The following is a 43,189-nucleotide window of genomic DNA, read 5'->3' as shown; positions in this document are numbered from 1 at the left end:
CGTCGAAAGTAGTTGGTGGGAAACTACCCGCGAGGATAGATAGTTGCTACGCTGTTATTATTCCGGATTAGCTCAGTTGGTAGAGCATCTGACTGTTAATCAGGGTGTCGTCAGTTCGAGTCTGACATCCGGAGTTTTTTTTTACCTTGGAGAGTTGTCCGAGTGGTTGAAGGAGCATGATTGGAAATCATGTATACGGGTATTGACCTGTATCAAGGGTTCGAACCCCTTACTCTCCGTCAGGACAAATTCAAAAGATATTATACCAATAAAAAACATTATATCAGACGATATAGTGTTTTTTTGTTTCCAGTGAATGTTTTTCAATATAAAGAAACATCATTGAATTAAAGAGATTGTAAATTATTTTTAAATAAATATATACAAACCGTAAGGATATATGATACACTTATTTTCGTTGATTTATTACGCGCCTATAGCGCAATTGGATAGAGTGTCTGACTACGAATCAGAAGGTTGTAGGTTCGACTCCTACTAGGCGCATAACGAAAAAAAGAGACTTATGATATTTTTATCATAAGTCTCTTTTTTTATCTTTTAATACTTTTTACAAAATCTTGGTAATCTTTCTCCTCACCGGTATCTTCAATTTTTAAATTATCTAGTTCGTTTAGATGTAAAGCCTCTTCAGAAACCTCGATGGTGTGTGTAAAAGTAGCATTGCCAATTAGATGGATCTTACTTAGTTCTTTGGTTGGATTTAATTCGATATTAGTTTTAACCATACCGCCAGGATTGTAAACAGTAATATCTCTGTTGGAATCAAATTGATCTGGATACAATAGGGCAAAGACTAAACTCGTCGCTGATATACCGGTTCCACAGGCATTAGTAAAGCCAACACCACGTTCAAAGGTTTGCACGAATAATTTATTGGTGTCTAATATTTTAGCAAAACTGACATTAACCCCTTCAGGGAAATATTGGTTTACGGAATTTAGTTTTTGACCAAGGTTGTTGAGCGTATTGTGATCGATTTCGGAGACAAAACTGATAAGATGTGGATTCGGTACAGCGATAGCTGAAAACTTTTCTTCTGGTACGAACTCAGGTATCTCTGAATTTATCATTTCGGTAAGATCTTTATAGACAAAGGGAAGAGCCATCTTATTAAATGATATAGGGGATATCTCAACACTGAAAGCTGGTACTCCAGAATAAAAATCAGTTGCTCTTTTGACTGATAAATTGGATTCCAAAGTTTCAACAGAAAAATGATCTAATTGATATTTTTCTGATAGATAACGACTAACTGTTCGTAATCCGTTACCACACATTTTTGCTTCACTACCATCAGCGTTGATAACACGCATTTTACCAAGACAGTCATCGCTAGTGTCAATGACTAAAAGTCCGTCAGCACCGTCTAAAATATTTTTACAAAGATTAATTGCTAAATTCTTTAATTCATTATCATTTAATTTGTTATCTAGAATCGTTTGGTCCAAGATAAAAAATTGATTCTCTGAACCATGAACTTTTAATAGTTTAACCATATTTTTGAACCTCGCTTAATCAAAAAAAGTTTTATAAATTTGTTGTACAGCATTGTCAGCATCTGAAGCACGAGTCCCAATCATGATAGATATTCGGGAAGCACCTTGGTTAATCATATGAATAGCAATATCATTTTGAGTTAAGGAATCAATGACTTTACCGATAGTTCCAATATTATGGGCTATTCCTTCACCGACTACCATGATAATGGCATAATCATCGATCCACTCTAGGTAATCCGGTTGAAGAGTTTCTTTAACATCACGACAGAGCTTTTGAATAGTATCTTTATCTAGTTTGCTACGATCAAAGATAACAGTTAAATCATCAATTCCGGAAGGCATATGCTCATAAGAAATATTATATTTATAAAAAATCTTTAAAAGTTTCAAAGTAAAACCAACTTCTTTATTTAAGAGGTAACGGTGTAAATAAAGTGCTGAGAATCTTTTAGAACAAGCAATACCGGTAATCTGGTTAGAAGGATCAAAGATGAATTGTTCAGGGACAATCATAGTTCCATCTGCTTGAGGATTGTTAGTATTCTTAATATTTACAGGGACTTGTCCTTTAACGGCGGGAATGATGGCTTCATCTTGGAAAACGGAAAAACCAGCATAAGATAGCTCTCTCATTTCACGATAGGACATCTTCTTTATTGCTTGTGGATGATCGACGATGTGATTGTTGGCAACGTAAATTGCATCAACGTCAGTAAAGTTTTCGTATAGATCAGCATTCAATCCGCGGCTAAGAATGGCACCAGTAATATCTGATCCTCCACGAGAGAAGGTATAAATTGAACCATCAGCACTGTATCCGAAGAATCCTGGGAAGACGACTCTTGAGTCTTTAGGCAATTGAAGTTGTTCCAAATTGCTGTAAGTTTCAGATGAAATATCCGCATCGTTGGGTTGACCATGAACTCTGATACCAGCATCTTTAGGATCGATAAAGATTGCTTTAATATTTTGAGCGTTAAGGACTTGTGTCAGTAAAATAGCATTTAAAAATTCACCGTGAGCTTTAAATGCAGCCATTAAATGGTCGTTGTCGGTAAACTTATCTTGAGTCAGTTTATCTAGTTTGGATTTTAGAAGTTTGATTACTGAATCATCAAGTTTGAAGTGATCACTGATTTCTTGATATCTGGAAATGATATTATTTTCAATCTTTTGATAGTCATCTTGATTAATTACAGCATTGGCATACTGAATTAACAGATCAGTAACTTTAGTGTCATTGGAAAATCTTTTTCCAGGTGCAGAAGTTACGATAACCTTACGCTCAATATCTTCTTTAATAATCTTAATAACTTTCTCAAATTGTTCTCCAGTGGCCAAGGAACTACCACCAAACTTGATAACTTTCATGAAATACACCCCTAAAATTAAATAGTTTTTAATGATGAGTGTATCATTTTTAGCCGTCATGACAAGGAGAAACACGATAAAGTTAGAAAAATCAGTTATTTTTTAATATTACTTGACGAATAATGAGTATTGTTATAATCTTAATACCAATAAAAGAGGTCGCAACGGACATGAGTAAATGAGGGAGTCACTGTAATGACTTTGAACTCATTGAAAGGGGAAGTTGCCGAAGTGTTAGATCTTACAGGATCTGATGAACTGGGGCGTATTAATAAGAGAATACGAACTGTCGTGATTTTATATCACGTTGAGCTTATGACAAATTTAAGGTGGATCGAAAAGGTCTCTTTGTTATTAAGCAAAGAGATCTTTTTTTGTTTGATAAAGGAGTTTTGAAAATGATTATAGATGAATTAACAAGTAAAAATGGACATTTAATGATAGATGGTGTTGATAGCGTGGATTTAGTTAGGGAATATGGAACACCACTCTATGTTTTTGATATTTCCAAAGTTCGCAATCAAATAAGAGAATTTAGATCTGCTTTTGAAAAGGAACATTTAAATTATCAAATTAGTTATGCTAGCAAGGCTTTCGCCGTCAAGGCTATTTATCAGGTTATGAAGCAAGAAAATGTACATGTAGATGTTGTTTCAGGTGGAGAATTATATACAGCCTTAGCTGCTGGTTTTCCGAGTGACAAGATAAGTTTTCATGGTAACAATAAATCTTTAGCAGAATTACAGATGGCAGTAAAAAATCATGTTGGAGTAATTATGTTAGATAATTTTCATGAAATCGAACTTTTACGACAAGTTTTGAAAGAATCTCAAGAGACTATTCAAGTAATGTTACGGTTAACTCCCGGGATCTCAGCTCATACACATAAGTATGATCAGACTGGTCAAACTGATAGTAAGTTTGGATTCGACGTTAAGTCTGGGCAGGCCAAAAAGGCTTTGAAGTTAGTTTTGGATAATCCCCAGATGAAATTGTTAGGATACCATGCCCATATTGGTTCACAGATTTTTGGTACTGAAGGATTTAAAATGTTGGCTCAAAAGATGATTGAAATATCTAAAGAATTTCAGAATGAATTTAATTATTGGCCTCAGGTAATAAATTTAGGTGGTGGCTTTGGAATCAGTTATAACGAAGATGATGATCCTATTACTGCAAGTGATTTTATTTCAGCCATCAGTCAGGAATTAAAACGGGATTGCAAAGAAATTCCAGAAATTTGGATCGAACCAGGGCGTTCGATTGTGGGACCGGCTGGATATACGCTTTATAAAATTGGTTCAAGAAAAGATATCCCTGGATTGGAATCTTATGTATCTGTTGATGGTGGTATGGGTGATAATATTCGCCCAGCTTTATATCAAGCTAAATATGAAGCAGTTGTAGCTAACAAGATGAATCAAGCAGATGTTGAGACGGTCCATATTTCAGGAAAATATTGTGAATCAGGTGATATCTTGATTGATCATCAAAAGCTTCCACAAACGGAGGTTGGAGATGTTTTAGCGGTTCTTGATACTGGAGCTTATGGTTATTCAATGGCTATGAACTACAATCGTAATCCCAGACCAGCAGTTGTTTTCGTTGAGAAGGGGCAGGCTAAATTAGTAGTTAAAAGAGAAACTTATGAGGATTTAGTAAAATTAGATGGTAATTATTAGGAGAAAAATATGACAAAAATGAATGCGACGGAAATTATCAATTATATAGGAAACGCTAAGAAAATTACGCCAGTGAAGATTTATTTACAAGGTGATATTTCTCAAATTAAATTCCCGGATGAAGTTAAAGTTTTTAAAACTAATGATTTAGCAATTATTATTGGTGATTACCAAGTAATTGAACCGATCTTAAAGATTAATCGTTTAACTGATTTTTATATTGAAACAGCGGCACAAAACTCTGCTGTACCAATGCTGGATATTAAGCATATCAATGCCAGAATTGAGCCAGGAGCGATTATTCGTGATCAAGTTGAGATTGGTGCAAATGCTGTAATCATGATGGGAGCAGTGATTAATATTGGTGCTGAGATTGGTGAAAAATCAATGATCGATATGGGAGCCGTTCTTGGGGGTCGTGCAATTGTTGGAAAAAATTCACATATTGGTGCAAACGCAGTTTTAGCTGGAGTGATTGAACCAGCCTCTGCTCAACCAGTTCGAATCGGTGATAACGTTATTGTTGGTGCTAATGCGGTGGTTTTAGAAGGTGTGCAAGTCGGTGATGGCGCTGTTATCGGTGCTGGAGCAGTCGTTACTAAGGACGTAGCGCCTAATAGTGTAATGGCCGGTGTACCAGCTAAAGTATTGAAAATCAAAGATCAAAAGACAACTGATAAAACTCAAATTGAGAGTAATTTAAGGAAGCTATAAAGATGACTTTGACTAGTGATGAATTAATTGAGATTAGACGACATTTACATACGATTCCAGAGTTAGCTATGAATGAATATCAGACACATGATTATTTGAAACAAGTAATTGCAAGTTTTCCTCAGACCAATTTGGAAATTAAAGAGCTACCAGAATTACCAACTGCTCTGTTGGTATTGGTCAGAGGAAGCAATCCTCAAAAGAGTATCGGTTATCGATGCGATATGGATGCCTTACCCGTTGATGAAGTGAATGGACTGAGTTATGCTTCAAAACATCCACATGTAATGCATGCTTGTGGTCATGATATTCATATGACTGTGGCTTTAGGAATTTTAAATTATTTTAGTGTCTACCAACCTAAAGACAATTTAATTTTCTTCTTTCAACCAGCTGAAGAGAGTAAGAGTGGTGGGAAAGTTGCTTATGATTTAGGGGCCTTTAGTGGTCAGTTTAAAGTTGATGAATTATATGGTTTACATGACAATCCAGAATTGAAATCAGGCGTTATAGGGAGCTGTAACGGTACATTGTTTGCTGGAACAACAGAAGTAAATATCATTATCAATGGTAAAAGTGGACATGCAGCGTACCCACATTTGGCCAATGATGCTATAGTAATTGCTGCTAATTTTATTAATCAAATTCAAACAGTCATTTCTCGCAATATTGATCCTACGAAATGTGGCGTGATAACATTTGGCAAGATGCAAGCCGGAGTGATCCGCAATGTGATTGCTGGACAAGCTCGTTTGGAAGGAACAATTCGTGGGTTAACTCAAGAAATGATTGAGTTTATTCGTCAAAGAATAACTGAGATTGCTAGCGGTTTGCAGAAATCATTCAATTGTCAAATTACAGTGGAGTATAACCAAGGTGGTTATTTCCCAGTGGAAAACGATCCACTACTAACAAAGAATTTTATTGAATATATGCAAAAACAACCATCGGTTGATTTTGTTGAAACCGAGCCTAAGATGACCGGAGAAGATTTTGGGTACTTATTAAATAAGATTCCAGGAACAATGTTTTGGCTAGGAGTGGAGAGCTCAGGAGCATTGCATTCACATGATTTCCTTCCCAAAGAAGACGCTATAAAAAAAGGTGTCGATGCTGTAGTAGGTTTTTTGAATTATCGAATGAGTCCGGAGGAAAAATAAATGTTTACAGATGTTGATTTAATGACAGCTATCATTACGCCATTTGATGAAGAATTAAAAATAGATTATAAAGCTTTAAAGAAGTTAACAGAGCATTTGTTAGCAACCGGTTCTAAGGGATTTGTTATTGGGGGAACGACTGGCGAGACACCTACGTTAACGGAAAATGAGAAGTTAGATTTATATCGTCATTTTACGGAAATAGTTGATGAACGTGTACCAATAATTGCTGGAGCTGGTAGTAATAATACCGTCCAAACAATCGATTTTATTAATAAATTGGCACAAGTCCAAGGTATCGACATGGCATTAGTTGTAGTTCCTTACTATAACAAACCTAATCAACGAGGGATGATAGCTCATTTTGAAGCCATTGCTAAAAATTCTCCTTTACCAATTATGATTTATAACATTCCTGGACGAACGGGCGTGTTAATGGAGAAGGAAACAGTTGTTAAATTATCTCAGAATAACAATATTAGTGGTGTTAAACAGTGCAATACAATGGAAGACTTGGAATACATTGTTGAGCATACAGCTGATGATTTTAATGTTTATAGTGGTGAAGATGCACAAGCTTTATTTGCCAAGGTAATTGGAGCCAACGGAGTTATTTCGGTAGCTTCACATCTCTACGGTGATGAAATGACTAAAATGTATCAGAAATTGAATGCTGGCGATTATAAGACAGCCGGTAAAATTCAACGTCAATTAACACCCAAAATGGCTGCATTATTCATGTATCCTTCGCCCTCACCAGTTAAAGCCGCTCTTAATAAGTTGGGTTATGAAGTCGGTGGTTGTCGCTTGCCAATCGTATCGTTGAATGAAGCAGAAAAAAATGTTTTGTTTGAAAAATTGAATCTTTAGGAGTCTTTTTATGATAAGAGTTATTGTTTCAGGTTTTAATGGATCGATGGGTCAAAAGGCAGTTAGAATGGTTAATCAAAGTGAGGATATGCATTTAGTCGCTGGATTTAATCCAAGTGTGACTGACCTGAACCCGCAGATTTATGATTTAAATGAGGACGTTAAAATTTATAATAAGCTTACTGATATTAATGTTGTGGCCGATATTTGGATTGATTTTTCAATACCTAGTGCGGTGTTTGAAAATACTAAATTTGCGATTGAGCATGGTATTCGTCCAGTTATCGGAACAAGTGGTATGAGTGAAGAACAGACAAATGAGTTAAAACGGTTAGCTGACAATAGTAACCTAGGTGGAATTATTGCGTCGAACTTTGGATTATCCGCCGTTTTGATGATGAAATTTGCTCAAGTAGCTGCTAAATATTTTGCTGAATCGGAAATTGTTGAAAAGCATCATGAAGATAAAATTGATGCCCCCTCAGGGACGGCTTTAAATACTGCTAGACTGATTTATGAAGCTAGAGGGCACGATCAGAAACAACATAGTAGTAAAGATCCGCTTAATACTCGTGGTGGAGATTATCACGGTATTAAGATTCACGCACTCAGACTACCGGGCTTTGTCGCAGATGAAGAGGTTATCTTTGGTGGAGTTGGTGAAACTTTAACTATATCTCAAAGTACCACTGATCGAGAGTCATTTATGACTGGTGTTAAGCTGGCAATCCATGAAGTAATGAAAAGTGATCATTTAGTTATCGGTTTGGAACAAATTATTTAGAATTATTACAAAATAATTAATTAAATGAATACAATTTGTTATAGAATTAAATTATTATAATTTAAGGAGTGTCATAGAATGCCAGAATTAGATTCAACAGTAAAAAATGTTGTCAACGAAACTATAGAACCAATGGGAATTTCTCAAATTCGGATTTTCGCTGAAAAATTTGCTAAAATCCCCGGATTGATCAAATTAACATTGGGTGAACCTGATTTTAATGTTCCTGAACATGTTAAGACAGCAGCTATTGAGAGTATTGAAGATAATGATTCTCACTATTCAGCTCAAAAAGGGATCATCGGTTTGAGAGAAGCTATTTCTAATTACTTGAGTAAACGTTTTGAAATTGATTATGATCCTGAAACAGAAATTGTTGTAACGATTGGGGCCACTGAGGCTATCTTTGATTCTTTAGCAGCTATTATTAATCCTGGTGATAAGGTATTGATTCCAACACCAACTTTTGCACTTTATATACCGATTGTAAAAATTCTAGGTGGAATTCCAATCCAAGTGAATACTACTGATGATGGGTTTCGTTTAACTGGTAAAAAATTACGTGAGGTTATCGCCAAAGAAGGTGCCGATAGAGTAAAGGCCTTAATTCTGAATTTCCCCGGTAATCCAACTGGTTTTGTTTATTCAAAAGATGAACTACAAGAAATTGTTGATGTTGTTAAGGATAAGGAAATGTATGTTATTTCGGATGAGATCTATGCTGAATTGACGTATGGGGAAAAACATATCTCTCTAGCCAAGTTAATGCCCGGAAAAACTATTTTGATCAATGGTTTATCTAAATCACACGCAATGACTGGTTACCGAATTGGCTATATTGCAGCTCCTAAAGACTTCGTTACGAACGCCGCTAAAATGCATGCCTTCGTTGTAACTGCTCCTTCTAATCCGGCTCAATATGCCGCTAAAGAGGCTTTGACAAATGGGATTAACGATTGCATTCCGATGCGGGATATTTATCAAGAACGTCGTGATTATATTGTGGATCAGTTAAATGATATTGGTTATGAAACAAAATTACCTGAAGGTGCATTCTATACTTTTTCGAAGATTCCTAATGAATTTAATTTAACCGCAGTTGAATTTGCTAATAGATTAGCCGAAGAAGGAAAAGTTGGTGTAACGCCGGGGACCGCTTTTGGCGATGGTGGCGAAGGTCATTTTAGAATGTCATATGCATCTTCAATGGCTGATATTAAAGAAGCTATGAAGAGATTAAGAATTTTTACAGAGAATTTAAAAAATTGATTTAAGGGATGAAGATTTATGAGTGATGGATATACAGTAGCTATTTTAGGTGCCACAGGTGCCGTTGGAACACGTTTAATTCAACAATTAGAGCAATCAACTATTCCGGTTAATAAGATAAAATTATTGGCGTCATATCGTTCTGCGGGTAAGAAATTACAATTTAAAGGGCAGGATGTAACGGTTGAAGAGGCCAAACCGGAATCATTTGAGGGTGTTGATATTGTTTTAGCATCGGCTGGTGGTTCAGTTTCTAAAAAATTCTTACCTGAAGCTGTTAAGCGTGGAGCTGTTTGTGTCGATAATACAAGTGCCTTTCGAATGGAAGAAGATGTCCCATTGGTAGTTCCTGAGGTAAATGAAGCTGCACTTTATAATCATCATGGGATTATTGCTAATCCAAATTGTTCAACTATTCAAATGATGGTAGCACTAGAACCGATTAGAAAAGCTTTTGGTTTGAAGCAAATTATTGTTTCAACTTATCAAGCTGCTAGTGGTGCTGGCCAAAGTGCTTTAAACGAATTGTATTCAGAGGCACAGGATTATTTGGATGGTAAGGATATGCATGCCGATATTTTTCCCACGAAAGGTGACGAAAAGCACTATCCATTGGCCTTCAATCTTTTACCGCAAATTGATGTTTTAGAGGATAATTTATATTCTCACGAAGAATGGAAAATGATTCATGAAACTAAGAAAATTATGCTTGGCGATATGAATTCACCTGAGATTAAAGTCACGGCTACTTGTGTCAGAGTACCAGTTCCAATCAGTCATGGTGAATCAATTTATATTGAAGTTGAGGATAAGTCCGCAACGACAGAAAAGATTCAAGAACTGATCAGACAAGCGCCGGGAGCCGTTTTGGAAGATGATCCTAAGCATCAAATTTATCCACAACCAATCAATGCCGTGGGTAAGCGTGATACTTACGTTGGACGTATTCGTCCAGATTTGGAAAATAAGGGTGCATTCAACATGTGGGTTGTTTCCGATAATCTTTTAAAGGGCGCAGCTTGGAATACAGTGCAAATTGCTGAACGTTTGGTTGCCGATAATTTAGTCCATAATTAGTTAATTTAAAATGGAATGCAGATTTTAGGCTGTGTTCCATTTTTTTTTGGATATTTCTGTTAAAATATTCAAAGACAATTAATACTAGGGTGAGAAAATAATGAAACGAATAACAAACGTTTTTAACGAAGGTGTTTTGGATCTATTGGCCAATGCTGGAGTTGCGATACCGTATTTTTTTTGTTTAACTTTGTACAATCAGAATAAAAATATATTTGTCTATGCATTGCCGTTCTTAATGCTATATACATTTAGAGCCTTGGGAATGTTATTGACTACTTTTATTACATTACCGGCTTCAACTATGTTGGCTATGTCTAGTTTCTTCGGAGTCATAGGGTCGTTGTGTATTTTAGGTGCGGGTAATCCCGTCTTTGGAATAATTGGAGGAATTCTATTAGGATTAGCTTCAAGTTGGATCTGGCCTTACTACTTAACAGTTAGATCACGAGGCAAAATGGATAAAGAGTTCAAATTTAATCGGATGCACACTTTATCGGTAATTTTGACTTTGATATTATTGGTTGCCGTTCAATTGATTGCGACTCAAACTAAAATGTTAAGTCTATCCTTTGTCTTACTAGCTTTCTTATTCTTTGCCGCCATGGTAGGTGGGATGAATATTACACATCGTTTGACCTTTTACCAAGGAATTGAAACTAAACAGAAATTCCGTGTTAATTCACTATTCAGCTTGATTGTTTTAGCAAGTTTAGTCATGTTAGTCTTCATCATTCGTTACACTAGGTTAAAGGCTGTTTCTCAGACATTCGATCTGATCATCAGTATAGTAGCGATTATGCTATTTCTCTTCCTAGCATATTATCAAATCGATATTCATAAAAAGATTTTTCCTGTAAGTTTGGTAGCTATCAACCGTGGAGTAATCATGAATTACGTTATGCTTTATGCTGTGTTTGACAGTACCGTTAGATTTGGATTTAATTCTTTGATGTTGATTTATGCTATTTATTTAATTGGTTTTGAATTGGGGCCAGTTGTCTTAAAGAAATACCAGTCACTTAGATATCCATTACTTTTAATTGGTTTAATTTTATCGTTATTTAATTTTACATACTTTGTTGGATTGTTCCTTTGTGCCATCTTTGTGGGAACAGATAATCGGATTTTAAATGATGCCCTTTATAATCATCCTGATTTAGATTCTGAAAGAGCCTTTTTAATTAAGTATCAACTTTCTTGCGTGGGGAATGTATCACAACAGTTAGTTTATATGACAACAATTTATTTCATTAGTTATTTTGCAAAAATAAATGCATTGGGGTTCTTTAATAGTCATGTTACCGATGGTCCAACTAACTCAGTTTTGTATCGAGTTCATATTTTCATAACGGCAATTGTGTTTATCTATGCCGCAGTAACGTTTTACTTTGCACGTGAAAAAGAATAATAAATTATAAAAAGAGCTATCTAGCGCATAGATAGCTCTTTTAGGTATGCACTGATATAACGCCGTTATGATTAATAATAGTTTTACTTATAGTTTGATAAATGAATCTAAATGAGAATGATTCTAAATTATGTCTCTAAATACTATTTTTATAATTTGTGAAATTGTATAATTATGTTAATGAAAAGTATTTCGAGGGAGGACGTGATTTTATGAATTCCGATAAGATTAAATTGTATGCAACACTAACAATTGGGATTATTGCGGCGGTATTGGAATTTATCTTTCATTTACCTAGTTATGCTCAATTGATAATTAGTATTCTAGGATTATTATTGGCCTTGATCATGTTTGTGGATATGGTAAAGGTTCTTAAGTCAGGGAATTTTGGAATCGATTTATTAGCAATTACTGCAATAGTAGCGACAATCGTGTTGGGCCAATATTGGGCTGGTTGGATAGTTCTATTAATGCTGACAGGTGGAGATTCTTTAGAGGAATATGCGGCTAACAAGGCTAAAAGTGAATTGAAATCACTCTTAGATAATACTCCTTCACAAGCGCATCTCATTATTGATCAAACAGTTAAGGATATTGATATTGATGATGTTAAAGTTGGGGATGAGTTGCTTATTCGTCCTAAAGAGCAAGTTCCAGTTGATGGAGTAGTATTTGACGGGACTTCGGAAGTAAATGAGTCATCTTTGACTGGTGAATCGGTTCCTGTAACAATCGGAAAAGATTCACATGTTATGTCTGGTTCGATCAATGGAGAAAATCCTTTTAAAATTAGAGCCGAGAAAGTGGCTGCTGATTCTGAGTATCAAGCTATCGTTAAACTGGTTAAGGAGTCAGAAACACATCCAGCTCACTTTGTTAGATTAGCTGATCGTTATGCAGTCCCTTTTACATTAATTGCTTATGTAATTGCTGGGATTGCTTGGTACATTTCTAAAGATCCAATTAGAATTGCTCAAGTCTTAGTAGTAGCTTCACCATGTCCATTGATTTTGGCTGCACCGATTGCCTTTGTTTCTGGCATGAGTAGAACAAGTAGAAATGGAATTATTGTTAAATCAGGAACAGCCTTAGAAAAATTGAATTCTGCTAAAACAGTGGCCTTTGATAAGACAGGAACGATTACGGAGGGTAGATTAATTGTTAATGGTTTTAAGTCAGTCAATGGCTTTAGTAAGGAACAAGTTATGGTTTATGCTGCATCCTTAGAACAAAATTCAAGTCATGTTATGGCTAAGGCCATTGTCGATTTTACTTTAAAACATAACTTAGAATTATTACCAGTAACTGATTTAAAAGAGACAACTGCTGAAGGTATTGTAGGAAAGATTGATGATATTGAAGTTAAGGTTGGTCAAGCCGAATTCGTAACCGATGAAAAAGTTGATTCAGTGACTGGATCAGGAGTTTATGTTTCAATTGACGGTGAATATGCAGGTGTGTACAGCTTGTTGGATCAAATTAGACCGGAGGCTAAAACAACAATTCAAGGTTTAAAGAATTTTGGTATTAGTAATATTTTGATGATTTCAGGTGACAAAAAAGAAGCAACCGAATTGGTTGCTTCAGAGGTAGGTATTACAAAGGCATTTCCATCCAGTTTACCTGCTGATAAAGTAAAAATTATTAGAGGCTTAGGAAAAGAGTATCATCCTACTGTAATGGTTGGAGATGGTGTTAACGATGCTCCAGCATTGGCTCTAGCTGATGTTGGAATAGCGATGGGTTATAAGGGCGCCAATGCTGCTAGTGAATCAGCTGATGCAGTTATTTTACAAGATGATCTTAGCAAAGTAACCACGGCCGTTAAAATTGCTCATGATACGATGAAAGTTGCCAAAGAAGCGGTATTAATCGGAATCTTCATTTGTATTGCTTTGATGATAGTAGCTGGATTTGGTTTAATTCCAACCATTATTGGCGCAATGCTTCAAGAAGTGGTTGATACTGTAGCTATTCTGTATGCTCTTCGTGCTAGAAGCGATAAATTATAACCAACCGTATGTATCTAAATTCATTTCTCGCTTTGGTAATTTAGATACATAAGGATTTCCTTTTACAATAAAACGCATATTTTTTGAAGTCCAAGGCTCTTTATTCTTTACACCGATTCTTGGTGTAGCTAGAATTTCTTGAGGAGTCTGGACTTTTTTTGCGGAAAAATTGAAATTATTCTCATTTAAAACTGTTCCAGATAAAGATTTATCTTTGATGCCAAAGGCTGCCATCCACTTAGCAGGTCCATTGCTAACATCAAAACCAGTTTTGCTACGATTCTTTTCCATCAGATCGAGACCCTCTAGAGGTTGTAATCCTCTAATTAGGATACCATTTGGCGTACCAGCTTTTTGGATGCTGATATCCATATCTAGCCAACTATGAATTGAGTAAATATAAATAGTCCCGCCGGATTGATAGAGTGGGTCATTAGCTTTAGTGTGACGACCATTATAGCTGTGAGCTGCCATATCAATGGGTCCTAAGTAGGCCTCAGTTTCTACAATTAAACCTGAGAACTTTCCTTGATCAGATTCATAGGTAAAAGTATGTCCTAACATATCTTGTGCCAAATCCATTGTTTCCGCGCTTTCAAAGTACTTTTGTATATCCAAAATTCAAATTCCTCCCAATTTTTCAAAAAAGTTAAAAAAACCTCTTGCAACGTCTTTATTATTATTGTATTATATTTCTTGTGCTTGAGAGAGCAATACATAAATAAATATTTATGACCCGTTGGTCAAGTGGTTAAGACACCGCCCTTTCACGGCGGTAACATGAGTTCAAATCTCGTACGGGTCATTTTGGAGGATTAGCTCAGCTGGGAGAGCATCTGCCTTACAAGCAGGAGGTCACAGGTTCGATCCCTGTATCCTCCATACCAAAAACCTTTAAACATCTAACTTTGTTAGATGTTTTTTTGTACAAAAAAATCATCCCATAATTATGGAATGATTTCAAATACCTTTTTTATGAAGTAAGTAAGAATAAATGCATGGTGCTAGAACAATTACCAATATAGTTGGGATAAAAATTAGTTTTATTGATATAAATGAAGCAATAATTATAATTATTCCACCGACAATATAGATTTTTTCACCAAATTTATGGGTCATATTCCAATTCTGTTTACTGTGTAGGGTCCAGGGAATCCTTATTCCAATGGTGTAGTTTGATTGAACTTTTCCTAAAGTTATACCAAGAATGATGAAAATGATTCCTAAGATTAAGTTTACGTAATTAGCTTGGAGTACCGAAGGGAAGGAACCAAAAACCGTTAATAGAAGAATCACTGCTGAAAGGACCGGCATAATAGAAAAAACTGTTTTTTGAATCCAGGGCTGGATATTCTCATTTTTAGGATCTCTAGAGACAATTATAATTAAGAATAGTTGCACAATTGTCAAAATGATTGGTAATGTGATGAGAGCCACTGGTTTAGAGTTCCAATTGTCAGCAATCATTTGACTGTTAAAATGGGTAGGCAAGCGATTTGGAATTTTATTCCAGAAAAGCGTAGCAATTAGTATCGGGATCCAGATAGCTAAAATAGATTCTAATTTAAAACGAGTAATCTTTTTGATAATGAAGGCCTTCAATCTTTTTTGCTATCATTATATGATGATTGAGCCATTAAGATTAAAGATAAATATGTATCATACGTGATGTCTAATTAGATGATTAAAATTAAATTACCGATAACACGGTAGAAAAGATTGGGTTGTGAAAATTTTTGATATTTTTTCAAAAGAGACATGGCTAAAACGAAGATAATAATAGTAAAAGCTGTCCAGATACTAATATAATTTAAAATAAAAAGCATAAATGAAAGAATAGAGAAAACGATTAACTGTAGATAATCATATTTGGTTCCTTCAAAATAATCGATTAAGACACATGCTAAGTTAATCAATAGTAGCGGTACTACGAAATTAATGGAAATGAAATGCATGTATGTAAATGCTAAGGCTATGGACATAAAACTAGGTACGATGAAATCTTCGATTAGTGAAGCAATGTTCTGATAATTATCTGGTAAATATTTGAGCATATATAGGAAAACTAATTGTACAAAGACCAAAATAATAACAAATTTATTGAGTGAATGTATTGAAAGTATTGCCAAAAGTAGATAAATGCCACTATATAGTAAATGGAAGTACTTATTAGGGTTTAAAGTAATAATATATTCCTTATATAGAGCCACCATTGCAATCATGATAATTAGGAAACCATGAATGGTATAGTTGTTCAAATTATGTACAAAAATAAAAATAAATGGAAAAATATGATAACTAATAAATTCAATAAGGGATGCTAATATTTTTTTAGATTTTAGATTGTTCATGTGAGCTCCTTAATACTTATAAAATCATATTAATGTAAGAAAAGTTTAACGTCAATCGCTGATTTCTTATGAAAACTAGCTAATTTTGTGTTAACCTATTAAAAGGTTCCTGATGGGATCCTTTTTTTGCGAGGAGAGGCCCTGTAACCGAAAAGGTGGAAAGAAAATTATGTCAAAAAATTATTTATTTACTTCTGAATCAGTTTCAGAAGGACATCCAGATAAAGTTGCTGATCAAATAAGTGATGCAATTCTCGATGCTATTTTAGCAAAGGATAAAGATGCACGTGTTGCATGCGAAACAACTGTTACAACAGGTTTAGTCCTAGTTGTCGGTGAAATATCAACTTCCGCATATGTTGATATTCAAAGCGTTGTTCGTAAGACCATTACCGATATTGGTTATGATGGTTCTAACCCAGGATTTGACGGTAATAGTTGCGCCGTATTGGTAGCACTAGATGAACAATCTCCTGATATTGCACAAGGTGTTGATGATGCGCTTGAACAACGTGATAATCATCAAGATGTTGATCCATTGGACCAAATTGGTGCCGGTGATCAAGGTTTCGTCTTTGGATTCGCTACAAATGAAACAAAGGAATTCATGCCTTTACCAATCTCTTTAGCTCATAAGTTAATGAGAAAGACAGCTGAAGTTAGAAAGAACGGTACAATTGATTACTTGATGCCAGATGCTAAGTCACAAGTAACTATTGAATATGATGGCAACGATCATCCAGTTCGTGTTGATACGATTGTTATCAGTACACAGCACAAAGCTGAAGCTAGCTTGGACCAAGTCAAAAAAGATATTAAGAAATATGTTATTGACGAAGTTGTACCAGCTAATATGATTGATGACAAGACTAAGATCTTGATCAATCCTACCGGCCGTTTTGTTATCGGTGGACCAGAAGGAGATTCTGGACTTACAGGACGTAAAGTTATCGTGGATACTTATGGTGGCTTTGCTCGTCATGGTGGTGGTGCTTTTTCTGGTAAAGATGCTACTAAAGTTGATCGTTCAGCAAGTTACGCTGCAAGATATATCGCAAAGAACCTTGTTGCAGCAGGCGTTGCTGAAAAGGTTGAAATTCAAATTGCATATGCTATTGGTGTTGCCAGACCTGTATCAGTTCATGTTGATACATTTGGTACTAGTGACTTTTCAGAAGAACAAATTGAAGAAGTTATCAATAAATTCTTTGACTTACGTCCACTAGGTATCATAGAAATGCTTGATTTACAAAGACCAATTTATAAGAAGACGGCTGCTTATGGTCACTTCGGACGTACAGATATCGATTTACCATGGGAAAAACTTGATAAAGTTGATGATATTAAGAGTTTCTTGAAAATTTAATCGATGATTAGCAGAGGCGTTCTTTAAAGTTTAACTTTAGGGAGGGTCTCTTTTTTTATGGAGGGAATTGTTTAAATGACACAAAAGAATCAATCGAATGTTGTAATTGTCACGATCGCCGTGTTTATTGCCACATTCATGACTGCAATAGAGGGTACAATTGTTTCAACGGCTATGCCGACTATTATTGGGAGTTTACATGGGGTCAGTTTAATGAACTGGGTTTTCTCAATATACTTATTAATGACGGCTGTAGCAACACCAATTTATGGTAAATTATCCGATATAATCGGTAGAAAACCAGTATTAATGATTGGTTTAGTTCTATTTGTTATTGGATCGACACTATGTGCAATGTCAAATTCAATGTTGACCTTGATCTTAGCACGTGTGGTTCAAGGAATTGGCTCAGGAGCTATTCAGCCATTAACCTTTACAATTATTGCTGATATTTACCCCTTAGATAAACGTGCCAAGATATTAGGATTCAATGGATCAGCTTGGGGAATTGCTGCTATTATCGCTCCCTTACTAGGTGGTTTTATCGTTGAAAAATTGAGTTGGCACTGGGTATTTTTAATCAACTTACCAGTTGGTTTGTTGACAATGAGCTTGATTTGGATCTTCTTTAAAGAAGAAAAACGAGAGCATGAGAAATTACGAATTGATTATGTAGGTACTATCTTATTAATTTTGATCTTATTGCCATTAATGTTGGCCTTACAAAATATTGGTAGTAGCAATATCTTTTTACCAATTGGTTTAACGGCTGTTTCAATTATTTCTATTTTCTTATTTGTTCACGTTGAGAAGCACGTTGCTGATCCAATTTTGCCGTTGGAATTATTCAAGAATAAAACTTTTGTTATTCAGAACTTCTTAGCCTTGATCGTTAGTGGCTTCTTGATTGGTTTTGAAGCCTATATCCCTACATGGATGCAAGGAATCCTTGGCTTGAGTCCGTCAATGGGTGGATTTGCTGTTACACCTAGTTCAATTGTTTGGATCTTTGGATCATTCTGGGCCGGAACTTTGATAAAAAAAATGGCACCCAATCGTGTCATTTATATCAGTCTCTTTTTCTTAGCTATTGCCAATGGATTGCTTTTGATGGCAGGTCCAACAACGCCATTTATCTATTTCTGTGGCTTAGCTGCAGTAGCCGGATTAGGATTTGGTCTAACGATTACTACTACAACGGTTACAGCTCAAACTGTTGTTGATCCAGAAAACGTTGGGGTAGCAACTAGTTTCAATACTTTATTGAGAACTATTGGTCAATCCATGATGGTTTCTGTATATGGAATTATCTTGAATACTGCTTTAGCTCGTGGTGCAGCGGAAAATAAGAATATTTCAGTTGATATGATGAATAAGCTGATCGACCCACAAACAGCAAGTTCCTTACCACACCAACTTTTGCCCAAAATGCGACAAATTCTTTTTTCAGGATTGCACAATATTTATGTGGCATCTCTTGTATTATTAGTATTGGGTTTAATTCTTAATGCCTTTGAGTTGAAGAATCGAAAGATCCTTGGCTCTGAACAATAGAGTGTTGAAAGTTACGATTATAGCTGCCAGTGTATAACCGCCTAGAACATCACTAGGATAATGTACACCTAAAAAGATTCTGCTATAGCCAACTAGTAATACCATAATGATTGTCATTATGCTGATGATTGCTTTAATTTTTAGTTGCTTAAAAATATGGAGACTAATAATCAATAGCGATATGTATAATGCAAATGAGCTTGCTGAATGACCACTTGGAAAACTATAACCACCAGCATAAACATAATGGTAATGACTTGGTCGAGGTCGTTCTATTATGTTTTTTATTAGACTATTGAGTAGGGCAACGACGACCTTATTCAAAACTAAATAGATAGCAGCGTAGTAGTATTTTTTAATTACTAATAGGATAAAAAATATTGCGGCAATCAATATTGTGGGAAAAGTGTCACCAAGATTGGTAATAGGTCTAAATATGTTCAGTGAGAATTGGTTATGATGGTAGATTTGTTGTATGAGATTGGTATCGAATTTAGTAATAATTGTACTTTTTAGAGCTACATTTATACTCCAGAAGGTAAAAAATATTACTAAAATGATTAATAAAAGGAATATTTTTTTAGATATTTTCATAATTTTGAGTCTCTCTATTGTTTAAGATTTTGTTAAGAAATATAATATAAAGTATAAAGATTTTGAGGAGAGCAAAATACTTATGGTTATTACACGTCGTGAAAGAAAAATTGAAGATAGTCGATTGACTAGATTAAATAATAAAAGAAGCAAGAATGCAAACTTGCGTAAGAACATGACCATATTAGGTTCTAGTATGTTTGTTGGTGCTGCGGTAGCTGAAATTGCCGATGTGTCTGCTCCAACGTCTGTTAAAGCTGAAGCTTTGTCTGTGAATAATTTATTGTCTCAAAATTCAACTGTTACAACTACTCCAGTTAGCTCTAAGGGAGTAGGAGATCAACAATTTATTGATTATATTGGTAATTCTGCTCGAAAGCTTGCCTCAAACAACGACCTTTATGCATCAGTTATGATTGCTCAAGCCATGATTGAAAGTGGTTGGGGAACTAGTGGTTTAGCTAGTGCTCCTAACTATAATCTATTTGGTATCAAGGGTGAATATAACGGTGCATCAGTTAATATGGGTACACAGGAAGATGATGGAACTGGTAGTCTTTATTCAATCAATTCTAACTTCAGAAAATATCCATCGTATAAGGAATCACTTGAAGATTATGTGTCACTTTTAAGAGGTGGAACAACTGGCAATTCGCAATTGTATGCCGGCGCTTGGAAGAGTAACACTAATTCCTATAAAGATGCTACTAAATTTTTAACTGGCCGTTATGCTACCGATACAACTTATGCATCTAAGCTAAATAGTATGATTGAAAAGTATAACTTGACCCAATTTGATGATACTAGTGCTAAGACTTATACAGTCGCTCAAAATGATACCTTACAAACAATTGCTGCTAAATTTAATATTTCAGTTGAAGATTTGATGAATATGAATAATCTTAAGACTGATAATTATATTTATCCAGGTAAGACTTTGATTGTTAGCCAGGATACTACAACTAATAATCAGACAACAACTACTAATACAACAAATACGGCCAATAATGGCAATATGGTTAATACTGCTAATAAGACTACGACTGACAAAGATAGTGATATTGGCAATGTTGGTGATGCCTATGGTAGTAAACAGGCTCCAGTTATTGTTCAGGATGAACGTAGTGGAGTAAAGAAGTATGTTCCATCTGATAATTCGGATTCAGATTCAACTGCTATCAATGTTCAAAATGATTACAGCGATAATAATTCTAATAGTGATACAGATAGTCAAACTAATAAATCAGTAACTGTTCAAAGTGGTGATACGATCGACTCTATTGCATCACAAGCCGGAACAACAATCGATAATATTAAGAAATTAAATAATCTTAATTCAGATTTATTGGTTGTCGGACAAACATTATTGGTATAAGATATAAAGCAACGGAAGTAGTAGATTATAAGGATTCTTCACAGAAAGCGCATGGGGATGTGAATGCGTAGATTTTTATTTTCGAACTCGTCCACTAATAATAGTTACCGAACTTAAGTAAGTGACTACGCTTGATCCTCGTTAAGGATTTTGAGAGTCGTACTTATTTGAGTACGGAACTTAGGTGGTAACGCGATAACTCGTCCTATGATTAATATAATCATAGGACTTTTTTTGTATAGGAGGAAAAATATGTACAATCACAATACCGTTGAAAAGAAATGGCAAAAGTATTGGAAGGAACACGAAACTTTCAAGACTACAACTGATCCAAATAAGAAGAACTTTTATGCCTTAGATATGTTTCCATATCCATCAGGTCAAGGACTTCATGTAGGTCATCCTGAAGGATATACGGCCACAGATATTATTTCTAGAATGAAGCGTGCTCAAGGTTATAACGTTTTGCATCCGATGGGCTTTGATGCTTTTGGACTACCAGCTGAACAATATGCTTTGAATACTGGTCATAATCCAGCAGATTTTACTGAAAAAAATATTCAAAACTTTAAACGTCAAATTAATTCACTAGGTTTCTCATATGATTGGGACCGTGAAGTTCAAACAACAGATCCTAAGTTCTACAAATGGACACAATGGATTTTTGAACAAATGTACAAAAAAGGTTTGGCTTATGAAGCAGAAGTTCCCGTTAACTGGTCACCAGATTTAGGAACTGTTGTTGCTAATGAGGAAATTATTGATGGTAAGACAGAACGTGGTGGTTTCCCAGTTGTTAGAAAACCAATGCGTCAATGGATGCTAAAGATCACAGCTTATGCTGACAGATTGATTGATGACTTGGATGACATTGATTGGCCTGAAAGTATTAAGGAAATGCAAAGAAACTGGATCGGTCGTTCAGTTGGTGCTCAAATTACTTTCCCATTAGTAGATCATGATAAGAAAGTAAATATCTTTACTACTAGACCAGATACTGCTTTCGGTGTTCAATATATGGTTTTGGCACCTGAACATGAGCTTGTTGATGAAATCACTACTCCAGAACAAAAAGCAGCTGTTGATGCTTATAAGGAAGAAGTTTCACACAAGTCTGATCTTGATAGAACTGATTTGAATGATGAAAAGACTGGTGTCTTCACTGGTGCATATGCTATTAATCCAGTTAATGGTGAAAAAATTCCTGTTTGGATTTCTGATTATGTACTTGTTACATATGGAACAGGTGCAGTTATGGCTGTTCCTGCCCATGATGATCGTGATTTTGCTTTTGCAAAGAAGTTCAATCTACCAATGAAACAAGTTATTGAAGGTAATCTTGAAGATGGAGCAATTACCGGTGATGGTAAGCACATCAACTCTGATTTTCTAGATGGCTTGAATAAAGAGGATGCCATCAATCGTATGGTTGAGTACTTAGAAGAAAAAGGTATCGGTGAAAAGAAAGTTAACTATCGTTTACGTGATTGGGTCTTCTCACGTCAAAGATACTGGGGTGAACCAATTCCAGTTATTCATTGGGAAGATGGTACAACTTCACTTGTTCCTGAAGATGAGTTGCCACTTAAATTGCCAGAAGATAGTGACATTAAACCATCAGGTACTGGCGAAAGTCCACTAGCTAACCTAACTGACTGGGTAAATGTTGTTGATAAAAACGGTCGTAAAGGTCGTCGTGAAACTAATACAATGCCACAATGGGCTGGTTCATCATGGTATTACTTAAGATACATTGATCCACATAATGATAAAGCATTAGCTGACTATGATCTATTGAAGCAATGGTTACCAGTTGATCTATATATCGGTGGTGCTGAACATGCTGTATTGCATCTATTGTATGCAAGATTCTGGCATAAGGTATTGTATGATTTGGGTGTTGTTCCAACTAAAGAACCGTTCCAAAAGTTATTTAACCAAGGAATGATCTTAGGTAAAGGTCATGAAAAGATGTCCAAGTCAAAGGGTAACGTAGTTAATCCAGATGATGTTGTCGAACAATATGGTGCCGACACATTGAGAACTTATGAAATGTTCATGGGTCCTTTGGATGCTTCAATTGCTTGGTCTGAAAATGGACTTTCCGGTTCATCCAAGTTCTTGGATCGTGTTTGGAATCTCTTTATTAATGACGATGATTACAGCACATTGCGTGACGACTTCTTAACTGATGAAAATGATGGTAAATTAGATAAGGTTTACAATGAAACAGTTAAGAAAGTTACAGAAGATTATGACGCATTGCATTTCAACACAGCCATTTCTCAAATGATGGTCTTTGTTAATGAAGCACATAAGGTTGATACAATGCCTAAGGATTATGCTGAAGGATTGGTAAAACTATTAGCTCCGATTGCTCCTCATATGATGGAAGAAATTTGGAATAAGTTAGGTCATTCTGAATCAATTTCATATGCTGCATGGCCAACATATGATGAAAGTAAATTAGTATCAGATACAGTTGAAATCATCGTTCAAGTTAATGGAAAACTTAGGGATAAGATAGAAGTTGCTAACGGCACGGCTAAAGATAAATTGGAAGAATTAGCACTTGCTGATGAAAAGGTTAAGAAGTTTACTGATGGCAAGAATATTGTCAAAGTAATCGTTATTCCTAATAAGATTGTTAATATTGTAGTTAAATAGTAATCAAAAAGAGGTTCCGGAAAATTTCCGGAACCTCTTTTAGGTTGGATAGCAGACTAAATTGGACATTAAAGGGTGAGGGTTGATATTTGTATTAAATGAATAATTGCGTGAAACTACTTTTTTGTGTAAATGAATAATAAAATTTGCCTAAATACCCAACGAATTACATTCTATCATTAATTAGGTGGTATATAATAGCGAGTATTTTGTAAAAATGTCTGAAATTTTCAGGAAGTTTGGAAAATTAATTTGCTTTTTTAATAAATTAAGCGTAATTTAAAATTTTTAGGATAAGAATTTTGCTATAATTAAATGGATAGTTTTTAAGGTGGTGCAAGTTTTGGGCGGAAATAAAAGCCATGATGAGGAAGAAGTAATGCCAGTGATGGATCTGGAGTCGTCTTCACAAGATACAATGTTGAAGGGTTCAGCTTGGATGACGGCTGGAAGTATTTTTTCTCGTATTTTAGGTGCAATTTATATTATTCCATGGATGGCATGGATGGGTTCTGATTATCCAGCAGCTAATGCTTTATTTGCTAAAGGATATAATATTTACAGTCTATTTTTAATTGTCTCAACGGCTGGTATTCCAGGTGCTATTTCAAAGCAAATTTCACATTATAATGCCTTGGATGAATACTCAACTGGAAATAAATTATTTAAACATGGACTTAAGATTATGACGTTCATGGGTGTTATCTTTGGAGCAGTAATGTTCTTTGGAGCACCAGTTTTAGCAACGTTGTTTACTGATGGTGATCCTAGAAGTATCCCCGTCATTAAATCATTAGCGGTAGCGGTCTTAATTATTCCAATATTAAGTATTTTGAGAGGATACTTACAAGGGTATTCAGATATGGCACCGTCGGCTATTTCGCAATTTATTGAACAGATTGCCCGAGTAATCTACATGTTAGTTGCCACATATCTTATTATGGTAGTTAACAAGGGTAGTTATATCAATGCGGTTGTTCAGTCAACCTTTGCTGCTTTTATTGGAGCAGCAGTGGCCATTGCCATTTTAGTTCTAGCAATTTTAAAGAAATTGCCGAAACTGAGGCGACTTTCTAGAAGCAGCAAGCCTGTTGAAAATCTAAACGAGAGAAACTTTACACGTGAGATCTTTGAACAAGCTGTACCGTTCATCATTTTGGATGCAGGTATCACATTCTTTAATTTATTTGATCAATCAACCTTTAATCAATTCATGAGAATGTTTGTTAATGCTACTGGAGCACAGTTAGATAATTACTATTCACTCTTTGGTTTCCAAGCTAATAAGCTGATTATGATTATTGTGTCCTTGTCTTCAGCAATGGCTGTAACGGCAGTTCCTATTTTGTCAGGATTATATTCTAAAGGTGATAAAGCAAAGATTGAAGATCAAATTTCTAATACTTTGGAATTGTTCTTTTTCATTATGATTCCGGCCTCGTTAGGGATGTATGCCGTGGCTCAACCACTTTGGACAACTTTTTATCGTTATGATGCCTTAGGTGTTTTGATGTTACAATTTTCATCAGTAATATCTATTTTGTTAGGACTTTTCACAGTTCTTTCAGCTGTTTTACAAGCGTTATATCGTAATAAATTGGCTATCAAATACTTCATTTATGGCTTTATTGTCAAAGTAGTAGCACAATTACCAATGATTGGTATTTTCCATGAATTTGGTCCATTAGTTGCGACAAGTATTGGTATGGCAGTAGTTTCTTGGTTGATGCTAAGAGAACTACATTTGAGCTATCCGTTCCAAACGGGAAGACTTTCACGACGTATTAGTGGAATTATTCTATTCTCATTGATCATGTTTATTTCAGTCATGTTTGTTAACTGGGTTGTTTTCCATTTTGTTGGTAATTCAGATAGAATTATCAGTGTGGTTGTTTTAGTTCTAGAAGCTGGCCTTGGTGGAGTAATCTATGGTTACTTAGTTTTAAAGACATCGTTGGCTGATAAGATACTAGGTTCAAAAGTAGAACGTATTAGAAGAATTTTTAATATTAAATAAAATTAAAAGCATGTTAGTCCCTTTGGATTAGCATGCTTTTTCAGTATTATTTAGCTTGATTAAATTTCTTCATATATTTTGGTAATTTGGCAATTATTTTTGAAGGGAGAACGACGTAATTTTCTTTATAAATTTTATCGGCAATTAAACTATGTATCAATAGAGCTGCCGAAATGGTTTCAAGGGAATAATTGAATTGACCAACAAAACCAGCGATAATACCAGTCAAAGTATCACCCATTCCACCAGTAGCCATACCAGCATTACCAGCCTGAATTTGAAGAGCTTGATCCTGATAATATATTTCAGATAAGTGCTTCTTTAAAATTAAAGTGGCGTTCGGATTCAATTTTTGTAATTGCTTATGATTATTTTCTTCATTTTGTTCATGAATTGGCAAATGGGAGAGGCGTTGCCATTCACCTTGATGTGGCGTCATAATGATATTAGCCTTTGTTTCTAAAGGAAGTTGCTGTTCAGCAATAATTGTTAAAGCCGATGCGTCGAGGATCAAGGTTTGTTTTTCAGTAGTTAGATTCAATGCAGCTTTAACTACACCTTTAGCAATTGACGAAGTCCCAAGACCTGGGCCGATGGCAATAACATCATTACTTTTAATGGCTTGAGCTAATTCGTTTTTTTGCGTGTAATCAATAGTCATGGCCTCAGGAATTTGCACGTTGACGGCGGTGAATTTTTCTGGAGTAGTGGCTAAGGTTACTAAACCTGCGCCACTGTGAATAGCAGCACTAGTGCAAAGAATGGCTGCACCACCAAAATGTGTTGAGCCAGCAATAATAAGGATTTTACCGTAATTACCCTTATATGATTGTGGATTTCTTGGAGTAATCACGTGATTTAAGACATTCTTATTAATTTTTTCCATTACAAGTACCTCCAATTGTAGTATCATTTTAATTGTAATATATATCGGAAGTTAAATATATATTTTGCCACTGTGGCGGAATTGGCAGACGCGCAGCGTTCAGGTCGCTGTCTAGGTTTCTAGGTGCAAGTTCGACTCTTGTCAGTGGCATTTTGATATTTTCATAAAGAGCTAAACCTCTTGATAATATAGGGTTTAGCTCTTTTTGTTTTGCCTAAAACCCAATTGATTTTGCATAATTTCCAAAAATCGAGAAATAACAAAAAAAGTATTCACAAATCGTGAACACTTTTCCAATAATTATATTAAAAATCCTTTTCACCCAATGCATGTTGAGCGGCAACGTTTAAGATACTCCATTGTCTATCAAATCCTGGTTGGAAGAAGAAGTCAGCATCGGCTAAATCTTCAACAGTTAATTTGTGCTGGATGGCTAATGCCAAAACGTTGCCTTGAGCTGTGATGTCATATGTTGAAAGAACAGCACCACCTAAGAGAACGTGTGAAGTCGGATTGAAGAATAATTGAACTGAAACAGTAGGGTTATCTTTACCAGCAGGGACATAAGCTGGTCTGAGACTACCTTGATAGAAGGAACTCTTGATTTCAACGTTAGAGCGTTGGGCAGTAAAGCTATTAAGACCACTTTCTGCAAAATGATAATCAAAGACACTCAAAGCTGATGAACCAACTACACCGCCAAATGGAAGGGCAGGTTTCTTTTCGAATAAGTGCTTTACGACATATCTAGCTTCTCGACGAGCCACTGTAGCTAAGGCAATTGGAACGTGATTGTTTGCTGGGATTGAATAAGCTAATGTGGCATCACCGATAGCGTAGATATCTTTTTGATTAGTTTGAAGATATTCATTTGTCTTGATCCAACCACGGTCGTCTAAATCAATTGTACCTTTAAGCCAATCAGTATTAGGTTTTACACCAGCAGCTTGAATGACTAAGTCACTAGGGTATTCAGTTTGATCGGTTTTAACACCTGTAACGGTATCATTACCTGTATATTCCTGAATCTTAGCACCTGTAACGACTTTAACACCTTTGTCTTCAAGGTGTTTTTCAAGGATGTCTGTCATTTCTTTATCAAGATAAGTTCCTAGTGGACGGTCGATTACATCAAGCAATGTGACATTCTTACCAGCTTTAACACTGGCTTCAGCAGCCTCAATACCAATGTATCCGGCACCCACAACAGTGATATTCTTAACATTTTTGTCTTCTAACTTAGCCTTGATTTGAGTAGCCCAATCAAAGCCGCGCATTAGAAAGACATTTTTGAGGTCGTTTCCAGGAATAGGGAGTGACTTAGGAGTTACTCCAGAGCTTAGAATCAATTTATCATAAGGATATTCTTGAGTACTATTATCTTTTGTATTAACAACACTGATAACTTTTTTATCAGCGTTGATCTTTGTAACTTCGTGATTATTTAAGATTTGGACATTTTCATTAGCTGAAAAATCATCTGGTTTAAAATTGCGAACATCATGAACGTCAGTAACACTGTTCTCCAAGTATAGTTCCATACCACAGGACATAAAGGATACAAAGTCTCCTGCTTCGAACAATTTAATATCAACATCATCGTAACGTTTTAATAATTCCAGAATGGATTGGTGACCACCATGTGATGCACCAACAATAACAACTTTAGTCTTTGACATAAAATAACCTCCGCTTTCTTAATAAGAATCATTACAATGTAAGAATAGCTCTTATTAAAATTGGTGTCAATTAATAACTTAGTTTACAAATGTCGATGTATTAGGCTTAACTAAAAATCAATTTAGAAATTGTTTTAGTAAGATTGCTTGGCGTTAAAGGTAAGCCATTCTGTTTTAGAAGATTATTAATTTCATTCTTATTGAGATCGTTTTTTAATTTCTTTAAATATTGAAATCCAGAAATCGTTAAACCGTTTAATTTGATCAAGGTAACATACTTCAAAGGACTAATAATGCCTGAAATCAAACCGTCGTTAATCATGCTAATAGTTGTATCTTGCATATCACGGATTAAAATTTGATTATTGTTATCACTAGCAATGTACTCTTTAATAAGAGGGTACTTTTGCGAATCATCAAGTAATTCTTGAAAATCTTTAGGATTTTGTTCAGCGATAATCTCTAAAATCATTTTGTACATATCAAAGTAATTCATTTGATCACAACCTTTATCGAAAATTATAACTACATTATAAGGGTACCAATCGAAATTTAAAAATGAGATCGATGGTTTTTGAAAATATACCTTTTGTATATATTAGATCGTTAAAAAATTTGCAAAAATGACCCTCAAAACCCCATAATTATAGATAGTATAAAGAGTTGAGGAGATTATAAATATGATAAAAGAATTTAAAGATTTCATCAGTCGAGGGAATGTATTGGACTTGGCTGTTGGTGTAATTATGGGTGCTGCTTTTACAGCTATCGTTCAATCCCTTGTAAGCAATTTGATCAATCCTTTGATTGGCTTATTCTTGGGTAAGGTTGATTTGAGCAATTTAGTCTTTAAAGTGGGGGACGCAACGTTCAAGTACGGAACATTCATTGAGTCGATTATCAACTTCTTAATTATTGCTTTTGTAGTCTTCTTGATTGTCAAAGTAATGAATAAGATTATTAAGACACGTGAAGATGAAGAAGAAGCTGAAGAGGACAATAAGGATGAAGAAGTTGTTATGTATTTAAAGAAGATTTCTGATTCTTTAGACGAAAAAAATCATCACGAGAACTAAAAAAAACATATCTCGTAACCCAATTAAGGTTAGAGATATGTTTTTTAGTAGATACGTTTAAATACTTCGCACAAACAAGGAATTTCATCGTTAAATTCTTTTCCTGCCTCTTGATATTCTTTTTTAAAGAAATCCTCATGAACTTCTCGCCAATAGTCTAAAGTACGATCACCTTCGCCTTCATGGTAGGCGTGTTCAGCACTGACATACTTGAAGGGAACGACTTCAGTAACAAGTGTTTCTGTAATACAGAGTGGTTCATCATTGCCATCGAGAATGATGTTATAGTCACCAACTTGAGGCATGTACTCATCAGCAGTGTAGAGTTCATATGACGAAGTGGTAGCTGTTTTAGTACCGTCATAAACCAAATGAGCTAACTTGTCTGGATCACCGCCAAAGATTGTGATATCGCCCAAAGGATAATAGAGTGAGTTCTTATCTCTTAAGAATTTAAACCAATAGTCATGTATTTTTTCTTTATCCATAATGACACCTCAAAATATAAATATTAACTAAATGATATCGTATAAAGCAAAAGAAGACAAAACCAGATTGCAAGTTTTGTCTTCTTTTTTATTATTTAACTGAATCAACGGTTTGCCATGTCCAATGACTGACGTATTTACCATTAGGAGAACCAGTAGTTCCTGCACGGAAACCGATTTTGAGGTTCTTTAAAATCCGTTTGGTGAAATCGGTTGTGTATTCCCATTCATCTCCAGTTTTACCAGTAGATTTACCAATAATGATGTCACGACTATTAACTCTTTTATTTTTCCAATAAACGTCGTGAAGCAAATATTTTCTATCAGGGTCAATGCTTCTTCTATCAGGATCATTAGAGGAACCAGAGTCATCTCCGTTATCCTCATCGTTGTGATTTTCTGTCTCTTCTTGATAAAACTTACTCATTGAAAGACTAATAGAAATCGGATTAGAATCTTTTTCACGGTAATCGTCTAAAATAACTTTTCCTTCGTCAATTTTTGGTTGAGCCATACTTTCAGTAGTTGGTGAAACTGAAATGGTACCGAAGTCAATTTCTTCAGGTGCTGTTAAAATTAGGTTACCAGCAACATGACAGAAATAGAAGAAGTCGCTGCCGATGTGATCTTCTGTATCGACTATTCGCATTTCAAGCGTATGAACATCAAAGTCATTACAATTCTTAATGTCTAGATCTTCAATTTTCCAAGGGTTAGATTCACCTAGTTTAGGATTATCCAGGTTTTCACTGATGGTCTTCTCCTCATGGCTATCAATCGTATAAGAAATACTTTTGATTTGTTCGCTATCTTTATCATTCCAATATCCCTCAAGTGTCATTTTGTGCATCATTGGATTATATGGTTCATTTCTGGTAGAACCAGGAGAAACCACACTGATTTGAGGTTCAACAGTTGCGGGTTTTTTGAATTTAATAACGTGCTCTTTGAGATTGGAAATATTGCCCTCTTTATCTTTCATATAGAAACGAATCTTATGTTTGTTTTCTTTGAAATCATTAAGAGAAATTTTTTGGCCTTTGATTTCATGGTGTTTACCAACAGTAGCTTCTTTTTCGGATTGCTTGGCATCGAATAATACTTTAAAATCTTCAGGGTTTTCACTATCAATGGAATAATACATTGTTACATCAGTACTATCAAAGTCATACCACATACCAGTTAGGGGTAATTCACTTTGACTGATTGGTAGAATCTGAGGATTATCATCAGTACCATTTAAATCTAGCTGAATAACTGGACTGAAAGTTTTTCCTCTAACATCAATTTGAGATGTATATTCCATTTCAACTGTTTTACCAACGGATAAATCTTGCGGAGCAGTTCTCATGGTTAAACCAGCGTCCCACGTACTTTCATCTTCCGCAGCACCCAATCTTCCGCCAGCATCATCTGTTCTTCTGGAGTCACCAGCGTCGTATTGATCATTGAAGGCATTGAATAGGTGATCAGGTACGTAAGGAGAGACAAAGTGTTTAGTCTTTTTATTGTGATATTTAGTAGGGATATAGAGTGGAAAACCGGAATCCTTAGGTTTACCAATTTTCCATGGATAATACCTTTCTCTAAGAGCGACAACACCAATCAAACCGGGATTATAACTGTATCCTTTGGTAGCAATATGGGAGCTACTTGATGAACGAGCAGCCCAAGCATCAGGGCCATTAGTTTGGTTAGTAAAATAACTAGTACGTACTCGATTATCTTCTGATTGCATATACATACCACGACCGTTACCTAAAGTACGTAACTTCAAATAATTACCAATCCGGCGACCTTTAGCATCGGTAACTTCTTTGTCATCTTCATTTAATGATAAATCATGGTTAGAGAAACCGATGAAGTTTTTAAAAAGTTCCTTACCAGTATTTTTAAATTTAATATTGGTAACGACACGTCCCATTTTATTGAAACTAAGTTTAATAGTGGTAGTAAGTTCTGGATTGGGACGATGTTTTTTGTCGACGAAGTAAGCTTTCTGCTTGAAAACCATTTTTTGTTCTTCTAAGCCAGTTTGTGGATTAGTTCGGTAATAAAATTTTGGTGTGTCTAACATAGAGTAACTTTGACCTAGTTTGTTAGGACCAGAAGTACCGGGAACACCGTTACCATCTGATGATACAACGTAGTTAAACAAATCATTAGAAACGAAAGTTCTAGGTGATCCATTTGGTCGATCTTCAATTCCTAATGGTGAAAGTCCCATATTAATAATTTCTGAAGCATCATAATCACCTTTCTGATTGTCACCATAATGGTCGGTGAAAATGTGATTACCTGGAGCAGTGGGACCATCTAAAATACGGCTACCTTTCTCGGCATAAAGAATGGCTGAACCCGCGGCAGTTAGATTATTTACACGAGATTTGCCACTAGGTTCGTAGGAATCACTGATTGAAGCACGACGGATAGCGTAATTATAATCCCCAAAATAAAGATATGGGCGAGTACTAGTTCCGTCGGAATACTCTTTAATGGGACCTTCGCTTACACGAAGGTGTTCTGCAAATGTCCAACCAGCTTCGTTAGCATCATCTGCAGTATCGTCGATCTCTGATACTTCACCAGAATATTTTTCAGGCTGGTTTAATTCGTAGTCGAAGATGTTTTCACCATTAGTTTTCAGTACCGATAGCTGAAAAGGTTTTTTATTATTGACGAAAAGTTTGAAAGAATTAGTGTTAGCTTTATTTAAAGTAACGGTTGTTTCTAATTTTTCATTATTACTTGTTACATTGGAGTCTCCAAGTTCCTTTTTTAAGGCTTCAATGTCGAGCATATCTTTGACATCTGTTTTCAAAATTAATTCTTTCTTTTCTTCTAGGACATAGCTGATAATTAATTCAGTATTTTCCTTGTGTTGGTATTGTTCGGCAACATCAGCATCAGTCATTGGTGCAGCTTTAACCGTGGTAGCGGGTTTAAAGCATAGAAAAAGAATGCTTAAAAAGGATAATAAGCATAGTAAAGGTATGGTTTTAATTTTCATATAAGCAGCACTCCCTCAAACATGATTTTGATATCTTATCATCTGAATAATTTTTTTATGATTCAAATTAATAGAGTCATTTTTTTGTGAAATGAAGTGCAAAATATTAAAAAACATATTAAAAATATTAATAAAATACACGTTTCTAAAGGGTGTTTATATGAGAAATAAAAAAAGTGATTTTTTCGGAGAATTGGATAAAAATAGCAGTATCTATTTAGAACGGGCGTATGTAATTACGTCTCTAAATGGATACTACTTAGAATAAGCAATAGTGGAAGTTATTGTTTTAATGATTTTTCTTGATTGGTAACTCAACGACAAATTCGCTGCCATGTGGGAGATTATCTTGAACAAAAATTCTCCCGTGGTGATTTTCCACAATCTGTTTGGCGATTGCTAAACCTAGTCCATGTCCACCACTGCTTTGATTCCGCGATTTATCAACTCGGTAAAAGCGATGAAACACTTTTTGTTTGTCGGCGTCACTAATTCCAACACCAGTATCAGAAATGATGAATTGATACTTGGAGCCCTCAATTTGATCATAGATCCTAATGGTTCCATTTTTCGGAGTATATTTAGTGGCATTGTCTAAGAGGATAATTAATAGTTGCTTGATTTTATCTCGATCCAAATAGAGTGTAGGATGGTGATAAAGGTTGATTTGAAAGACTTTGGACTGTGAATTGATGATATCTTTGAAAGGTTCAATTGGATCTTTAAGAAAGAATTCTGGTTGAGTATATTCAAAGTGTAGTTCCGTTGTAGCTTGGTCAAATCTTGCTAGATCCAATAGATTGTTAGTCAAATTGTTTAGACGACTGACTTCATCAAGTGAAACTGAAATCGATTCAGCTTCGTCAATGATTTTTTTATTGGGTTTAGTCAGCATGTATTCTAATTTACCTTGAATGATCGTTAGAGGTGTTCTTAATTCGTGGGCAGCATCGTTAACAAATTCAGTCTGTTGTTTCCAAGATTTAACGATTGGTAACATATTGATACGAGCCAGAAAATAAGAAACTACTAAGGCGATTACCCAAAAAATAAAGAAGGTAAGTGACAAGATTTTAATGAAATTCGTCATAGCTTGAATCTGTGTATCAATGTTTTGCATGATCAAAACATAATGGCCAGCATACATTGGATTATTATTATTTTTTGAGACTTTTATTAATATTGACCGGAAATTCATATTCTTAACAAGTAAAGTTTGTTTTTTGTTAAGAGATTTTTTATTTAATTTTATATTTTTTAGTATAGAATAACGATTTCCTAAACTGGATTTATTCAATAATTTACCATTGTCATCAAAAACTAAAATTGAAGCCTGGAAGGGAGCCTTGGGACTAGGTTCCTTTTTTTTGTTTTCAAAGTGATTATTTGGATCATGCGGTCCCATTTGGGAATCATCTTGTTTCATATTAGGTTGCTTTTTTACAGAAGCCATTTCAATCTTAATATCTTTATCAATACTCTTATAAGTAGATGATTGAAAAAGATTAAAGATAATTAATCCCAAGGTTAAGAAAATAATGGCAAAGGCGGCCATGATTGAAAGAAATAATTTGAATTGTTGACGACGAGTAATAGTACTCTGTTTAGATTTCATTTTCATCTTGGAAAATATACCCAACGTTTCTAATAGTTTTGATTAAGTTATCGTTGCCTGAAGGACGTAATTTTTTACGTAGATTACTCATATAGACTTCAACAACTGTAATTGAAGTATCCGAATCAAAGCCCCAAATACGTTCAAAAATTTGGTCTTTGGTTAAAATGGTATTTTTGTTTTGCAATAAATAAACTAGTAAATCATATTCCTTACCATTTAATTCGATTTTTTGTCGATTAGCCAAAATTTCGTGATTATTCAAATTTACTTCTAAGTTATTAATTTTAATGATTGAATCATCAGTTAAAGCACCACTTCTTTTTAACAAAGCTTTAACTCGTACTAATAATTCTTCACGATGAAACGGTTTGGTTAAGTAATCGTCCGCTCCCAAATTGAAACCGTGAACTTTGTCATCCAATTCGGCTTTGGCGGTCAAAATTAAAACGGGAGTATTGATACCGTCAGTTCTGATATTCTTTAACACATCATAGCCATTCATTTCGGGTAACATGATATCTAAAATAATTAGATCATAAACATTTTCGGTAGCGGCAAACTTCCCACTTAAGCCGTCGCTTTCAATATCGACTTCGGAAAAATCTGATAAGAAGGTAGCAATGTTACTTGCTAAGTTCTCATCATCTTCCACTACTAAAATCCTAATATTATTTGACATAAGAATCTCCTTTTGCAAATTCTAACAATAAGTATAAAACATAAATTTTAATTTAAGCTTAATTTAAGTTAGTTTGTCTAATCTTGTTCCTGTCGTTAAGAAAGGAATTGAACAGATGAGAAATTTACAACCGATTTTATTATCGATTCTAGTTTATTCAGTCATTTGTTTTTTAATCAATATAGCTTTTTAGAGATAGGAGAAGATAGATGATGGAATCAAAAGAATCTAGTCGTGTTCAAAAAAATGAACATAATAGTTTTCTGCATAAATTGAGAAATATTAAGTATGACTATTGGTTGATTGCTATTTTAATTTTAGCAGCCTTCTTGTATGCCTGGAATATCTGGGAAGCAGGTGAAGCTAATAATTTCTATACAGCAGCAATTGTCAGTATGACAAAAAGTTTCAAAAACTTCTGGTATGCCAGTTTTGATCCGGCAGGTTTCATAACCGTTGATAAGCCACCAGTAGCTTTATGGTTCATGACTATTAGTGCTAAGATTTTTGGAGTTCATGGATGGAGTGTCGTTTTACCATCAATTCTATTCGGAATTGGTTCGGTATATCTCATTTACAATATGGTCCAAAAACGATTTGGGAAAGTTCCAGCTCGTTTAGCCGCATTAGTTATGACATTAACACCAATTGTTGTGGCAGATTCGAGAACTAACAATATGGATGCTACATTGGTATTCTTCTTGCTACTATCGGTCTGGTTCGTCCAAAAAGCCGTTTTGAGTAAGCAACAGCGCTATGTGTGGATTGGTTTTGCATTAATTGGATTTTCTTTCAATATTAAAATGTTACAGGCTTTCATGATTTTACCAGCACTTTACTTATATTACTGGATTGCTAGTGACGTTAAATGGAAAAAGAAATTGGTTCATTTATCCATAGCAACGGTTTTCTTGGCAATTTTTACGTTGATTTGGCCTTTATCAGTCGACATGACTAATTCAAATAGTCGTCCTTATGAAGGTGGCTCGGAAACTAACTCTGCTTTGGAATTAGCTTTTGGCTATAACGGGACTCAAAGATTATTGGGGCAGACAACTGGTACTGGTGGTGCTTTCCCAGGTATGTCGAGTTCCAAGAAGAGTAGTAAATCAATGACTCCACCAAGTGGTAGTGGTAAGAAATCAAGTTCAAAACAACCAACGCCTCCAAGTGGGTCTAAGAGTAAAAATAATTCTAAGATGGGAAATCCGCCATCTAAATCAGGTAAGTCTAACGGTGCACCTAAGATACCATCAGGTGGTAAAGGACAACCCGGAGGAAATGGTCAAAAAGGCGGTGCAGGTACTGGTGGCGCCGGTGGTGGTGCTTTCAATATTGGTACTGCTGGTCCGCTTAGATTATTCCAAAAAGAATTGGGCCCACAAATCAGTTGGCTGTTATTAATTGCTCTATTTGGATTAATCTCCAGTTTTGCCTATTATCGTGGCTCGAAGATGAAAAAATGGTACTCACTTAATGCTCAAAGAAAAGAGCTTTGGCTTTGGGTAGGCTGGTTAGTTCCGGTGGCTGGATTCTTCTCAGTTGCTAGTTTCTTCCATCCTTATTATACGATTATGTTGGCTCCAGCTATTGCGGTTTTGGCCGGAATTGGAATCTATACAATGATTCAACAGTGGCGTGAGAAATCGCTTTGGGCAATGCTCTTGCCGATAGCTATTCTTTCAACAAGTATTCTACAAGCTTGGTATTTAACAGATTATTATCCAACTTTGGCATGGGTCTTGTTGATTGCTGGAATCATTATTTCGATCCCATTATTCGTTCTTCCTTGGATTGCTATTAAATTGAAGAATAAACGTATTTGGCCAACGATTGCTTTAATCTTAATTATGTTGGCACCTAGTTATTGGTCATTGACACCAACCTTAGCTGGTTCAAGTGATGGTATTCCTAGTGCAGGGCCATCGTTGTTATCTTCTGCTGGTGGTGGTGGCGGTATGGGTAATTCCCAAACTGATTCAACTTTGCTTAAGTATTTGGAAAAACATCAGGGTAATGCTGAATATCTTTTTGCAACTGATGATTCTAGTACTGCTGCTCCTTATATTATTGCAACAGGTAAAGCTGTTATGGCAATGGGTGGTTTCAACGGGACTGATAAAGCTATCACATTGAAGCAATTTAAGAAGTTAGTTAAAGAAGGCAAACTGAAGTATTACTATTCCGGTGGTAAAACTGGTGGTTCTAATAATGAAATTGTCAGTTGGATCAAGAAGCATGCTAAGAAGGTTAAATTGAGTAGTTCCAATAATAATCAAGTGGCAACTAGTTCAGTAACAGTATCTTCAAAGACTAAGAGTTCTTCTACCAAAGCTCCAAGTTCTAATGGTGGTAATCTAGGTTCAAAACAAGGTGGAATGCCTAGTGGTAAAGCACCTTCAGGTCAAAAAGGTTCAACCCCACCAAGTGGTTCGAAACCAAGTAAAAAACCATCAGGTGCAAAAGGAAATAATGCACCTAACGGTAGTGGTAATAGACCAAACAATATGAAGAAACCAACTGGTAAGAAGAAATTAACTAAGAAACAATTAAAGAAAATGAAAAAGTCTGGTAAATCAAGTGGTCCTTCAATGGGCGGCGGTATGGGTGGTCCTGGTCAATCAGGTACCCTGTATGATTTATCTAGTATCTATAAATAAATCGGAAAGGAATGATTGACGATGAATCAATTAATATCGATAGTATTACCAGTTTTCAATGAAGAGGCTGGTATTCAAGTAACCATTGATACATTGCTTAATTATATTGAGCAACAAGAAGAACGATACGAGCTGATTTTTGTCGATGATGGTTCAAAGGATAAATCTGTTCCTATTATCAAACGTGCTCTAGCTCAAAATAGTAGTATTAAATTAGTAGAGTTTTCACGTAACTTTGGTCACCAGATAGCTATTACAGCGGGTCTAAATTATGCCAAGGGTGATGCAGTCGTCGTCATGGATGCAGACTTGCAGGATCCTCCTGAAGTTATTCCTCAAATGATTGAGAAATGGCATGAAGGCTATGAGATCGTCTATGGCAAGAGAATGCAACGTGATGGTGAGACCTTTTTCAAAAAATTCACTGCTAAAATGTTTTATCGAACCTTTAAAAAGTTGGCCACGATAGATATGCCTTTGGATACAGGTGATTTTCGTTTAATGGATCGTAAGGCTGTCAACCAATTAATGAAATTACATGAGAAAGATCCCTTTGTCAGAGGTCAGGTGACTTGGATTGGCTTCAAACAAACTAGTGTGAAGTATCATCGTCAAGAGAGAATTGCTGGAGAAACCAAATATCCACTCTCTAAGATGATTAAATTAGCATTAGATGGAATCACATCCTTTTCAATGAAACCATTACAATTTGTTAATATTTTCTCCGTGGTACCTTTAGTAAGTAGTGTTTTTTATCTAGGCTATTTGATAGCCAGTCGAAATTATAATGCTGCTTCTGTTGGAGTAACTATTTTACTATTCAGTCTAGGATTGTTAATGTTATCCGTTGGTATATTAGGAAGTTATCTAGGTAGAGTTTTGGATCAGGTTAATGATCGTCCTAGGTATATTGTTAGTAAAACAGAAGGCTTCGAAGAGAGAAACAACGGAATTCATAAATTTAATGCTCGACAAATTAATAATTAATCAAATTAAAATTAATCTTTGAAATTAAAAAGTTTTCATACTGTTTAATTAACATAGAATGTGTTACAGTAATGGTAAATTTGATAAGTTGAAAGTTGTTTGATGGACAACTTTCTTGTCAAATTGAACATGAACTATCCCATTCATAAAAAAGAAGCTGACGAACACCCAGTCGTCAGCCTCTTTTTTTGTATATTAGTATATTTTAGTAGACATCACCATTATAAATTGAGTTCTTTACAATGACATAGTCTACCTTACGAAGTGATAGAAGATCTTTGCCACCACCGTAAGAAATTGAAGATTGTAGATCTTGTTGCATTTCAGTTAGAGTATCCATGATCTTACCTTTATAAGGGACAAGCATTCTTTTACCCTCGACGTTTTTGTATTCGCCTTTTTGGTATTGGGATGCTGATCCAAAGTAGGCTTTGTATTTTTGACCATCTTTTTCAATGACTTTACCAGGGGATTCTTCATGTCCAGCAAGTAGAGAACCAATCATTACCATGCTTGCTCCAAAACGAATTGATTTGGCAATATCACCGTCATTTCTAACACCACCATCGGCAATAATAGGTTTACTAGCAGCCTTAGCACAAAGTCTGATAGCAGCTAATTGCCAACCGCCAGTACCGAAGCCGGTCTTTAATTTAGTGATACAAACTTTACCGGGTCCTATACCAACTTTAGTTGCGTCGGCTCCAGCATTTTCAAGTTCACGTACAGCTTCTGGTGTACCCACGTTGCCGGCAATAAGGAAGCTACTTGGAATATTTTTCTTAATGTATTTAATCATTTTAATGACACGATCACTGTGACCGTGTGCTACATCAATTGTAATGTAATCAGGGGTTAGGTTCTGTGCTGTTAGTTGGTCAATGAACTTGAATTCATCTTCCTTGATACCAACACTAATAGAAGTAAAGAGTCCTTTTTGTTGCATGTCTTTTATGAAATTAATTCTAGTTGCTGGTTCAAAACGGTGCATGATGTAAAAATAGTCATTTTCAGCCAGTTTTTCAGCCAATTTTTCATCCAAGATGGTTTGCATATTAGCTGGTACCACTGGAATCTTAAAAGTCTTAGGTCCAAATTGTATACTTGTATCACATTCTGAACGACTGTCTACGATACATTTGTTCGGTATTAGTTGAATATCTTCATAATCAAAAACTTGCATTTATTATTCACTCCATTAATTGCGAACTATTATTATTTTTGTACTTGATTTCGTTCGTATCTATAATTTAACTGGTTCACGTTCAGAAGTCAAATATATTCTTCGGCTAAATTAAATTATGTGATAGAATCTTGATATACAAAAGAATTTGTATATCTTATTATTGATTAGTTTTTTTAATAATATAGCGATAAATATTTGACACCGAAACATGTAATTGGTATTATCATCATATTGTTAATGAAACCTTATATTAATAACGTTTATTAGAAGTCTACAAAAAATTGGTATATACAATAGGAGTGGCTAAAAATGCAACATTATACTGCAGAAGATATTACAAAAATGGTAAATGATGAAAACGTTGAATTTATTTGTTTAATGTTTACAGATATCAACGGTATCATCAAGAATGTTGAAGTTCCTGTTTCTCAATTGGATAAGGTATTGGCAAACAAGATTACTTTTGATGGTTCATCAATTGATGGATTTACTCGTATTGAGGAAAGTGATATGTTGCTACACCCTGATCTATCAACGTGGTTGATTTTCCCTTGGGGAGAAGAACATGGTAAAGTAGCTCGCTTGATCTGTGATATTTATAAATCAGATGGCACACCATTTGAAGGTGATCCTCGTGTTAACCTTAAACGTGTTATCAAAAAGATGGAAAAGATGGGTTACACTAATTTCAATATTGGTTCAGAACCTGAATTCTTCCTATTCAATCGTGATGAGCAAGGTAATCCAACTCTACATCTAAATGATGATGGTAGTTACTTTGATTTTTCACCTGTTGACTTAGGTGTTAATGTTCGTAAAGATATTGTACTTGTTCTTGAAAAGATGGGCTTTGAAGTTGAAGCTAGCCACCACGAAGTTGCCCCTGGACAACAAGAGATTGATTTCAAGTATCAAGATGCTTTGTCAGCTGCAGATAGTATTGAAACATTCAAATTAGTAGTTAAGACAATTGCTAGAAAGAACAACTTATACGCAACATTTATGCCAAAACCAGTTCAAGGTATTAATGGTTCAGGTATGCATATCAATATGTCATTATTCAAAGGTGACGACAATATCTTTGATGATCCTAATGATATGTTATCTGATACGGCTAAAGAATTTATGAGTGGTGTTTTAAAACACGCTCGTGCTTTAACTGCCATTAATAATCCAACTGTTAATTCATATAAACGTTTGGTTCCAGGTTTTGAAGCCCCAACATACATTGCTTGGGCAAGTAAGAACCGTTCACCATTAATTCGAGTACCTGCTGCATCAGGTAAGTCAAAACGTATCGAAATTAGAAGTGTGGACCCAACAACAAATCCATACTTGGCAATTGCATGTATCCTTGATGCCGGATTAGATGGTATTGATAAGAATTACGAATTAATGCCAGAGGTTAAGGATAATATTTATCATATGTCTGATGAAGAACGTCGTGAAGAAGGTATTGTCGATTTACCTTCAACATTACACAATGCTCTTAAGGCTTTACGTAAAGATGAATACGTTCAACAATCACTTGGTAAGGATCTAACAAATAGTTTGTTTGCTGCTAAGAATGCCGAATGGGCAAGATATCAACAAACAGTTTCCCAATGGGAAAGAGATACTTACATGTCACAATATTAAATTACGAATAAAGACGGAGTTATGGTTTACTTCGTTTAAGCTGCAAGTTCACCGTGAGTGGATTTGCAGTTTTTTTATTCCATCCATTACTAAAATAATATAAAAGTATGGACTATACAGTTATACTTAGAGTAATAATTTAAAGTTGAAGGGAACATTCAAATGGCTTATTCAATTGGACAAGTGGCCGAGAAAACCGGTCTTTCAAGTTATACTTTGCGATACTATGATAAAGAAGGGTTAATGCCTTTTGTTCATCGTGATGACAATGGTCGTCGTGAATTTACTGAAAATGATATGGATTTTGTTGATCTTATTTCATGTCTAAAAGAGACTGGAATGTCGTTGAAAGAGATTCGAGAATTCGTCAACATGTCGATGGAAGGCAATGTTACTTTGGAACAAAGATTGGCAATGTTTAAAAAACAGCGTGATGAAGTAATGTGTCAAATTGCCCAATCTAAAAAGTATTTGGAAAAACTTGATCATAAAGTTAAGTACTTTGAGGCTGCCTGTGCTGCTGGTTCTGAAGAAGGATTGGAAGACTTTTGTGATACTTTGGAAGCAGCTTCAAAAGCCAGTCAATCTATGAATAACTAATTTTTTATTTACATAGATTTTTCTGGAAATCAGTTTTTTTTAATGTTAAGATTTAGCGTAATCAAAATTCTGATTACTGCTTTCCCCCCAGAGAGCAGAAAAGGCCTCAGCGTAAGCTGGGACCTTTTTTATTTACCATTAATCTCTAGTAATACCCAGAACAGCAGTAGTCTTAATAGAATTATTGTTGTCTTTGCCAATTGTTAGCCAATCGGCAGCACTGAGTAAACCTTCAAGCTTATTTTCTTCGTCATCTTCAGTAACTTTACCATCTTCGAAACTACCTTTAAAAATACAGTCTAGGTAGTAATGATCAGCGTTACTTGCCATTAGTGAGGATTGATATTTCCAAGCCACCAAGTAAGTATCTTCATTTATAGAGATGTTTTTACCGTTTATCAAATTAATATTCAAAGCCATGAGAGCGCCTCCTTAAATTCGATTATATCAGAAATGAAAAGAGATATTTCAAAAAAGTATTTCTTTCACTAACCATAGTTGAGAAAAGACTAAAAAATAAAAAGATATTCAAAATTGTAATAAATTTGTACTAAAAGAATTGGCATGGAGTCAAATATCGTAGATAATTAAATATGTTATTAAAAAGGTATACAAAAAAGATGTTAAAAGTATTAACTTAGTATTATTAAGTGGGGGATAAATTTGAAAAAGAATTTGCAAATGATCCTGTTATGCCTGATGGTCTTGGTTTTAGCGGGATGCAGTAGTCAGAAGACCAAGGTCATGGTACCTGGTGGTAAGAGTAATTTTAGCAAACGATCCCATTACGGTGCCTACACTTCTAATGAAAAGGAACTACGTCATTTTATTGAAAATAAGATGATGACTAAAAAGGGTATCTATACGAATTATAAGAAGCAATCTTAT

35 protein-coding genes, 6 tRNA genes, 2 riboswitches and 1 other annotated feature (1 of these 44 only partly in view) are annotated in these 43,189 nt (G+C 35.2%); of the genes, 26 read left to right on the top strand and 15 right to left on the bottom strand.

Annotation, left to right across the window (positions count from 1 at the left end; all coding sequences use genetic code 11):
* Nucleotides 1-61 precede the first annotated feature (61 nt).
* The 3 genes from FC97_RS13155 (at nucleotide 62) to FC97_RS13145 (ending at nucleotide 504) form a co-directional block, all read left to right on the top strand.
* Nucleotides 62-134 (top strand) — tRNA-Asn (locus FC97_RS13155).
* A 14-nt stretch (nucleotides 135-148) separates the two neighbouring features.
* A tRNA-Ser gene (locus FC97_RS13150) sits at nucleotides 149-239 on the top strand.
* A gap of 191 nt (nucleotides 240-430) precedes the next feature.
* A tRNA-Arg gene (locus FC97_RS13145) sits at nucleotides 431-504 on the top strand.
* Nucleotides 505-551: 47 nt separating this feature from the next.
* On the opposite strand, the gene dapF is transcribed toward FC97_RS13145, so the two are convergent.
* On the bottom strand, nucleotides 552-1,517 hold the full coding sequence (gene dapF, locus FC97_RS13140) for a diaminopimelate epimerase (RefSeq protein WP_054642106.1): 966 nt from the start codon (nucleotides 1,515-1,517) through the stop codon (nucleotides 552-554).
* 15 nt (nucleotides 1,518-1,532) lie between these two features.
* Nucleotides 1,533-2,891 (bottom strand): aspartate kinase, encoded by a 1,359-nt coding sequence (locus FC97_RS13135; RefSeq protein ID WP_056968357.1) that lies wholly within the window; start codon nucleotides 2,889-2,891, stop codon nucleotides 1,533-1,535.
* A gap of 145 nt (nucleotides 2,892-3,036) precedes the next feature.
* Nucleotides 3,037-3,214, top strand: a riboswitch (Lysine riboswitch).
* Nucleotides 3,215-3,289: 75 nt separating this feature from the next.
* On the opposite strand from FC97_RS13135, the gene lysA reads away from it, so the two are divergent.
* The 9 genes from lysA to FC97_RS13085 all read left to right on the top strand — a co-directional run bounded on the left by lysA (nucleotide 3,290) and on the right by FC97_RS13085 (nucleotide 13,870).
* Nucleotides 3,290-4,573 (top strand): diaminopimelate decarboxylase, encoded by a 1,284-nt coding sequence (gene lysA / locus FC97_RS13125; RefSeq protein WP_054642119.1) that lies wholly within the window; start codon nucleotides 3,290-3,292, stop codon nucleotides 4,571-4,573.
* 9 nt (nucleotides 4,574-4,582) lie between these two features.
* Nucleotides 4,583-5,287: a 2,3,4,5-tetrahydropyridine-2,6-dicarboxylate N-acetyltransferase gene (gene dapD, locus FC97_RS13120; RefSeq protein ID WP_054642103.1), complete on the top strand. Its 705-nt coding sequence runs from the start codon at nucleotides 4,583-4,585 to the stop codon at nucleotides 5,285-5,287.
* 2 nt (nucleotides 5,288-5,289) lie between these two features.
* Nucleotides 5,290-6,447, top strand: coding sequence for an N-acetyldiaminopimelate deacetylase (locus FC97_RS13115; protein WP_054642102.1), 1,158 nt, complete (start codon nucleotides 5,290-5,292; stop codon nucleotides 6,445-6,447).
* The gene (gene dapA, locus FC97_RS13110) at nucleotides 6,448-7,317 is read left to right on the top strand and encodes a 4-hydroxy-tetrahydrodipicolinate synthase (protein WP_054642101.1); all 870 of its coding nucleotides are present in this window, start codon (nucleotides 6,448-6,450) and stop codon (nucleotides 7,315-7,317) included. It abuts the gene before it with no gap.
* Between the two features lie 10 nt (nucleotides 7,318-7,327).
* Entirely contained in the window at nucleotides 7,328-8,101 is a 774-nt protein-coding gene (gene dapB / locus FC97_RS13105; RefSeq protein ID WP_054642100.1) for a 4-hydroxy-tetrahydrodipicolinate reductase, read from the top strand.
* Nucleotides 8,102-8,179: 78 nt separating this feature from the next.
* Nucleotides 8,180-9,370, top strand: a complete 1,191-nt coding sequence (locus tag FC97_RS13100; protein WP_054642099.1) for an aminotransferase class I/II-fold pyridoxal phosphate-dependent enzyme — start codon at nucleotides 8,180-8,182, stop codon at nucleotides 9,368-9,370.
* An 18-nt stretch (nucleotides 9,371-9,388) separates the two neighbouring features.
* A complete protein-coding gene (locus FC97_RS13095) occupies nucleotides 9,389-10,447 on the top strand; it encodes an aspartate-semialdehyde dehydrogenase (RefSeq protein ID WP_054642098.1) in 1,059 nt (352 codons plus the stop codon).
* Nucleotides 10,448-10,547: 100 nt separating this feature from the next.
* Entirely contained in the window at nucleotides 10,548-11,858 is a 1,311-nt protein-coding gene (locus FC97_RS13090) for a hypothetical protein (protein WP_054642097.1), read from the top strand.
* A gap of 212 nt (nucleotides 11,859-12,070) precedes the next feature.
* Nucleotides 12,071-13,870 carry a heavy metal translocating P-type ATPase gene (locus tag FC97_RS13085; protein WP_054642096.1) on the top strand — a complete coding sequence of 600 codons (1,800 nt, stop codon included), beginning with the start codon at nucleotides 12,071-12,073 and terminating at the stop codon, nucleotides 13,868-13,870.
* On the opposite strand, the gene FC97_RS13080 is transcribed toward FC97_RS13085, so the two are convergent.
* Nucleotides 13,865-14,488 carry a DNA-3-methyladenine glycosylase gene (locus FC97_RS13080; protein WP_082604747.1) on the bottom strand — a complete coding sequence of 208 codons (624 nt, stop codon included), beginning with the start codon at nucleotides 14,486-14,488 and terminating at the stop codon, nucleotides 13,865-13,867. The genes FC97_RS13085 and FC97_RS13080 overlap by 6 nt on opposite strands.
* A gap of 115 nt (nucleotides 14,489-14,603) precedes the next feature.
* Between FC97_RS13080 and FC97_RS13075 the strand changes: the two genes are divergently transcribed.
* Nucleotides 14,604-14,675: transfer RNA gene (locus tag FC97_RS13075), tRNA-Glu, on the top strand.
* Between the two features lie 4 nt (nucleotides 14,676-14,679).
* Nucleotides 14,680-14,752: transfer RNA gene (locus FC97_RS13070), tRNA-Val, on the top strand.
* 78 nt (nucleotides 14,753-14,830) lie between these two features.
* Here FC97_RS13070 and FC97_RS13065 read toward each other — a convergent pair.
* Complete coding sequence (locus FC97_RS13065) at nucleotides 14,831-15,472, bottom strand: SdpI family protein (protein WP_054642095.1); 642 nt, start codon at nucleotides 15,470-15,472, stop codon at nucleotides 14,831-14,833.
* Between the two features lie 74 nt (nucleotides 15,473-15,546).
* Nucleotides 15,547-16,221, bottom strand: coding sequence for a hypothetical protein (locus tag FC97_RS13060; RefSeq protein ID WP_056968354.1), 675 nt, complete (start codon nucleotides 16,219-16,221; stop codon nucleotides 15,547-15,549).
* A 93-nt stretch (nucleotides 16,222-16,314) separates the two neighbouring features.
* A riboswitch (SMK box riboswitch) is annotated at nucleotides 16,315-16,393 on the top strand.
* Between FC97_RS13060 and metK the strand changes: the two genes are divergently transcribed.
* A complete protein-coding gene (gene metK, locus FC97_RS13055) occupies nucleotides 16,391-17,587 on the top strand; it encodes a methionine adenosyltransferase (protein ID WP_056968353.1) in 1,197 nt (398 codons plus the stop codon). It overlaps the preceding riboswitch by 3 nt.
* A gap of 75 nt (nucleotides 17,588-17,662) precedes the next feature.
* The gene (locus FC97_RS13050) at nucleotides 17,663-19,141 is read left to right on the top strand and encodes an MDR family MFS transporter (RefSeq protein WP_056968351.1); all 1,479 of its coding nucleotides are present in this window, start codon (nucleotides 17,663-17,665) and stop codon (nucleotides 19,139-19,141) included.
* On the opposite strand, the gene FC97_RS13915 is transcribed toward FC97_RS13050, so the two are convergent.
* Nucleotides 19,085-19,735: a phosphatase PAP2 family protein gene (locus FC97_RS13915; RefSeq protein ID WP_054642093.1), complete on the bottom strand. Its 651-nt coding sequence runs from the start codon at nucleotides 19,733-19,735 to the stop codon at nucleotides 19,085-19,087. The two genes, FC97_RS13050 and FC97_RS13915, sit on opposite strands and share 57 nt — an antisense overlap.
* An 82-nt stretch (nucleotides 19,736-19,817) precedes the next feature.
* Between FC97_RS13915 and FC97_RS13825 the strand changes: the two genes are divergently transcribed.
* The 3 genes from FC97_RS13825 to FC97_RS13030 all read left to right on the top strand — a co-directional run bounded on the left by FC97_RS13825 (nucleotide 19,818) and on the right by FC97_RS13030 (nucleotide 25,794).
* Nucleotides 19,818-21,110 (top strand): glucosaminidase domain-containing protein, encoded by a 1,293-nt coding sequence (locus FC97_RS13825; RefSeq protein WP_054642092.1) that lies wholly within the window; start codon nucleotides 19,818-19,820, stop codon nucleotides 21,108-21,110.
* Nucleotides 21,109-21,321: a binding site (T-box leader), on the top strand. Its footprint overlaps the gene before it by 2 nt.
* A 41-nt stretch (nucleotides 21,322-21,362) precedes the next feature.
* A complete protein-coding gene (leuS, locus tag FC97_RS13035) occupies nucleotides 21,363-23,777 on the top strand; it encodes a leucine--tRNA ligase (RefSeq protein ID WP_054642091.1) in 2,415 nt (804 codons plus the stop codon).
* 379 nt (nucleotides 23,778-24,156) lie between these two features.
* Nucleotides 24,157-25,794 (top strand): putative polysaccharide biosynthesis protein, encoded by a 1,638-nt coding sequence (locus tag FC97_RS13030; protein WP_054642118.1) that lies wholly within the window; start codon nucleotides 24,157-24,159, stop codon nucleotides 25,792-25,794.
* Nucleotides 25,795-25,840: 46 nt separating this feature from the next.
* Here the strand turns inward: FC97_RS13030 and FC97_RS13025 are convergent, their stop codons facing one another.
* Nucleotides 25,841-26,680 (bottom strand): NAD(P)H-hydrate dehydratase, encoded by an 840-nt coding sequence (locus tag FC97_RS13025; RefSeq protein ID WP_054642090.1) that lies wholly within the window; start codon nucleotides 26,678-26,680, stop codon nucleotides 25,841-25,843.
* A gap of 66 nt (nucleotides 26,681-26,746) precedes the next feature.
* Between FC97_RS13025 and FC97_RS13020 the strand changes: the two genes are divergently transcribed.
* Nucleotides 26,747-26,830: transfer RNA gene (locus tag FC97_RS13020), tRNA-Leu, on the top strand.
* A 155-nt stretch (nucleotides 26,831-26,985) separates the two neighbouring features.
* Here FC97_RS13020 and FC97_RS13015 read toward each other — a convergent pair.
* Nucleotides 26,986-28,359: an FAD-dependent oxidoreductase gene (locus FC97_RS13015; protein ID WP_054642089.1), complete on the bottom strand. Its 1,374-nt coding sequence runs from the start codon at nucleotides 28,357-28,359 to the stop codon at nucleotides 26,986-26,988.
* Between the two features lie 106 nt (nucleotides 28,360-28,465).
* A complete protein-coding gene (locus tag FC97_RS13010) occupies nucleotides 28,466-28,855 on the bottom strand; it encodes a hypothetical protein (RefSeq protein WP_054642088.1) in 390 nt (129 codons plus the stop codon).
* Between the two features lie 184 nt (nucleotides 28,856-29,039).
* Between FC97_RS13010 and mscL the strand changes: the two genes are divergently transcribed.
* Entirely contained in the window at nucleotides 29,040-29,435 is a 396-nt protein-coding gene (mscL, locus tag FC97_RS13005; protein WP_054642087.1) for a large-conductance mechanosensitive channel protein MscL, read from the top strand.
* Between the two features lie 44 nt (nucleotides 29,436-29,479).
* On the opposite strand, the gene FC97_RS13000 is transcribed toward mscL, so the two are convergent.
* The 4 genes from FC97_RS13000 to FC97_RS12985 form a co-directional block, all read right to left on the bottom strand.
* A complete protein-coding gene (locus tag FC97_RS13000; protein WP_054642086.1) occupies nucleotides 29,480-29,923 on the bottom strand; it encodes an ASCH domain-containing protein in 444 nt (147 codons plus the stop codon).
* A gap of 91 nt (nucleotides 29,924-30,014) precedes the next feature.
* Complete coding sequence (locus tag FC97_RS12995; RefSeq protein WP_054642085.1) at nucleotides 30,015-32,933, bottom strand: hypothetical protein; 2,919 nt, start codon at nucleotides 32,931-32,933, stop codon at nucleotides 30,015-30,017.
* Nucleotides 32,934-33,222: 289 nt separating this feature from the next.
* The gene (locus FC97_RS12990; RefSeq protein ID WP_158163548.1) at nucleotides 33,223-34,548 is read right to left on the bottom strand and encodes a sensor histidine kinase; all 1,326 of its coding nucleotides are present in this window, start codon (nucleotides 34,546-34,548) and stop codon (nucleotides 33,223-33,225) included.
* Nucleotides 34,538-35,230, bottom strand: coding sequence for a response regulator transcription factor (locus tag FC97_RS12985; RefSeq protein ID WP_054642083.1), 693 nt, complete (start codon nucleotides 35,228-35,230; stop codon nucleotides 34,538-34,540). The genes FC97_RS12990 and FC97_RS12985 overlap by 11 nt, the downstream gene beginning before the upstream one ends.
* A gap of 212 nt (nucleotides 35,231-35,442) precedes the next feature.
* On the opposite strand from FC97_RS12985, the gene FC97_RS12980 reads away from it, so the two are divergent.
* Both FC97_RS12980 and FC97_RS12975 read left to right on the top strand, forming a co-directional pair.
* The gene (locus FC97_RS12980; RefSeq protein WP_371125789.1) at nucleotides 35,443-37,890 is read left to right on the top strand and encodes an ArnT family glycosyltransferase; all 2,448 of its coding nucleotides are present in this window, start codon (nucleotides 35,443-35,445) and stop codon (nucleotides 37,888-37,890) included.
* Nucleotides 37,891-37,911: 21 nt separating this feature from the next.
* Nucleotides 37,912-38,877, top strand: coding sequence for a glycosyltransferase family 2 protein (locus tag FC97_RS12975; protein ID WP_054642082.1), 966 nt, complete (start codon nucleotides 37,912-37,914; stop codon nucleotides 38,875-38,877).
* A gap of 205 nt (nucleotides 38,878-39,082) precedes the next feature.
* Here FC97_RS12975 and guaC read toward each other — a convergent pair whose 3' ends face one another.
* Entirely contained in the window at nucleotides 39,083-40,060 is a 978-nt protein-coding gene (guaC, locus tag FC97_RS12970; protein ID WP_054642081.1) for a GMP reductase, read from the bottom strand.
* Between the two features lie 312 nt (nucleotides 40,061-40,372).
* On the opposite strand from guaC, the gene glnA reads away from it, so the two are divergent.
* Both glnA and FC97_RS12960 read left to right on the top strand, forming a co-directional pair.
* Nucleotides 40,373-41,701 carry a type I glutamate--ammonia ligase gene (gene glnA / locus FC97_RS12965; RefSeq protein ID WP_054642080.1) on the top strand — a complete coding sequence of 443 codons (1,329 nt, stop codon included), beginning with the start codon at nucleotides 40,373-40,375 and terminating at the stop codon, nucleotides 41,699-41,701.
* Between the two features lie 162 nt (nucleotides 41,702-41,863).
* On the top strand, nucleotides 41,864-42,301 hold the full coding sequence (locus FC97_RS12960; RefSeq protein WP_056968347.1) for a MerR family transcriptional regulator: 438 nt from the start codon (nucleotides 41,864-41,866) through the stop codon (nucleotides 42,299-42,301).
* A 138-nt stretch (nucleotides 42,302-42,439) separates the two neighbouring features.
* Here FC97_RS12960 and FC97_RS12955 read toward each other — a convergent pair whose 3' ends face one another.
* On the bottom strand, nucleotides 42,440-42,721 hold the full coding sequence (locus tag FC97_RS12955) for a hypothetical protein (RefSeq protein ID WP_054642079.1): 282 nt from the start codon (nucleotides 42,719-42,721) through the stop codon (nucleotides 42,440-42,442).
* A 243-nt stretch (nucleotides 42,722-42,964) separates the two neighbouring features.
* Here FC97_RS12955 and FC97_RS12950 point away from each other — a divergent pair, with 243 nt between their 5' ends.
* On the top strand, nucleotides 42,965-43,189 hold the beginning of the coding sequence (locus FC97_RS12950; RefSeq protein ID WP_225868654.1) for a hypothetical protein. 897 nt of this gene lie beyond the right edge of the window; only the first 225 of its 1,122 coding nucleotides appear in the window; it begins with the start codon at nucleotides 42,965-42,967; its stop codon lies beyond the right edge, outside the window.

It is taken from the genome of Companilactobacillus kimchii DSM 13961 = JCM 10707 (assembly GCF_001435445.1).
Lineage (GTDB): Bacteria > Bacillota > Bacilli > Lactobacillales > Lactobacillaceae > Companilactobacillus > Companilactobacillus kimchii.
Note: the sequence above shows the minus strand (reverse complement) of the source record. Positions and strands in the feature narration are given on the sequence as shown.

What these genes read in the sequence shown, in the direction of transcription:
- dapF (WP_054642106.1), bottom strand. Translation starts at nt 1,517, where the DNA reads ATGGTTAAACTATTAAAAGTTCATGGTTCAGAGAATCAATTTTTTATC.
- FC97_RS13135 (WP_056968357.1), bottom strand. Translation starts at nt 2,891, where the DNA reads ATGAAAGTTATCAAGTTTGGTGGTAGTTCCTTGGCCACTGGAGAACAA.
- lysA (WP_054642119.1), top strand. Translation starts at nt 3,290, where the DNA reads ATGATTATAGATGAATTAACAAGTAAAAATGGACATTTAATGATAGAT.
- dapD (WP_054642103.1), top strand. Translation starts at nt 4,583, where the DNA reads ATGACAAAAATGAATGCGACGGAAATTATCAATTATATAGGAAACGCT.
- FC97_RS13115 (WP_054642102.1), top strand. Translation starts at nt 5,290, where the DNA reads ATGACTTTGACTAGTGATGAATTAATTGAGATTAGACGACATTTACAT.
- dapA (WP_054642101.1), top strand. Translation starts at nt 6,448, where the DNA reads ATGTTTACAGATGTTGATTTAATGACAGCTATCATTACGCCATTTGAT.
- dapB (WP_054642100.1), top strand. Translation starts at nt 7,328, where the DNA reads ATGATAAGAGTTATTGTTTCAGGTTTTAATGGATCGATGGGTCAAAAG.
- FC97_RS13100 (WP_054642099.1), top strand. Translation starts at nt 8,180, where the DNA reads ATGCCAGAATTAGATTCAACAGTAAAAAATGTTGTCAACGAAACTATA.
- FC97_RS13095 (WP_054642098.1), top strand. Translation starts at nt 9,389, where the DNA reads ATGAGTGATGGATATACAGTAGCTATTTTAGGTGCCACAGGTGCCGTT.
- FC97_RS13090 (WP_054642097.1), top strand. Translation starts at nt 10,548, where the DNA reads ATGAAACGAATAACAAACGTTTTTAACGAAGGTGTTTTGGATCTATTG.
- FC97_RS13085 (WP_054642096.1), top strand. Translation starts at nt 12,071, where the DNA reads ATGAATTCCGATAAGATTAAATTGTATGCAACACTAACAATTGGGATT.
- FC97_RS13060 (WP_056968354.1), bottom strand. Translation starts at nt 16,221, where the DNA reads ATGAACAATCTAAAATCTAAAAAAATATTAGCATCCCTTATTGAATTT.
- metK (WP_056968353.1), top strand. Translation starts at nt 16,391, where the DNA reads ATGTCAAAAAATTATTTATTTACTTCTGAATCAGTTTCAGAAGGACAT.
- FC97_RS13050 (WP_056968351.1), top strand. Translation starts at nt 17,663, where the DNA reads ATGACACAAAAGAATCAATCGAATGTTGTAATTGTCACGATCGCCGTG.
- FC97_RS13915 (WP_054642093.1), bottom strand. Translation starts at nt 19,735, where the DNA reads ATGAAAATATCTAAAAAAATATTCCTTTTATTAATCATTTTAGTAATA.
- FC97_RS13825 (WP_054642092.1), top strand. Translation starts at nt 19,818, where the DNA reads ATGGTTATTACACGTCGTGAAAGAAAAATTGAAGATAGTCGATTGACT.
- leuS (WP_054642091.1), top strand. Translation starts at nt 21,363, where the DNA reads ATGTACAATCACAATACCGTTGAAAAGAAATGGCAAAAGTATTGGAAG.
- FC97_RS13030 (WP_054642118.1), top strand. Translation starts at nt 24,157, where the DNA reads ATGCCAGTGATGGATCTGGAGTCGTCTTCACAAGATACAATGTTGAAG.
- FC97_RS13025 (WP_054642090.1), bottom strand. Translation starts at nt 26,680, where the DNA reads ATGGAAAAAATTAATAAGAATGTCTTAAATCACGTGATTACTCCAAGA.
- FC97_RS13015 (WP_054642089.1), bottom strand. Translation starts at nt 28,359, where the DNA reads ATGTCAAAGACTAAAGTTGTTATTGTTGGTGCATCACATGGTGGTCAC.
- FC97_RS13010 (WP_054642088.1), bottom strand. Translation starts at nt 28,855, where the DNA reads ATGAATTACTTTGATATGTACAAAATGATTTTAGAGATTATCGCTGAA.
- mscL (WP_054642087.1), top strand. Translation starts at nt 29,040, where the DNA reads ATGATAAAAGAATTTAAAGATTTCATCAGTCGAGGGAATGTATTGGAC.
- FC97_RS13000 (WP_054642086.1), bottom strand. Translation starts at nt 29,923, where the DNA reads ATGGATAAAGAAAAAATACATGACTATTGGTTTAAATTCTTAAGAGAT.
- FC97_RS12995 (WP_054642085.1), bottom strand. Translation starts at nt 32,933, where the DNA reads ATGAAAATTAAAACCATACCTTTACTATGCTTATTATCCTTTTTAAGC.
- FC97_RS12990 (WP_158163548.1), bottom strand. Translation starts at nt 34,548, where the DNA reads ATGAAATCTAAACAGAGTACTATTACTCGTCGTCAACAATTCAAATTA.
- FC97_RS12985 (WP_054642083.1), bottom strand. Translation starts at nt 35,230, where the DNA reads ATGTCAAATAATATTAGGATTTTAGTAGTGGAAGATGATGAGAACTTA.
- FC97_RS12980 (WP_371125789.1), top strand. Translation starts at nt 35,443, where the DNA reads ATGGAATCAAAAGAATCTAGTCGTGTTCAAAAAAATGAACATAATAGT.
- FC97_RS12975 (WP_054642082.1), top strand. Translation starts at nt 37,912, where the DNA reads ATGAATCAATTAATATCGATAGTATTACCAGTTTTCAATGAAGAGGCT.
- guaC (WP_054642081.1), bottom strand. Translation starts at nt 40,060, where the DNA reads ATGCAAGTTTTTGATTATGAAGATATTCAACTAATACCGAACAAATGT.
- glnA (WP_054642080.1), top strand. Translation starts at nt 40,373, where the DNA reads ATGCAACATTATACTGCAGAAGATATTACAAAAATGGTAAATGATGAA.
- FC97_RS12960 (WP_056968347.1), top strand. Translation starts at nt 41,864, where the DNA reads ATGGCTTATTCAATTGGACAAGTGGCCGAGAAAACCGGTCTTTCAAGT.
- FC97_RS12955 (WP_054642079.1), bottom strand. Translation starts at nt 42,721, where the DNA reads ATGGCTTTGAATATTAATTTGATAAACGGTAAAAACATCTCTATAAAT.